The sequence below is a fragment of the Streptomyces sp. NPDC088194 genome (genome assembly GCF_040702025.1).
GTDB lineage: Bacteria > Actinomycetota > Actinomycetes > Streptomycetales > Streptomycetaceae > Actinacidiphila.
On sequence record NZ_JBFBIV010000037.1, the window covers coordinates 1 to 56,443 of the forward strand.

Genomic DNA, 56,443 nt, shown 5'->3' on the forward strand with positions numbered 1-56,443 from the left:
CCCTCCCCAAACCCCCCCCCCCCCGCGGGGGGGCCCCCCCCCGCGGGGGCGCCCCGCCGCCTTCTCCCCTCACAGGGCACGGGTTCACCACCCGGTCACCAAGGAACGTTAAAGTTGCCCATGGTGACGACGTGCCTCCGGGGAGGGAACCGCATGGGAGACGGCCGCGACCAGAAGTTGCGCAGCGTGGACCCCGTCGACCTGGAGCAACTGGCCACGCTGCTCGACGGCAAGGGGCCGAACAGCCTCAAGAGCCGTACCGACGCGGCTTTCCGCAGCGCGGCGGCGCTCGGCGCCACCTCCCATCTCAACGGCCTGCGGCCGCTCGCGCGTTGGGCCGACGACACCGCCCCCGACCTGCGCCGCCGCGCGGCCCGGGCCCGCATGAACGCGGGTGACCTCACCGGCGGGTTCCTCTGGGCCGGGTTCTCCGCTCAGGACCTCGCGAAGTACAAGGGCGACGGGCTCTCCCCCGAACTCGCGCTCGTCGCCAACTCCGTCGCCGCCAGCGACGACCCGAAGGCGTCGCAGTTCCGGCGCCGCCCCGACGAGAACCTCGACGACTGGATCGACCGCCTCAAGGCCCAGGCCCTCACCGCCCTCCCCGGTCTCCAACCGTTCGAGCCCGCGGTCCAGAGCTACCTCACCAACTTCGGCGACTGGAAAAGCGCCACCGACGCCGCCGGCCACGTCCTCTTCCAGGGCTCCCAACTCACCAAGGTGCTGGTGGGGAACTCCTTCAAGGCGGGGTGGGCGAAGCCGTGGCGGCTCTGGGCGGCGACGAAGTTGCAGAGCAGCGGTTCCCGCGTGCTCAAATGGAGTGGCGCGAAGCTTGCGGACATGGACAAGATTCGGTCACTGAGCGCCCCAGGCGCCTGGCTGCCGAGCAAGCTCACGTCCGCCTTGCAGCACGTCCCCGGACTCAACGGCAGGATCAGGGACGGGACAAGTGGGCTCTGGGACGACCTCCGGCTCAAGCCCATCATGAACCTTGGGCGCTGGGGCATCACCCCGAACAGCGTGATCAACGCCCTGGTCGGCAATGACGAGTTCGCGAAGAAGTTCGGTGGACTGACACATTCGGGTGTCCCGGTCGAGCGCGCGGCCAACGCCAACCTGGCGAGAGTCGGCGTCAAGGCGTACCAAGGGTTGCGCCAAGGCACGGCCTTCGAGAACGTCGCGGCCAAGAGCCGCTACGGCGCCGCGTTGAAAGGACTCGTCACCGTCGGCGAGACCGCCGGTGCCTTCCGCAGCTTCAACATCGCCACGAGCGTCGCCATGACCGGCATCAGCGCCGCGAACCTGATATCCGACGGCAACCCCGTCAAGGCATTCAAGCGCGAAGGCGCCGGCTACGTCGCTGACGCCGCCGACACGGCATTCAACGCGTCCCTCACGGCCACCCTGATCGCACCGAACCCGGTCACCTTCGGCCTCACCATCGCCACCGGCAGTGTCTACGTCGGCGCGGAAGTCGTGCAGCACTGGGGCGACATCAAGAAGGGCACGTCAACGGCCACGCACTGGGTGGACAAAACCACGAGCAACGTGACCCACGACATCGCGGGCGGCGCCAAGTCCGCGGCGAAGAAGCTCAACCCGACCCACTGGCACTTCTAGGACCAGGACATGACCGACCTCATTTTCGAGCTCGAACCCTTCGAAAACGAAGCGCACAAGGGCGTACGCGGCGTCGTCGGCGCGTACGGGGACACCATGGTGTACAACATCAAGCCCGCGAGGCCGCAAGGCTCGAACGAGATACTTCACGCTCACCTCGCGTCGGAGTATCTCCCGGAGGCTCGCCTCGGCGGAATTGGCGTGAGCGGGCAGCCGTCCCCCTACAAAGCGAGCCTCGAAGTCGGCGGCGCACCGGCCCGGCTCACGTACAACTCCTACGGACTCACGAGGTCCTCCCGGGCCCTGCGCATCAAGTACCTGGAGCGCACTTACACCTACACCTGCCTGAAGTCGCTGACGCGGAACGCCGAACTCCGGCGTCCGGGAATGCACGTGACCGTCACCACCGGAAAGTACGTTCCCAAACTGGGCGACCGGCGGCACGGCACGGCCGAGGGGGACTTCGACGAGGTCGACCTCGCCGTCGCCCTCGTCTTCGAGGCGGTCACGATCGACCCGCTGGACCCGGTCGCAGCGGCGGTCTACGCGTCTCAACGAAGCAACGCGAACTCGAAGGAGCCCTGAGCATGCCTCGGTGAACCCACTCGGGCCGCAGCGGCGGCTCGGCGCACGCCTTCCTCAACTTCCCTGCGGCACAGGGCAGGTTCGCGCGGCGTTCCCTCGCCAGGGCCTACGCCGCGTTCCCCTCGTCCGCCAGTTCCGGCTGGTCCGGGAGGAGGTCAGTCAGGCGGGTCCAGAGGGTTGAGGTGGTGGCGGGGGTGAGGTGGAGGGGGGTGGTGGGGGCGACGCCGCCGGGGAGGATCGGCTCTTCCGGCTGCTCGCGCACCCAGTAGCCGAGGGCGCCGCAGTCCCAGACGGCGAGGGCGCGGAGTGCGGTGACGGGTTCGGCCGCGGGCGTGGGCGGGGCGCCCCAGACGACGGTGACGCGCCAGGTGCCGGCGAGCGCGCAGACGAGGTCGGCGAACAAGGAGAGTTCGGGGTCGGCGAGGGAGCCGTCAGCGGCGGCGAGGGCGGCCCGGGCGAGGAGGGCGCCGTCTTCGGGTGGGACCGGGGCGCCGTCGGCCGTGGCTGCGGCGAGGGCGGCGAGGGCGGCGTCCAGCGCGCCCATGGTGGTCGCGATCCGGGGCGGCACGGCCGGCTCCGGCGCGGAGACACCGTGCAGATTGACCATGCGGGCGATCTCCCAGACCAGGGTGGTCGGGAGGATCGAGAGGTATTCCGACTCCTCCTCACCGGGCCAGCCGTCGTGCGCGATGACGGCGTCCGGGCCGACGACCAGCCCGTGGTGGACCGGACCGTGGCCGCCGGTGACCTCGATCCGCACGACGGCGACGGGATCGGCGAGGGTCTCGATCAACTGCTTGAGAGAGAGGTCGAGTTCGCCCTCGGGCCCGACCAGCCCGAGCTCCTGGAGTTCGCCGAGCGAGGGAAGCAGTTCCTCGGGCGGGGACTGGTGGTCGGAGAGATGGCCGAGCACGGCGATGTGCCGGTCGGCGAGGCGGAACCGGCTACGTGAACTGTCGTACGAAGGCATGCGGGTGGCGCGCTCCTGGTCGGGCCGACCGAACCCGGGCGGCGTGCGGCGGCGTATCGCGGCGTAAGGCGGCGTAAGGCGGCACCCGGGTGCCGTACGGGCGGCTACTTGAGCTTCTTCGCGTTCTGCTCGCACGTACCCGCCTCGGTGCGCAAGGACTCCGCCACGGTGCGGCACGTGGTCCGCCACGTGCCGAGTTCCCCGCGGGTACGGTCGGCGTGCGGGCCGGACCAGTCCTTCATCGTGGCGGTGGCGAAGGTACGGGCCGCGTCCGGCAATGCCTCGATCTCGTCGGCCAGGCCGCGCAACCGGCTCGCCCTGTCGGTCAGTTCCTGGACGCCTTCCGATGCCATCCGCGCCATCCCCCCAGGTGGGCCGCATATACGAAAACATGATCAGGACCCACGATAGATCCCGGTTCGGCCGCGCTCCAGACGGGTTCGCGCCGAAGCGGCCACGGCGAGTGGTCCGCGCGGCGGCTCAGAGGGTGGCGAGGGCGGGGAGGAGGAGGGTCGCGGCGGTCACGTCGGGGGTGAGCGGGCGGTCCCCCGGGCCGGCCGGGAGCGCGGGCGAGGTCAGAACCGCGTGCACGGGTGCGCCCGGGTCGAGAAAGTCCGCCGGCTGGATACGCAACGCCCGTACCGCCGCGACGAGTTCGCACGCGAGCACGAGACGGTAGGCGCCCGCGGCTCGGAGCGCCTGCCGTGCCGCCTGGGAGGCGAAGCTCGCCGCCTCTTCGAGCCCGCGGGAGATGACGGTGTGCCCGGCGGACGCGGGCGACGAGGCGGAGGCCCGCAGCTCCGCGAGCGCGGAGTTCGCGCTGTACTCGAGGATCATGATCCCTGAGCTGGCCGCGGGCCCGTCCGCGAGGAAGGGCCGCAGCCCGGTGATGTCGGGGTCGCCGAGGTGTCCGAGGCGGGCGGTGGACAGCCGGGCGGTCTGGAGCACGGCCAGCGAGAGCTGGTCGAGCGCGAGGCCGAGCGGCGCGGCGAAGAACCCGCCGTGGTGGTAGACCGCGGGACCGCCGTCCGGCCCGCCGTCCTCGGTGATCAGCGGGTTCTCCGAAGGGCAGTTGATCTCGACGCCGAGCACCCGGCGCAGCGCGCCGACCGCTTCCAGCGCCGGCCCGTGCACCTGCGGGAACGCCCGGAAGCCGTACGGGTCCTGGATGCGCCGGCCGGGCGCCTGCGGGCGTTCCGGCTGTCCGAGCAGCCTGCGCACCTCGGCGGCGGCGTGCAGGGTGCCGGCGTACGGGCGCAGGGCGTGCACCGGAGCGGCGTACGCCTCCAGGGAACCGCCGACCGCGGCCAGCGAGAGGGCGGCGATGGCGTGCGAGGCCCGCAGCAGGACGTCGATGTCGTGGCAGACCAGCGCGGCCTGGCCGAGCGCGAGGGCGTTGCTGCTCATCAGGGCGAGCCCGTCGCCGCGCTGGAGGGTCACGGGCGCGGGTCCGGGCGCGGTGGCGCTGGTGTGCAGCGGCGCGACGGGGCCGCCGTCGGGGTGCGGATCGGCGTGGACGCCCACCGGCCCCGGCTCGGTGGAGTTCGCGCCGGGCGGTACGGGACCGGGCGATACGGCTCCGGGCGGTACGGCTCCGGGCGACGCGGGACCGGCTGGTACGGGACCGGCCGGTACGGCGCCCGGCCCCACCCCGCCGTGCCGCACCCCGCCGTCCCGTACCGTTTCCGCGCCCAGCACCTCCGCGCCCCGCGCCTCCGCACCGATCGGGTCGAGTTCCGGCCCCAGCGCCCCCACCGGGTCCGCCAGCCAGGGCCGCTCGCCGATCAGCGTCAGCCCGGTCTGCGCGAGCGCCGTCAGATCGCCGGTGCCGACCGCCCCGTACTCGTTGACGGCCGGGTGCACATGCAGCCGCAGCGCCTCGACCATCGCGTGGACGAGTGCGGGCTGGAGGCCGGAGCCGCCGGCCAGCACCTGGTTGGCGCGGACCGCCAGCATCGCGCGGACCTCGCGGGCGGGCAGCAGTGCGCCGACCCCGCCGGCGTGGCTGCGCAGCAGCCGCAGGTCCTGCTCGTCCTTGTCCTCGTCGCTGAGGAAGACCATCCGGTTGGCGCCGACGCCGGTGTCGCGGCCGTAGATCCGGCCGGAGGCGGCGAGCCGCTGGGCGGTGCGCCAGGAGCGTTCGGCGCGTGCGTACGCCTCCGGCGGGACGACGGGTCCGGCCACGCCGTCGGCGAGCAGTGCGACGCCGTCGGCGTCGAGGCCGAAGCCGTCGAGGACCGCGCCGGCCGCCTGCGCACGCTGGGGTGCGGAGGAAGCGTCGTTGCCGCGGTGCGACGACGACTCAGGGGCTGTTCCCATGGTCGCCTCCGGCTGAGGGCGGTACGGAAGGGTGGTTCGGAGAGGTGGTGCAGAGGGGCCGTCCGTCACGGTCGCGCCCCGGGTCGTACGTCGTGCGGGCTCCGGGGTGTCCGTGACGCGTGCTCCGGGGCGCCCCGGTCGTCCCCGCGGCCCGGGCCGAACCGGGCCGCCCCGGGGTGCGCTCGGCACCCCGGGACCGTCCTCAGGCTCGTACGCGGGCGTAAGCGGGCCTACGCGGGCCCGGCTCAGCCTTCCCCGCTCAGCTGACGCCGATGGACTTCAGCCACGTCTGCGCGACCGCGAGCGGGTCCTTCTTGTCGGTCTGCACCTGGGTGTCCAGGTCGAGCAGCTTCGCGGTGTCGAGCTTCGCCGACACGCTGTTGAGCGCGTCGACACCGGCCTGCGAGAGCCCCGACTTGTAGACCAGCGGAAGCACGTTGCCGAAGCCGAAGAGGCTCTTCGGGTCCTGGAGCGTGACGAACTTCTCGGAGGAGATGGTCGGGTCGGTGGTGAAGATGTCCGCGGCCTGGACGTTGTTGCTCTTCAGCGCCGACTCGGTGAGCGGGCCGCCGGCGTCCAGCGCCTTGAAGGACTTCGGCACCACGTTGTACTCGGACTTCAGGCCGACCAGGCCCTGCTGGCGGGTCTGGAACTCCGGCGAGCCGCCGATCACGAGGTCCTTGCTGATCGAGGCGAGATCGGCGATCGAGGAGGACGCGGTCAGGTGGTACTTCTTCGCGGTGGCGGCGTTGACCGTCACCGAGTCCTTGTCCTCGGCCGGGGCGTCTTTCAGCACCGTCAGCTTCGGGTCGAGCTTCGCGGTGATCGCGGAATCCGTCGCGGCCGCCGTCGTGGCCACCGCCTTGGGGTTCAGGTAGGAGAGCAGCGCGCCGTTGAACTCCGGCATCACCGTCAGCGTGCCGTTCTTCATCATCCCGTAGGTGGTCTCACGGGTGCCGATGTTCAGCTTGTAACTGACCTTGATGCCCTTGGACTTGAGGGTCTCGCCGTAGATGTAGGCAAGCACGGTGCTCTCGGCGAAGTTGTTGGAGCCGACGACCACGGTGCCGCCGGACGCCTTCTTCCCGGCCAGCGGGTCACTGCCGCTGTCGCCGGACGAGGAGGAGGAACAGCCCGCCAGCAGGGGCGCTGCCACGGCAGCGACGACCGCCACGGCGGCCAGTCGGAGGTAACTCGGGCTGGACCAGGTGCTGTTCTCGCGAGTAGTCACGGTTTCCGCTTCCGGCTCGGTGTTCGAAAGATGATCAACGTTGTTCGAAACATGCCTTGGTGACGATCCAATCCAGCCGCTTCCCACCCAGTCAAGTGAAGGCTGGTCACCGATTGGCATCGACGCGTGCGAAGCGCCGATCCGGCACCCGGCGGCACCGCGCTGACCTGCGGCGGAACCGGATCGCCACAGGTCGGTGCGTGGGTGGACTTAACAGGATCTTGATGTGCAGGCCAGGTGCCGGACGACAAGACGAGGTAGTCTCCGGGCAGTTGGCGACCATTCCCGGACTGACACGGGGAGTTTTCGGCCACTTCCGTCCGACCAAGGTGACGAAAGTGGTCAAAGTCACGGAGGAGGGCGCGTCGTGTCCGCGAACGGAGCGATCGGACCGGAACGAGAGCATCCGGTACCGGAAGTCCCGCACGATGGCGACCGTCCGCCCCGAACATCCGCGCTCGCCCGCTTCGCCGACCGCCGGCCCTTCCGGCGCAAGCTCGACGTGCTGCTCGGCGTCCCCCTCGTCGTGATCGCCCTGCTGCTCGGCTATGTGATCTCCGGGCTGGTCGGCCAGGCCAGGGACGCGGGCTCCGCCGCCCAGCTGGTCCGCAGCAGCCGCCAGGTCGCGACCCTGGTCGACCGGGTCGAGTCCGAGCACCAGCAGGCGCTGCTGCTGTCGGTGCGCTACGAGTCGGCCACCACCGGCGGCCGGCCGTCGCTGACCGCCTACCGCGACGCGCAGGACGCGGTGGACCGGCAGGTCGCCGCGGTCCGCCACGCCTTCGGCTCGCGGCTGCCGGCCGCCGAGGAGCAGGTGCTCAAGGAGATCGACGGCCTGAGCAGCCTGCGCAGCACCGTGGAGCAGAGCTACCTGCCGGCCGACAACATCGACCCGGCGTACACCTCCGCGATGGACGACCTGATCGACGGCCTCGACCTGGACACCAGCACCAACCTCTCCACCACCCGCACCGGCAGCCTGCTGGACTCGCTGCTGCGCGCGGAGGCCGCGCACAGCTCCTTCGAGACCAGCGTGTTCTCCGCGCAGACCGGTGACGCCAACGCGCTGATCGAGTTCGTCCACGCGGTCGGCGACGAGCAGGTCTACACCACCGAGGCGGCCCGGTTCGGCCGCTACGCGACCTCCAAGCAGAGCGCCGAGCTGGCCGGGATCGAGCAGGGCACGGCCTGGAACACCATCTCGCAGCAGTACGCGGGCCTCCAGGTGGACCCGAGCTCGCTGGTGGCCAACGGCCCGGCGGCGATCAAGGCGGCCTTCACCTCCGCGCTCCAGGCGTACCCGCAGTACCAGCAGCAGGCGGAGAGCCGGCTGCGCGTCACCAGCTCGCTGATCGGCCAGATCGCCGACCGGGCCGACCACGCCTCGGACAACGCGTGGTGGCGGGCGGCCTGGCTGCTGGCCGGCGCGCTGGTGGCGTTCGTCCTGTGGCTGGCGCTGTCGGTGGCGATCCGCCGCTCGGTGATCCGGCCGGTGCAGGCGCTCACCGGGGCGGCCGCCGAGGTCGCGGAGGTGGCCGGGCGGGAACTGGCCCGGGTCGCCGACGACGACGCGGTGGACGCGAGCCCGCCGCGGCTGCGCGAGATGCCGGTGACCGCGCGCGACGAGATCGGCGACCTGGCCGCCGCCTTCAACCGGGTGCAGACCACCGCGGCCGCACTGCTGGAACGGCAGGTGCTCAGCCGCCGCAACACCGCGGAGATGTTCGGCAACGTCGGCCGCCGGGTCAGCAACCTGACGGCCCGTCAACTCTCCCTGATCGACGCGGTGGAGCGCGGCGAGACCGACCCCGCGCTGCTCGACCGGCTCTACCGCATCGACCACCTCGCGGTCCGGCTCCAGCGCAACGCCGACAGCCTGATGCTGCTGGCCGGCATCCGCGAGACCGGCATGGAGGCGGGGCCCACCCCGCTCACCAACGTGGTGCGCGCCTCGCTCGGCCAGATCGAGGGCTACCAGCGGGTCTCGCTCAGCGCCGAGACCGAGGTCACCGTCGCGCCCGACATCATCGCCGACCTGACCTTGATGCTCGCCGAGCTGCTGGAGAACGCGGTCGCCTTCTCGCCCGCCCGCAGCCCGGTCGAGGTGACGGTGAGCGCCCGCTCCGAGGGAGCGCTCATCGAGGTCACCGACCACGGCCTGGGCATGAGCGCGGCCCGGCTCGCCGAGGAGAACGCCCGGCTGGTGCGCCGCGAACGCCTCGACCTGGTGCCCACGAAGGTGCTCGGCCTGTTCGTGGTCGGCAGCCTGGCCCGGCGCTGGGGCGTGCGCGTCACGCTGACCCGTACGCAGGGCGGCGGCGTCACCGCGCAGGTGGCGATCCCGTCGGCGCTGCTGCTGATGATGAGCCCGTTCGCGGAGCCGAGGAAGCGGCTGGACACCGGGAACGGGGCCGGCGCCGGAACCGAGGGCCGGGCCGGGCGCAGGTCGTACGAAGGCGGGGCCGCGGAACTCGAACGGGGCGACCTGGCCGAGCGCGGCGAGCGGGCCGCACGGGGGCCGCGGCACGCCGCCCGGGTGCCCGAGTCGGGCCCGGCCCGCCCGCACCCGGAGCCGGGCCGCGACACGGAGGCCGGCGGCGGCGCCCGGCACGCGGCGCCGAACCGCCCGGACGCGCCCGCGCCGCTCCCCCGCAGGGTGCCGCAGCGCAACGCGGCGATCAGCTCCGCGGCCGTGCCGTCCGCGCCCGCCGCACCGGTCCGCCGCCTCGGCCCGGGGCAGGGGACCGCCCCGCACGGCAACGGAACCGGGAACGGGAACGCAATAGCGCCGGGCGGCGCCGCGACCGGCGCACGGACGGTGAACGGCGCGGCGAGCGGGCCCGGTTCCGCGGGTGCCTCCACCGCACCGGGTACTCCCGCCGCGCCCGGCACACCCGCCCACGGGAGTACGTCGCCGGGCGGGCTGCGGCGCCGCGTGAAGGGCGCCACCCTCGCCACCACGCTCGGAGCGGCGGCCCCCGCCGCCCCGGCCGCCGCCGGCCCCGCCGTACCCTCTCCCCCAGACCCGCACCGCCCCGCCGCAGACGCCGAGCAAGTCCGCTCCGAGCTGGACGAGTTCGAGGCGGCGGTGGAACGGGCGCACCGCGACACCGCGGCGGCCGACACCGGCCAGAGCCGCACCACACTGGACACGGGGTTCCCGGAAGGAGCCGAAGAGTGACAACGCCGACAGGTGGCGGGCCCGAGGAACTGCGGGCCGCCGCAGCCGATTTCACCTGGCTGCTGAACCGTTTCGCCACCGAGACCGCGGGGGTGGTGGACGCCATCGCGGTGTCCTCCGACGGCCTGCTGATCGCGGTGTCGCAGCTCCGCGACCCGGCGGACTCCGAGCGGCTCGCGGCGATCGTCTCGGGCATGACCAGCCTCGCGGCGGGCGCCGCCGGCAACTACGGCCTGGGCCCGCTGAACAAGGTGATCATCGACCTCGCCGAGGGCCACATCCTGGTCTCGGCGATCGGCAGCGGTGCCGTCCTGGGCGTGGTGACCTCCAAGGAGGCGAAGCTCGGGAACATCGCCTACGAGATGACGGTGTTCGCGAACCGGGCCGGGGCGGCGCTCAATCCGGAGCTGGTGCTGGAGTTGAAGAACACCGTCGGTTCGCCGTCGGCCCGTTGACGTACCGGCCTTCCGCGTACGGGCAGTTGACGTACCGGCCGGGCGGGTACGGCCGGTACGCGTACCGCCCTTGCGGGCACGGGCAGTTGCCGTACCGGGCTTCCGCGTACGGGCAGTTGACGTACCACCTGTTCACGTATCCGCGGCCGGAGGCGCCGGCCGCCGCTGAGCGCACACCGCTGACGGCTCACCGCGAGGAGGTGAAGGCCCATGGGTGCCGGTGACGAACCGGTCGACCGGGCGCCCGCTGTACGGCCGTTCCTGGTGACCGCGGGCCGGGTGGCCGGGGCGGGCGGCGGCTCGGACCTGCCGCCGATGCCGGTCGAGACCCAACTCGTGGCGACCGCGGCCGGGTTGGAGCGGCTGGACCTGATGTCGTTCGAGCGGCACGACATCGTGGCGGCCTGCCGCCGACCGCAGTCGGTGGCCGAGATCGCGGCCACGCTGCGGCTGCACCTCAACGTCGTCCGGGTGCTGGCCGAGGACCTTTCGGCGGGCGGCCACCTTTCGGTGTACGTTCCGAGCGCCGACATCGCCCGCGACGTTTCCGTACTGCGAAGGGTTATCGATGGTCTCCGCACCATCCCCGACTCCGGGGGGACACTCCGTGACAACGACTGAGGCGCCCGGCCGGGGCGCTCCCCCGCTGCCGGTGAAGATGGTGGTCGCGGGCGGGTTCGGGGTCGGCAAGACCACCGCGGTCGGGTCGATCTCGGAGATCCGGCCGCTCACCACCGAAGCGGCGATCACCGAGGTGGCCGCGGGGGTGGACGACCTCAGCCACACCCCGCACAAGACCACGACCACCGTGGCGATGGACTTCGGCTGCATCACCATCGACGCCGGCCTGAAGCTCTACCTCTTCGGCACCCCGGGCCAGGAGCGGTTCGGCTTCATGTGGGACGACCTCGTCCAGGGCGCCCTCGGCGGCCTCGTCATCGTGGACACCCGCCGGCTCGACGACTGCTACGCCGCGGTCGACTACTTCGAGCACCGCCGGATACCGTTCGCGGTCGCGGTGAACGCCTTCGACGGGCGCGTCGAGCACACCCTCGACGAGGTGCGGTGGGCACTGGACGTGGCGGAGAACGTCCCCGTCATCACGTTCGACGCGCGGGAGCGGGGTTCGGTGCGGGACGCGCTGCTGGTCGTGCTGGACGTGGCGCTCACCCGAGCGGAGGCGTGAGCGGGGCGCGCACGGAGAGCGGGGGCGCCGGCTGATCCGGGTGCCGTCGTCGGGCGTGGCGGTGGCGGCGGCCCGCGTGCCGCTCCTACAGTCGGAGGTCGCACCGCGCACGCACCGCGACGAGCCCGGGCAACCGCCGGAAGGGACTGCTGGCATGGCGAGCGAGCCGAAGGGACCCGACACGCCGAACACCCCGGGCGACCCGGGCGACTCCGCTGGCGGGCCCGAGAGTTCGGCGGAGCGGGTCGCGCTGTGGCGCGCGCTGCACGTACGACTGGACGCGCCGCCGCACGTGTTCGTGGACGAGGTGGGGCTGCGGCTGGTGGCCCCTCCAGAGGGGTGGCGTGACCGTCCCGACATGGACCCCGAGGCCAGCCGCGGGTTCCGCGCGGCCATCGTGTCCCGGGCGCGCTTCATCGAGGACCTGGTCGCCGAGCGGGCCGGGCAGGGCGTGGACCAGTACGTCATCCTCGGCGCGGGGTTGGACACGTTCGCCCAGCGCGAGCCCGAAGCCGCCGCCCGGCTCACGGTGTTCGAGGTCGACCAGCCCGCCCCGCAGGCGTGGAAGCGGCGCCGCCTGGACGAACTCGGCTACGGCGTCCCCGCGTGGCTGCGCCTGGTCCCGGTGGACTTCGAGGCGGGCGACTCCTGGCTGGACCGGCTCGTCACCGCCGGGTTCGACCGCTCCCGGCCCGCCGTCTTCGTCTCCGCGGGCGTCACCATGTACCTCACCCGGGAGGCGACCGAGGCCACCCTCCGCCAGATCGCGGCCCTCGCCCCGGGCACGACCCTCGCGATGACCTTCCAGCTCCCCACCGAACTCGTCGACCCCGTCGACCGCCCGATCCGCGAGGCCACCCTCAAGAACGCGCGCGCCTCCCGCACCCCCTTCATCAGTTTCTACGCCCCGCACGAGATGCTCGCCTTGGCCCGTACGGCCGGGTTCCCCTCAGCCCACCACGTCTCCGGCTCCGACCTGTTCCACCGCTACTTCACCGCCCGCCCCGACGCCCTCCGCCCCTCCACCGGCGAGGACTTCCTCATCACCACCGCCTGACCCCCACCCCTGTCCCCACCCCGCACCGCGGCTCCGGCCGCCCCGGCGCGAACCGTTGAATCGTCGGGTTCTCGGCCGGCCCGGGCACCTCCCCGTTCCACCGAGCACGCGCCTCCCGCAGGAAGCTGCCGAAAGCGTCCACCCCAGGGCCCCGGCGAAGTTGTTGGTCATGCGGCCAGGTGCAGGTTGATGGGGCGGTCGGTGTCGCGGGCGTGATCCCCTGGTCGGACGGTACGGCGTAGGAACCTCCATCCAACCGGACCGGAACACGCCCGCGCACCGCTACCCCGCCGCAAAACCCCACGCCACAGAGCTACAAGACAACCTTGCCGGGGCTCTGAGGAGGCTACCGAGACTCGCCCTCGCTGACGGGCCGCAATACAGCTCTCAAACTGTCGATCGCGGCCTGAGCCTCTTCCCTCTCGCCGGCGTCGACCCAGCTCCTCCAAAACCAGCCGTCTGCAGGAAATGTCAATTCCAGCGCCTGAATTGCAGACGAGGCGAGGAGAGGCGCAATGGGCTTCGTCAGCCATTCTGTGATGCTCGGATATTCCTCGTTCCAAGGCAAGGAGCGCCCAGCTGGAACATTAGCTGTAACCACAGCGGAAGCAGCCATAATTTCCTCAGGCAGCACGGATGAGGTCGAACTTCCGCCCGCCTCAATGGCGGCGCGAAACGTACGCTCAACGACTTCCAGACGCCGCGGTGCGGGCTGTTCTTCCATCTCATCGAGGAAGTCCTCTGCGGTGTCACTGTCGAACGGGCCTGAGCCCCAGGTTCCCATCACAAACTCCAGTAGAGGCTTAGGGCAGATATCCGCCGGTTGGAACTTCGATCTCTGGGTTTCTCCGGTTCAAGAGTCTTACACCCTGCGACGTCAATCCATCCATGACTGTCTGCTCAACTCTGCGTGCACCTACAGTTCCTATCTCGGAAGGGAGAGGAATCCAAGTGACGTTCACGACGTCGTCGGCAACCACGACGGCGACCTTATCGACCTCACCATCGAAACGACCCCCGGCCAAAGCAGCGTCCTCCATACCACCTCCAACCACCCCTTCTGGGACGACACCACCCACCGATGGGTACCCGCCGGGGAGCTCGCAATTGGTGACAACCTCAGCGCGGCCACCAACGGACACGTCCGTCTCGTCGCGCGCCAAGTGCGCCCGGGCGCTGCGGGCATGTACAACCTCACCATCGACCAACTCCACACGTACTATGTTGTGGCGGGGACCACGCCGGTCCTCGTTCACAACGCAAAATGCGCGAACCTGGAACGAAGTTCGATGTTCCGAATTGATCCAGGTGGCCGTGACAGCGCGAGGGCCCTGGTGTTTTCCGTTGTCCGGGTCCGCGGCTTGGACTTTGTCACCGGGCTTGACCTTGGCGATGGGTTTCGTCTTGCCGTCGGCCATGAGGATGGGGGTCGTCGGCGCGAAGCTGCATCCCCTGCCGGAAGATACTCCTTCCTCGGGCAGATCCATCATTCCCATGATCCCGATCAGGGAATTTGCCATGTTGTTGCTACCGTCGCCAAAGAAGTCACTCCTCAGCAGGTCCGCATCATTGCTTCCAGGCGTCCACTCCTGGGTCCACTGCTGTTTGGTGTCGACATCTCCAAAGCGGCCGTCACCGCGGACGACGGGGGCCCCAGTACCGGTTCCGTGGCGGTAGCCGTCGCCGGGGAGTTGGGGAACTTTCGCGCGACAGATCAACTTACGTCTTCCGAATAGGGTGAAGACGGTTAAATGATGATGAATTCCCCTCCAATGAGCACGCGAAGTCCCACTGACAACCACGCCATGGACACAACTCGCACGAGCCCTCACCAGTCCGTCACAAGTTCGGCCTCTCTGGTGAATCTGCGTCAGGCGGCTTGTGCAAAGCGGAAGTTGGGTCCCTCGCGCACCCCAGTTCCACCCATCCGACGACGCCAGCGCGGGGAGATCGCTTCAACTGGACGTCGGCGAAGATCCGACTCCCCTGCCCACCTTCACGGTGACGGGCTGTCAACCCGGTCGCGACACCCCCACGGCGGTGGAAGAGTTGCAGTCAGGAGTTCACCCGGGGGGAGGGCGGCCCCGCCCCGCCCCGCTGACAAGGGCGCCCCCTTCCCGCGTACCGCAAGAAGGCGGGGCGCCGCGTTCGGCTACTTCCGCGTGCGGACCAGCAGGCGGACGAAGTACGGCGTGCCCACCACCGCTGTCATGAGCCCCGCTCCCAGTTGGGCCGGGGCGATCACGGTGCGGCCCAGGAGGTCCGCCGCGCAGACCAGGGTCGCGCCGAGCATCATGGCGACCGGGAGGACGCGGACGTGTCGGCGGCCCACCAGTGCGCGGGCCGCGTGGGGGGCCACCAGGCCGACGAAGCCGATGGTTCCGGCGGCGGCGGTCGCGGTGGCGCTGAGCAGCACGGCGACCGCGAGGAACCCGAACCGCGTGGGGGCGAGCCGCAGTCCGAGCAGGCGGGGGGTGTCCTGGTCGAGGGAGACCAGGTCCAGCTCGCGGCGCCTGACGACCGCGTAGCCGGTGCCCGCGAGGAGGACGACCGCGACCGGCGCCAGGTCGGGGCCGGTCCGCCCGTAGGTCGAACCGGACAGCCAGGTCAGGGCCTTGGTGGCGTCGAACGGGTCGGTGAGCACGATGACCAGGCTGATGAGCGCGGTGGTGGCGGCGGACACGCCGACGCCGACCAGGACCAGCCGGTTCTGCTGGAACCCGCCGCGCGCGGCGAGCCCGAAGACGATCAGGGCGGCGGCCGAGGACCCGGCGAACGCGGCCCCGGCGATGCTCCACGCGCCGGCCGCCGGCACCGAGGTGACCAGCAGGACGGCGCCGAGGCCGCCCCCGCCGGAGACGCCGAGGATGCCGGGTTCGGCGAGCGGGTTGCGGGTGACGGCCTGCACGAGCGTGCCGGACAGCGCGAGCGCCGCGCCGGCCAGCAGTGCGGCGCCCACCCGGGGCACCCGGGTGTCCAGCACGAAGGTGACCCCTTGACCGGCCCTGCCCAGCGCCCAGTTGGTGACGTCGCCGAGCAGCAGCTTGGTGTCGCCGAGCAGCACCCCCGCGATCACCACGGCGACCAGCACCGCGGTGAGCACGACCAGGCAGACCGCGAACCCCGCCCGGGTCGGCACGCGCATCCGGTCGGTGTCGGCGGCGGCCGCGGAGTCGCGGGCCCGGAACGCCATCGCGATCAGGAACGCCGCGCCGACGACGCTGGTGATGACGCCGGTGGGCACCGCGGGCGCGGACTGCTTGCTGACCAGCGCGCGCAGCAGCACGTCGGAGCCGAGCACGAGGGCCGCGCCGACCAGTCCGGCGAAGGGCACGGCCGCCCGGACCCGGACGAGCGTGCGCAGCCGGCGGGCCAACGGCCGTACCAGCGCGGGCGCGCACAGCCCGACGAAGCCGATCGGCCCGGCGAGCGTCACCGCCGCGGCGGACAGCAGCGCGGCGAGCACGACGACGGTGACGCGGGTGCCGCGGACCGGGACGCCGACGCCGCGGGCCGCGTCGTCGCCGAGGGCGAGCGCGTCGACGCGGCGGGCGACCAGCAGCAGCCCGGCCAGGCCCACCGCGACGACCGGTGCCATCTGGTCGACGCCGCCGAACCCGTTCTGGCTGATGCTGCCCTGGCTCCACTGGTACAGGCCGTTGGTCCGCTCGGGGAAGAGCAGCAGCAGCGCGTCGGTGATCGCGCCGAGCCCGAGCGCGAGGGCGCTGCCGGCCAGCACGAGCCGGACCGTACCGGCGCCGAGACCGGACAGGCTGAGGACGACGGCTGCCGCGGCCAGGCCCCCGGCGAACGCGACGCCGGAGGAGGCCAGCAGCGGGAGCGAGGCGCCGGTGACGGTGAGCACCCCGAGCGCGAGGTAGGAACCGGCGTTCACCGCGAGCGTGTCGGGGGCGGCGAGCACGTTGCGGCTCACCGCCTGGAGCGCGGCGCCCGCGCTGCCGAGCGCGGCGCCGACGAGGATGCCGGCCACCATCCGCGGCAGCCGCGAGGCGATGACCACGGAGGCGTCGGCCTGGTCGGCGTGTCCGGTCAGCGCCTTCCACACCTCGCCCGCGCCGACCGCGGCGGTGCCCTGCGTGATGTCGACCATCGCCAGCGCGGCGACCACGAGCACCAGCGCGCCGGCCGCGGCGGCCGCCCCCGCGCCGGACCTGGCCGAGGCCGTACGGGCGGGGGCGGGCGCGGTCGTCTCGGTGACGGCCATGGCGCTACTTCGTCAGGGCGTCGACGAGGCCGTCGATGTACGCCTCCATCGACCCGGGTCCGCCGAACATCCAGACGCCGTCGGGCAGCCGGTGCACATGGCCCGCCTTCACGAACGCCAGCGACTTCCAGACCGCGTTCTTGCCGAGGTTGGCGGTGAACGGGTCGCCGTCGCTGCTGTTCTGGATGTAGGCGAACGACACGTCGCCGAGGCCGGTGAGCCCTTCGACGTCGGTGGTGGCCAGGCCGTAGCTCTTGTCGCCCTTGACCGTCCAGGCGTTCTTCAGGCCGAGTTGCTCGTTGACGGCGCCGATCAGGGAGCCGCTGGTATAGGCGCGCACCGAGACCTGGTTGGACACGACGTAGCTGTCGGCGAAGGCGATCTTCTTCCCGGCCAGGCCCGCGTCCTGGAGCTTCTTGCGGCCCGTGGCGAGCTTGTCCTGGAAGGCGGCCTTCACGGCCGTCGCCTTCGTGGTGGTGCCGGTGGCGCGGGCGATGAGGTCGAGGTCGTCGGTCATCGTACCGATCTGGTCGGCGGCGTCGGCGGGCTTCACCACCAGGACGGTGGCGACCTTGCGCAACTGCTTCAGCACCGAAGGCGAGAGGTCGGTGGTCGCCACCACGAGGTCGGGGGTGAGGGCCGCGATCGCGTCGGTGCTCGGCTCGCCGCGGGTGCCGATGTCCTTGGGCGAGCCGGTCAGCGGGGCGGCCTTGTCCCAGTCCGTGTAGCCCTTGACGTCCGCGACGCCGACCGGGGCGACGCCGAGCGCGACGAGGTCCTCGACGACGTCCCACTCGGTACCGACGACGCGGGTGGCGGGGTGGTCGAGGTGCACCGTCGCGCCGGACGCGTCGGTGAGCGTGACCGGGCCGGCCGGCGTCGCCGAGCCGCCGCCGGACGCGGCGGAGGGGGAACCGGCGGAGTCCGAGGAGCCGGTGGAGTGCTCGGTGGTGCCGCAGCCGGCCAGGACGAGCACCGAGGCGAGGGTCGCGGAGAGGGCCGCGACGGCGGGGAGACGTCTCATGAGGGGGTGTGGTGCCTTTCGCTTCGTGCGTGGTGGCGGCCGACCGCGCGGGTGCGCAGCCGACCGGTCGCGGGGTCGGTGTCCACGTTGATCCGGATGCCGTAGACCTCGGTGAGGCGCTCGGGCGTCAGCACCTCGTCGGGGGTGCCGTCGGCGACGATCCGTCCGTCGTGGAGCAGGGCGATCCGGTCGGCGACGGCCGCCGCCTGGTCGAGGTCGTGCAGGACCACGCCGACGGCGATGCCGTGGTCGTCGGCGAGGTCGCGGATCAGGTCGAGGAGTTCGACCTGGTAGCGCAGGTCGAGGTAGGTCGTCGGCTCGTCGAGCAGGAGCACGCCGGTCTCCTGGGCGAGGCAGCCGGCGAGCCACACCCGCTGGAGCTGCCCCCCGGAGAGGTGGTCCACGCCGCGGCCGGCCAGGCTCTCCAGGCCGGTCAGCGCGAGGGCCCGGTCCACCGCCGCGGTGCCGCCGGGGTCCGGCCGGCCCCAGCGGCCCCGGTACGGGTAGCGGCCGAACTCGACCACGTCCCGCACCGTGAGCCCGCTCGGCGTCGGCCGGCCCTGCGTCAACAGGGCGATACGGCGGGCGAACTCGCGCGCGGAGAGCACCCTGCCGTCCAGGGCCGCCTCGGTGCCGCCGTCGAGCGTGAGCGTTCCGGTGCGCGGGTCCTGGAGGCGGGCGAGCGTACGCAGCAGCGTCGACTTCCCGCTGCCGTTCGGCCCGACGAGCGCGGCGACCTCGGCGGGCCGCAGCGTGATCGCGACGCCGTGGACGACGTCGGTGCCGTCGTACGCCACGGTCACGTCCGCGGCCGACAGCTCATGACCACGGCGCGGCGGCGCCGACTTCTCGGAACGTTCCCCAACTCTCACGCGAGTTAGGATAGCCTTACTTTACTTCGCCCATGGTCAGGGGGTCCCCGGCGGGGATCAGGGGGTGCGCGGCGGGAAGCGGACGGCCTCGAACGCGGCGACCCCGGCCGGGGCGACCTCGAACGCGGCAGCCTCGAACACGGGGGCCGCGCAGGGGGGATCACCGGGCCGGGCAGGTGGGATCATCACGGCATGACCCGTACCGACATGCCACCCGCCTTCGACGAGCGCACGATGCTGACGACGTTCCTCGACTACGCGCGCGCCACGGCGGTCGCCAAGTGCGCGGGGGCGTCGGCACAGGACGCCGCGAAGGCTCCGCTGCCGGGGTCGCCGTTGATGACGCTGGGCGGGCTGCTCAGCCATCTGCGGTGGGTGGAGTACTGGTGGGTGCAGGTGATGTTCCTCGGGGAGGAGGACACCGAGGGCCCCTGGACCGACGAGGACCCGGACCGGGAGATGCGGATCGGCGCGCGCACCCCGCTCCCGGAACTGATCAGCGCATACGAGGAACAGAGCGCGCGCTACCGCGAGTTGGTCGCCGCCACCGACCTCGCGACGACCGCGAAGCGCCCGACGCGGGACGGAACGTACGTCACCCTCGGGTGGGTGCTGATGCACCTCATCGAGGAGACCTCACGGCACAACGGCCACATCGACGTCCTGCGCGAACTGGCCGACGGCACCACCGGCGACTGAGCGTACGGCGCGCCCCTCGGCCGCGATGGGACGGCGAGTCACGCCGCGAGCCGGACAGCGATCAGACCGCGATCAGACCGCGGGGTACGTCTCCCGCAGGAACCCGGTCACCAGCTCCGTGACCTCCTCGGGCCGCTCCAGGCCGGGGAAGTGCCCGGCCCAGGGCAGTTCGACATGACGAACGTCGGCGCCAGTGAGCAGTTTCGGCAGCCGGGCCCCGATCTCCCGGAAGTCGGTCACGTCCTGCCCGCCCGACACCGCGAGGCACGGCGCGCCGACCGCCGACAGATCGACCGCCACCTCCCTGCGCCCGGCCCCCTCGGGCGCGGCCAACTGCACGTCGAACGCGCGTTGTTGCATCGTCCGCACCGCGGCCCGGGCCTCCTCGCCGGCGTCTGGCCCCAGCCAGGTCTCCACGTTCAGCTCCACGGCCGCCGCGATCTCGCCCGCTTCCAGCAGCGCGTCCTCCCGCTCGCCGATCGCGCGCAGTTCGGCGCTGGGTTCGTGCCCCGGCTGCCCCGGGCACAGCAGCGCCAGCGCGGCCACCCGCTCCGGGCGGCGCGCGGCGATCTCCAGCGACACGTGTCCTCCGTACGACGACCCGACCAGCGCGGCCCGCCCGATGCCGAGGACGTCCATCAACTCCACCACGTCCTCGGCGTCGTTGTGCCGCTCCCCCGGCAGCGGCGACTCGCCGAACCCGCGGAAGTCGCAGGCCACCACGCGGTATCCGGCGGCCACCAGCGCGGGCACCTGCCGTTCCCACATCCGCCGGTCACACACCCCGGAGTGCAGCAGCACCACCGCGGGCCCGTCCCCCGTCACACCATGCGCAAGCGTCATGCGCCCGACCCTAGGTCCCGCGTGCTGGCAGCGCCTCCCGATTTCGCCACTGGTGGAAGTACGCGGAACTCGTTGCCGTCGGGGTCGGCCAGGGTGACGCCGACGGTGCCGGTCCCGGGGGTGTCGAGACGGGTCGCGCCCAGCGAGAGCAGGCGTTCGACCTCGGCGTGGAGGTCGCCGTCGGCGGGCGGCGCGAGGTCGAAGCGCACCCGGTCCCGGCCGGACCTCGGCATCAGCGGCGGGCCGCCCCAGGTGAACTTCGAGCCGCCGTGCGGCGACTGGATCGCGGTCTCCTCGTCCTGGTCCCAGACCAGGGGCCAGCCCAGGGCCTTGCTCCAGAAGTAGCCGACCGCCTGGGTGCCGTCGCCGGCCAGTGCCCCGATGAAGCCGCAGCCGGCGAGGAAGTTGTTGCCCGCCTCGATGACGCAGAACTCGTTGCCCTCCGGGTCGGCCAGCACCACATGGCCCTCTTCGGGGAGTTGGCCGACGTCGGTGTGCCGTGCGCCCAACTCCAGTGCCCTGGCCACCGTTTGCCGCTGGTCCTCCGGGGAGGTGCTGGTCAGGTCGAAGTGCGCCCGGTTCTGGCTGGTCTTCGGCTGGTCGGTGGGGAGGAAGCGGATACGGAAGCCGGTGTCGTCGGCGGGCGGCAGCACGATGCCGCCGCCGTCAGGGTCGTCCGCGGACTCCCGGCCCAGGAAGGCGGACCAGAAGCGGGCGAGGCGCGGCGGCGAGGTCGCGTCGATGCAGAGGGCGAAGAGCGAGGACGTCATGGTGCTGGGCTTCTCCGGTTCCGGTGGCCGACCGGCCACGGCCGGCGGGGCGCGGTGTCCGCCCCTCCCGCCGCAGCCTAGGAGCGGTCCGGCCCGGCCGCATCCGAGTTACCCGGGGGGCGCCCGCCCCCGGAGTCCCCCGGCCGTCCGCCGTCCCGGACCGCACCAGCCACCACCCGGTGAGTACGGCCCCGCCCAGCGTCACCGCGCCGGCCACCACGAACGCCTCGTCGAGCCCGGCCTCCAGCAACGACGCCCCACCGGACTGCTCGACCCGATCCTGCGCCACGCCGCAGAGTGAGCCCGCCGCACGACGAAAGCGCCGCAGCGTGAACGCGCCGCAGGGTGAAGCCCCGCACGGTGAACGCGCCGACCCGGGGCCCTCGGTCAGCGGCAGAGGGTCAGGTCGACCTTCTCGCCGCCATGGAGGACCGTCGGGCTGAGCGGCGAGACCGCGATGACCGCGCCCGGCTTGCACGCGGGAACCGCCCGGTAGGTGACCTTGCCGACCGTGAGGTCGCCTTGCGCCAGCGCCTCCTTGGCCATGTCCAGGTTCATGCCCCCCAGGTCGAACGGCTTGACGTACGGCACCGTGGTGTCGTTGCCCTTGACCGCCGTCGGGGTCCGGGTCGGGGTGCCGTGGGCGGCGGCGGAGTGCGTGGCGTGCGAACCGGTGCCGACGGTGGCCAGGGCGGTGCCGCCGCCGACCACGATGAGGGCCGCGGAGGCGGCGGCGATGAAGCCGGCCCGCTTGCGGCGCACACGGCTCCTGATGCCGGTGGCGTCGAAGTGGGGCGCGGGGGAGGTGCGGGAGAAGTCGTTCAAGGCGGTCACCAGTTCCTGTTCGAAGGGGTCGACGTGGGTGTCACCGTCAGGGCCGCCTGAGGACGGCGATGCGTAGCCGGTCATCGGATGGGCTTTCCTTCCCGGGACCGCGGTGACGGAGGTTCGGCGAGCGCGGGCATCTGGGCCCGGAGCTTCTCCAGGCCGCGGGTGAGCTGGGACCGTACGGCGCTCGGCGAGATCCGCAGGTCCTCGGCGATCTCGGCGTCCGAGAGGTCGTGGAAGTAGCGCAGCACCACGACGGTGCGCATGCCGATCGGCAGACGTTGCAAGGCGCGGACCAGCTGGTCCCGGCTGTCGACGCGCCCGTACTCGTCCCCCGGGGCGGCCCGGTCGTCACCCGCGTCCTGCTGGGGTACGACCCGGCGGAAGCGCCGCCAGCGGTCGTTGGCCAGATTGACCATGATGCGCCGCACGTAGGCGTCCGGTACGTCCTTGGCGGCGATGGTGCGCCAGCGGCGGCAGGCGCGCTCCAGGGTCTCCTGGACCAGGTCCTCGGCCGCCTCCCGGCTTCCGGTCAGGACCAGGGCGCCGCGGAACAACACCGCCGAGCGGGCGGCGACGTAGGAGTGGAAATCCTCCTCCGGGTCCATGCCGGACGACGCCGCGGACGCCGGATCGGATCGGCCGCGCCGACCGAGCCGACGTGTGCGCACCGCCTCGGAAAGCGGCGCGTTCCATTTGGCTGCCAGAGCCACACCGTCCCTCCCTTCCTGTCCCCCCATTGACGGCGGGGCGTCCCCGGCTGCTGCACCGCTTCGTTGAGACCTGCGTCACAAGGGGTGCGGCTGGGGGGCCGGTTGGGGGGTGCGGGCGGCAGCGCGGGCAAGGGCGGGCGCCGAACGCCGCCCGCACCGGAGGTCCGGCGGGCGGCGCCGGGTGGTGCGGGCGGCGGGTGGAGCAGGTCCGGCGGGCCGAGCGGGTGGAGCAGGTGGAACGGGTGGCTTGGGCTACATCGGGGTCGGCTTGAGCAGGGCGAACGGAGCACCCTGGGGGTCGGTGACGACCGACATCCGGCCCGCCACCATGTCGAACGGCGGGGCGAGAACGGTCCCGCCACGCTTGACCAGCGCGTCCACCGTGGAGTCGGTGTCGTCCACCGCGAAGTAGGCCAGCCAGTGCCCGGGCGTGCCGGGCGGGTCGTTGTCGAGCAGCGACGCACCGCCGACGGTACGGTCGCCGACCCGCAGCTCCCAGTAGTCGTCGGCGCCGTCCATCGGCTTGATCTCGATGCCGAAGACCTCGCCGTAGAACGCGGTGGCGGCGAGCACGTCGGGGGTGTGCAACTCGTTCCAGAGCAGCGCGCCGGCCTCGTTGACGATCCGGGCGCCGAAGAACTCGCCGGGCTGCCAGACGCCGAACACCACGCCCTGCGGGTCGGCGGCGATCAGCATCCTGCCGAGCGAGCCCACGTCCATCACCGGGGCGATCAGGGTGCCGCCCGCGCCGACGATCGCGTCCTGGGTGGCCTGGGCATCGGTGGTGGCGAGGTAGCTGGTCCACACGGTCGGCGGAACGGCCGTGCCCTCGGCCGCCATCGCCTTGCCGATGCCGGCGACCGCCTTGCCGTTCAACTCGCAGACCGTGTACCCGCCGAACTCGTCCGAGCCGACCTCGCCCTGCCAGCCGAGCAGGTCGCGGTAGAAGTCCAGCGCGGCCTGCTGGTCCTTCGCCATCAGATCGACCCAGCACGGGGTGCCGGTCTTGTACGGAGTGGTCACTTCGGGCATTTTCGCCCCTTCTGGTGGGATTCCGGAACGACCAGACTCGCCTCACGGACCCCGCTCCACGGCTCGACACGCGGTCGCGCCCGCCGGATGCCCGGAATGCCGGAGCACCGGCCGGAGGCCGGCCGCGCCCCGGGTCCGGGCGCCGGTTCCCGGGTACCGTCGTGAGGACCTACGGCGTACGGCAGTTGGGCGAGGGGGTCGTGGTGACGGGTGTGGAGATCGCGGTCGGGTACCTGTTCGCGTGGCTGGTCCGCAAGGCCGGACGGGTGGGCAGGCGCGCGGACGCCGAGGTCGACCGGGGCCTGGACGCTGGCATGGACCGGCTGCACGAACTGGTCAGCGCCCGGCTCGGCGCCGATCCGGCGTTGGAGCGGGCCCGGCAGGAGGCCGAGGCCGGCCGGCCCGAGCCGAGCGAGCGCACCCGTCGCCGGCTGACCGACGCGCTCGACGACGCGGCCGAGCACGACGAGGACTTCGCGCGCGCCCTGGCCCGCGCGGTCGAGGAACTACGGGCGGCCGGCCCGATCGACACCGCGACCCGCACTGGTACGGCGAGCGCGAGCGACGGCGGCCACGCGAACACGGGCGTGCGCCGCCCGGGCGGCGCGGCGGGCGGGGGCGGTACGAGCAGCGGTACGGGCAGCGGTACGGCGACCGCGCGGGACACCGGGAACGCCACGGCGGACGGGCCGGGCAGCGAGGCGAACTCGGGCATCGACTACCGCTGAGCCGTGCCTGGTGCTGCCGGCGGTCCCGGTGCGTGACTCCGTCCGGGACGCCGAGCGGCGGTCAGTGACCGCTGGAGTGGATCTCCTGGACCTTGCGGACGGCGTGGTGGACGAGGGCGATCCGCCGTGACGCGCTGGGGCGGTGTGCCAGGGGAGCCCGCCCCCGGCGGGTCCGCGCGTTTCTGACGTAGGTTCTCCCCATGACGAACCTCCAGCTCACCGATGGCCGGACACTGGAATACCTGGTGGCCGGTCCCGCGGACGGCACGCCCCTGGTTCTGCACAACGGCACGCCGTCCGCGGCGGTGCTCTTCGAGCCGATGGTCGCGACCGCTGCGCGGCATGGCCTGCGGGTCGTGGTCCACAGCCGGCCCGGATACGCCGGTTCGTCGCCGCAGCCCGGCCGTACGGTCGCCGCGGTGGCCGTCGACGTCGCCGCCATCCTGGACGAGCTGGGCGCCGACCGGTTCCTGACCGTCGGCTGGTCCGGCGGCGGCCCGCACGCTCTGGCCTGCGCGGCGCTGCTGCCCGGCCGGTGCCTCGCCGCCGCCACCGTGGCCGGTGTCGCCCCGCACGGCGTCGAGGGCCTCGACTGGCTGGGCGGCATGGGCGCGGAGAACATCGAGGAGTTCGGGGCGGCCGTGGCCGGATCGGGGCCGCTGACCGCCTTTCTGAGCGCTCAGGTCCCATGCCTGGCCGAGGTGCAAGCCGGCCAGATCGCGGCCGCGTTGGGCGATCTGGTGTCCGACGTGGACCGCAGGGCGCTCACCGACGAGTTCGCCGATTACACGGCGGCGACGTTCCGGGCGGCCGTGTCCAGCGGCATCGCCGGCTGGCGCGACGACGACCTGGCCTTCGTCGGCGACTGGGGCTTCGATCTCGGCGCCGTCAAGACTCCGGTTTCGGTCTGGCAAGGCGCCGAGGACCGGATGGTGCCTTACGCCCACGGCCGCTGGCTGGCGAGCCGGTTGACCGGTGCCACCGTCCACCTCGAGCCGACCGAGGGTCACCTTTCGCTGATGCTCAACGCGTTCGACGACATCGTGACCGAGCTGACCGGGCACCTGGCCTGACGCGTTCCCGGTGCCGGCGTGCGGGGTCGCGTCAGCCACCGGGCTGGGTCCGGGACCGGCGCAGGACCGCCGCCGGGTCGGCGGCCAGGTCGGCGGCCGGCACGCCGGATCTGGGCGGGCGGATCGCCGGTCACCCTCAATCCGTCGATCTTGCGCTGGTGGATCGGGAACGAACGCGGCGACGCCGGCGACCCGTAGCGGTGCCGAAATCGTCGAGGGCCACCCGGTCACCCGGTGCAAGGCCCGGCGTCCCGTACGGTGCCCGGCGCGCGAGCGGCACGGGGCGGCGCGGACCGTTCAGTGGACCGAATCCCGTATCAAGGGGCGCCCGGGCGGCGGCGCCCCGTCACCGGAATCAGCGCGGCCCCTTCCGCTCCTCCAGAGCGCCGGCCACCTCGACCGTGTCGGGGTGCTCCGCGCCGAACAGCCGCTCCCGGTCCGCCACGACCTGCTCCTCGATGCTGGTGGCCTCGCCGATCCACTGCCGTGGACCTCGACCTCAGCGGAACCCGCAACGGCGCCCGCGGCAGCGGCTGTTGGCGGAGGGCCGCGGCAACCCGTCACCGCGCGGACGCCGTCCACGGCGCTCGCGTCACCGCTCCCCGCGACCGTCACCGCGTCGCGCGGCGCACCCGTATCCGTATCCGTATTGGCGTCCGCGCCTGCACCCGCGCCCGACGCCCTCCGGCCGACCCTCGCCCTTCCCGCCCCTCCGGCCCGCCCGGGCCCGCTCGCCGTATCACCGGACGGCTCCGGGGCTCACCCGGCTGACGCGGCCGACGCGTCGGGCGTACGGACGTGCTGGGTGAGGAACAGGGCCGCGCGGTCCAGCGCCAGGTCGGCGTCGTCGAGAACGCCGGCGAACGCCTGGAACACGTGCGGCACGTCGGCGGTGACATCCAGGATGACGTCCACGCCGGCCGCCCTCGCACGCGCGGCCAGTCGCGTGGAGTCGTCCAGCAGGATCTCGTTGGTGCCGACCTGGATGAGCATCGGGGGGAAGCCGGTCAGGTCGGCGAGGACGGCCGGGCTGAGCAGGGGCTGGCGCGGGTCCTGCCCGGCGAGGTACATGGCCGCGGTGTGTTCCACGGACGCGCGGGTGAAGATCGGGTCGATGCCTTCCTTGGTGTCCATGCTCTCGCCCGTGCGGGTCGCGTCGACGCCCGGGGAGAACATCACGAGGGCGGCGGGCAGCGGCAGGCCCGCGTCGCGGGCGGCCAGGCAGGTCGTGACGCTGAGGCCGCCGCCGGCCGAGTCCCCGGCGAACGCGATGCCCGAAGGGTCCCGACCGCTGTCGAGGAGGGCGCGGTAGGCGCTCAGCGCGTCCTCGATCGCGGCCGGGAACGGGTGCTCGGGGGCGAGGCGGTAGTCCACCGAGTACGCCCCGAAGCCGGTCCTGTCCACGAGGTGCCCCGTCAGCGACAGCGCGGTTTCGGGGGAGCCGAACACCCAACTGCCGCCGTGGAAGTACAGGATCGTCCCGGCCCGCGCCCCGCTGTCCGGCTCGACATGGAGTGCGGGCCGGTCGCCGAGCGCCGTCCGCACGCTGCGGATGCCGTCCGGCACCACCATCTGGGCCATCAGCTCCTCGAAACCGGCTCGGATCGCCTCGACCGACCGCGGGCCCTCGGGCTGCGGCTGCCGCAGCATCGCGTCGACCCGCGCACGCTGTTCCTTGCTCATCGTCTTCTCCTGTCGCGGATAGCTTCCACAGAACTATATGCCGTGGAATCTAACGTAGACTACATGCCGTGACATCCAAAGCGAGCGGCGAGACGGTCGACCTCCCGGGTTTCTTCTCCGACCTGGTCCGATGCGAGACGCGTCTGTACAACGCCCTCAACGACCGCCTCCGCGAGCGGCACGAGATCGTCACCTCGCAGTTCGAGGCCCTGCGCTACCTGCGCGACCACCCCGGGGCCCGAGTGGCGGACCTGGCCGCCGAATTCGCCATCGGCATCGGCGCGACCAGCAAGACCGTCGACCGGCTGGAGAAGCAGGGTTGGGCCGTTCGGCGACCGAATCCGTCCGATCGCCGGTCCTCGCTGCTGGCCCTGACGGACGACGGCCGGCAACTGGTCGACGCGGCGGAAGAGACCTTCACCGAGCGGCTGGCCGAACTGACCGCGGACGCGTGCAAGGCGTCCGCCATGACGGCTGCCGCGCAGGCCCTGTCGGTACTGCGTTCCGGCCTGGAGCGCGAGCAGATCGGCACACCCACGGGCTGACGCGCCTCCCGCGGGTCACTCCGCCCGCCGGTCGGGCGCGAGGCGGACGCGCACCGGGCGCCGGGCGCCGGGCGCCGGGCACACCCGAGTCCGCCCGGCGGGCGCGGTCAGCGGGCGCGGTCGGCCGGGCGCCCGAAAACCACTGGAGCCGCACATCCGCGTGCCGTTACGGTGCTTCCGCCCGCAGCCATCGCAGTCTCCCGGTCGAGGACGAGCCGTTGTACACCAAGTGAGCACCCCGAGCGCTGATCCGTCGCGCGTCGCCGCTGTGCGCCGCGCTCCTTTCCGCTGCGGTCCTCTCACTGGAACCGGTGTCTCTCCATGTCCAAGTACCTTGTGGTCCTCCCCACTTGCCCGCCGACCTTCGTCTGCCCGCCACCCCTCCCCCTCCGCTGCCGCAGGTGTTCGTCCGAGTACTCCCGGCTGAACGGCGCGTTCCGCGTACGGGGCGGCCCGGACCGCACCGACCGGCCGGCCTGGCAGTCGCCGTACGGCCCGCCGCAGCACCGCGCGCACCGCGGCCGTTGGGCGCCCGTGCCGGGGGTGTCCGCGACGTCCCGTTCCGCGGTGCGGCGCGAGCAGTTGTGCGGGCGGTGCGGGTGACCGCCGACCGGCCGCCGGTGTAGGCCCGGCCGACCGCCCGCTCCCCCGAGGCCACGTCAACTCCGCTCCGATCCAGTCGACTTCAGCTCGACGGGATCGGGGCGCGCTCGAACGCGTCGGCGTGGTCGGCGACCCACTCGGCGAACGACCTCGGCGGCGCTCCGAGGATGTCGGCGACCGCCGAGGTGACGTACGCGGGCCTTCCGATCGTCGCGCCCCATGCGGCGAGCAGCATGTCGACGACCGCGCGCGGCGCCTTCCCCTCCGTCTCACCGCGGAACTCGTCCGGCGACAGCTCCTCGAACCTGATCGGGCGCCCCAGGACGTCTCCGATGATGCGCACCTGCGCCGCCTGGCTCAGCGACTCGGGGCCCGTGAGGACGTAGTCGCCTCCGGCATGGCCGTCCTCGTACAGCACCCGCGCCGCGACGGCCGCGATGTCGCGGTCGTCGACGGGCGCGGTCTCGGCGGCGCCGTAAGGCCACCGGACGACGTCGCCGGCGCGGAGGGCGGGCGCCCACCAGGCCGTCGCGTTGGAGGCGAACATCCCCGGGCGGATGATCGTCGACTCGATGCCGGCCGCCGCGAGGAGTCGCTCGATCTCGGCGTGCAGCACCGCCATGGGGTTCGGCTGACGGAAGAAGGGGTGCGGCGTCCGGTGCGGCGAGGAGAGGAGGACCACGCGCCGCGCGTGGGTCGCCAGGCGCTCGACGACCGCCGCGGCGGTCGTCGGCGGCGCGGTCCACAGCAGGAAGACGGCGCCGGTGCCGCGCAGCGCCCCGTCGAGGGACGCGGGCACGGTGAGGTCACCGGTGACGACGTCGACGCCGGCGGGCAGCTTCGCCGCCGCTTCGGTCCGGCGCGTGAGGGCGCGGACCGGTATGCCCGCGGCCACGAGCCGGTCGATGACGCCGCGCCCGATCCGGCCGGTGGCGCCGGTGACGAGCACCGGTGGCATGGGGTTTCGGGGTGGGTTTCGGGTCGGGTTTCGGGTCGTGAGTGCCTCGCCGCGGTCCTTGGGCAGGCGCGCGGAGCCGCGGGAACCGTCCCGGCCCGCGTCGGAGATGTCTGAAGGAGTCACGTCCCGCATCAAACCGTTACTCGGTTAAAAACACAACCCGGTTACACGTTGATACACTGCTCCCATGACCGAGCCGACAGGGCTGCGCGAACGCAAGAAGGCGCGGACCCGTGATGCCATCGCCGACGCGGCGATCACCCTGTTCCTGGCGCACGGATTCGACCAGGTCTCGGTCAGCGACATCGCCGCGGTGGCCGAGGTCTCCAAGCCCACCCTCTTCCGGTACTTCCCCAGCAAGGAGGACCTGGTACTGCACCGGTTCGCCGACCACAACGGCGAGGCCGCGCGCGTCGTACGCGCCCGCGGGCCCGGTGTCTCCCCCGTGACGGCGCTGCACCGGCACTTCCGGGCCGGCCTCGACCACCACGAACCCGTCACCGGCCTCAGCGACCATCCCGCGGTGGTGGAGTTCCACCGCCTGGTGTTCACCACCCCGAGCCTGGCGGGACGGCTCACCCAGTACCTGCTCGACGACGAGCATGCCCTCGCGTCGGCCCTCGATCCCGGCCCCGACATCCGCGCACGGCTGCAAGCGGCCCAGGTCCTCGCCGTCCAACGCGTCCTCGCCCGCGCCAACTGGCAGAAGATCGCCGACGGCCGCGCCGCCGACGACGTCCACCCCGAGGCCGTCGCCGACGCCGACCACGCCTTCGCCCGACTCCGATAGCGGGCTGTCGCCCTACGCGACAGCTGCGGGCTGTCGGTCGAACCGGAGCCGGCCTCGGGCGACCGCGGCAACGGCTGTTCACAGAGGGGTCAGTTGGGCCGTCGCCATGGTCGCAGCGCGACAGCAGCGGCCAGCAGCAGTACGGCGGCACCCCAGATCGGTGCGCGCAGACCCGCTTCGCGGGCGACGAGGCCCCCGGTCAGTGCGCCCAACCCCGCGGCTCCGACGCCGAAGAGGCGGAACGCGGAAACCACTCGCCCGAGGAGGTCATCGGGGGTGAGCGCCTGCCGTGCAGAGCCCGCAGCGACGCTGGTGAGGGTGGAAGCGGCTCCCAGCAGCGCCAGGAAGGCTCCCGCGGCGAAGGCGTTGGGAACGGCGGCGATGCCGCTCCAGGCGACGGCTTGCAACACGCTGGCGATGGCCATCATTTGCCGGTAGCTGAGCGGGCGGGTCAGCGGGGCGGCCCGCCAGCCCGCGGCGACTCCGCCGAGCGCGGCGACCGCGAGCAGGACGCCGTAACCGGCCGTCGCGACATGCAGGCTGCTGGTCGCGTACAGCACGAAGGTCGCCATGGAGAGGTTGTAGGCGAAGTTGTACGCGGCCATGCTCGCCGCGAGCATGCGCAGGTCAGGGGTCGTAAGAAGGTGTCGGAGCCCGGCCCGGATCGCCGTGATGAGCGAAGCGGTGTGCTGCGCGCCGGGGGCCATCTTCGGCAGACGGCTGATGCAGGCGGCGGAACATACGAAGGAGGCCGCGTCGGCGGCGAAGGGCACGGTGGCGCTGAGCGCGAAGGCGCCGGAGCCGAGTGGCGGCCCGGCCAGCGAACGCCCGATGGTGTCGATGGCCCAGTAGCGCCCGTTCACTTGGGTGAGTGCTTCCTTGCTGCGGCCGACCAGCAGGGGGATGACGGCTTGTGAGGAGGCGTCGAAGAAGCACTGGGCGACACCGACGATCAGGATCGCCGCGGCGAGCAGTGGCAGCGTGGCGTGGCCGCTCACCACGACCACGGCGAGGGCACCCAGGACCACGGCGCGCAGGAGGTCGGCCGTGACCATGACGGTCCGGCGCGGCCAGCGGTCGGCGAGTGCCCCGGCGGGCAGGCCGACGAGCAGCCAGGGGACGTAGAAGGCCGCGGTGACCGTGGAGATCGCCAGCGGGTTGCGGGTGAGGGAAGCGGCCAGCAGCGGGGCCGCGGCCATGAAAGCGCCGTCACCGGTGACGGAGATCCCGGTGGAGGCAAGCAGCGGACCGACCCGGCCGATGGTGGTCACGGGTGGGTCCGCCGGCTTGGTCGTACGGTTCTGCGGGCTGGCGCTCAGGTCGTGCTCTCCTCGGCCTCGAAATCCCCCTCGCGCAGGCCCTCCACGAAGGAGGTCCATGCCGAGCGGCTGAAGGAGAGTATGGGTCCGGTGCCCTGTTGTTTGGTGTCGCGGACGCCGATCGAAGGGGTGTTCAGCGCGACCTCGACGCATCCTGTGTCGCCGCTGTTGTTGCTCTTGCGCCAGAGCGCGGTCTCGAAGTTCACGTCAGCCACAAGTACCTCCGCCTTGGGATGATGGCGAGCGTTGCCACACAACCCGACCCGGGGGTCCTGCACAAGCTGATCCGTGGGGCGATTGTGAGCCAAAATCACCGGGCGCCCAGCCCCCGGCACCGCGAACTGATGGACTGGGTACGGCGGAGTCAGGCTGCGGTGGAGGGTTGGATGGATTCGGAGATCACTGCGCTGGCGGCCACCGCGGGAAGCACGGTGGTCACGCTGATGGCGACCGAAGGCTGGCAGCGCACCCGCGAGGGCCTTGTCGCCCTGTGGCAGCGGGTCCATCCCGATCGAGCGGATGCCGTCGACGCGGAACTGGAGGCCACGCGGGTGGATCTGCTCGCGGCCCGCGCCGCCCATGACGACCGGTCCGAGGACGAGTTGCGCGCTGAATGGCAGGGCAGGCTCCGCAGGCTGCTGGCCGCCGATCCCGGTGTGGCCGATCAACTGCGGCTTCTGCTGGAGGAAGTCAGCCCCCAGGCTCCGACCGCTGCCGAGGGAGTGCGGATGCGGGCGACCGCGACCGGACACGGCCGGGTGTACCAGGCGGGCCGCGACCAGCACATCACCGAGGCGTGAACCCGGCCGGCCCGGACGACGTCCCGGCGTCCCGCACCTCCGTCGAAGGCCACGCGTCCGAACAGGGGCGTGTCTATCAGGCCGCCCGCGATCAGCTGATCACCGAGCACCATCACCACTACCCACAACCCACCACCGGCGGCCATTGGCCCGGGCCGGACTCCGTACGTGTCGCCCTGGCCGAACGGGTCCCGAAGATCCTCCGCAATCGATCACACCTGCGAGCCGCGCTCACGACGGCCATCCGCGAGGGCCGAGGCATCCACGTCGTCCACGGCATGGGCGGCTGCGGAAAGACCTCGCTTGCACACTGGGCCTTTCAGGAGGCCCTCAACCAGGACCGAGTGGCGCTGTGGGTGAGTGCCTCGGATCGTACGACGCTCCGCGCGGCGATGCTCGCGGTTGCCGCCGACCGCGGCGCCGCTCCGGGGGAGGTGGCCGCGGCCCAGCTCGGCCAGCGCGCCGCCGCCGACCTGGTGTGGCACTACCTGGAACGCTCCCCCCAGCCCTGGCTGCTGGTCATCGACAACGCCGACGAGCCCAGTCTCCTGGAGGAGGGCGGCTGGCTGCGCGCGAGCGCTGCCGGAACGGTCCTGGTGACCTCTCGCCGCTCCACGGCCGCGCTGTGGCACGGTGCCAGCCTGCACCGGCTCGACGTTCTGCCGTTGGACGACGCCGCGCAGGTGTTGTGTGATCTCGCCCCGGATGCGGGAAGCATCCAGGATGCGAAGTCCGTGGCCCAGCGGCTGGGTTGCCTTCCGCTGGCATTGAACCTCGCCGGTTCCTATCTGGCCCACCAACTCCTGGAGTCGTGGACGATGAGCGACTACCACGATCGCCTGCAAGACGACGCCACCGGGCTGATCGACCAAGGCGCGCACGCACAGGACGGGCGGCACCTGGTGTCCCGAACCTGGCAGCTCACCCTGGACGGCCTCACCGCCCAAGGTCTGCCCGAGGCCACCACACTGCTGAGACTCCTGTCCTGTTTCGCCGCGGACCCCCTTCCCCTGACGGTCCTCGGCCGCGGCGCCGTCGCCGCGGCCGACCTGGAATCGCTCGAACCTCCGCTCCCAGTGGACCAGTTGGAGTCAGCACTGCGGGGGTTGCTGGATCACTCGCTGGCCACCCAGTGCGCGGGCCCCGGTGCGGTCCGCTGCATCCAACTGCACGGCCTCCTGCTGGAGAGCGTGCACGGCGGTATCCCCGCGCCGCAGCGCGCCGGTTACGTCCGCGTCGCCACCGACCTCCTGCGAGCGGTCCTCCCGGCCCAGGACCCGGTGCCCGTCGACACCGAGCAGCTCAGGCTCATCACCCCGCACATCACCGCGCTGCTGCGGCACGTCGACGAGGCCACTGTCTCCCCAGCCCTCGGGATCGCCCTACAGGTCGCCCAACGCGTCCATGAAACCGGCGACTACGCCGCCGCGATCGCCCTCACCACCCTCGCCGGTGACACCTCTCAGCGTCTCCAGGGGGCAACGCACCCCGACACCCTCGGCGCCCGTCACCAGCAGGGGGATGCGCTCCGCCGGCTGGGCAGACTCGCCGAAGCCGAGCGACTGCTGCGTCACGTCCATCACGAGCGCACCGCCGTCCTGGGTGCCGGACACCCCGACACTCTGCGCACCGCCGCGCTGCTGAGCCTGCCGCTCTACCTCCTCGGACGGCATGACGAGAGCCTGGCCTGGCTCGGCGGCGCCATCGAAGGCCAGCGCCGCGCCCTGGGCGAGGACCACGTCGACACCCTCAGGAGCCGGGCCCTGAACCTGGAGTTCCTCGCCGAGACCGGCCACACCGACGCCTTCGTACGCGAGGGGCCCGAGACGGTCGCCGGCTGCGAGCGCGCACTCGGCTCCGAACACCCCGTCACCGTCATCGCCTACAGCAACTACGCCCTCGGCCTGCTTCACACAGCCGCTCCCGAGGAGGCCGAGGCCGCGGCGCGGCGTGCCCTGGACGCCCGTATCCGCCTGCACGGCCCGGACCACCCGCTGGTGTACTCCGCCAAGTTGGTCCTCAGCTGGGCTCTGATGCTGGACGGGCGCCACCGCGAAGCAGTCCTCATGATGCGCGACGCCACCGCGGGCCGCGAACGCCTCCTGGGTCCCCAGCACCCCCTCACGACCAAAGCCCGCATCCTTCTCGCGGAACGCCTCGCCTCGGCCGGCGAACACGACGAGGCACAGCAGTTGCTCCGCGCCAACCTCACTGCCGCCGAGGGCATATACGGCGTGAACGACCCCGACGTGATCCGGGTCCGGGCGCTCTACTCCGACTGAGGAAGGCTCTCCCGCCACAGCCAGCGGAGGGCGTCGGGGAGGAGGACGCCCGCGTGGTTGGGGGTGTGGGGGCCGTCGCCGAGGACCAGGCGGAAGTCGTAGCCCGCTTCGGCCAGGGCGGCGGCGACGCGGAGGTTCTCGGCGAGCCAGTTCCGTTCGGGTGCGTTCCAGCGCAGGTCGCGGTGGCCGGCTTGGAGGAAGACGCGCAGCGGTTTGCGGGGGGTGTCGGGGAGGAGCCGGGGGTAGGGGTTGCCGTCCGGCATCTGCGCGAAGCTGGAGAGGCAGCCGATGACGCGGCGGAACCTGTCGGGCCTGAACCAGGCCGCGGTGAAGGCGCAGTTGCCGCCGCTGCTGCCCCCGCAGATGGCCCAGCGTTCCGGCTCCTCGGCGATGGCGTAGCGCGCGGTGACCTGGGGGATGATCTCGGTCAGCAGGAAGGTGGCGTAGCGGTCGTCGAAGGCGTCGTACTCGTGGTTGCGGTTCTTCGGGGCCTCGGCGTCCGGGAAGACGCCGGGGTCGACGAACACGCCGATGGTGGGCGGGATGTCGCCGCTGTGCACGAGGTTGTCCAGGACCGTCGCGCCGCGCACCTGCCCGTCCGGGTCCAGGTACCACCAGCCGTCCTGGAACACCATCAACGACGCCGGCGCCGAAGGGTCAGCTCGGGGGGACCCAGGAGAAGTCGTCCGCGGGGGTGCGGGCCGGGGAGAGCCAGCGCAGGTAGGGGTCGGCAAGGCCGAGGGAGCGGTCGTGGTCCGGGGCGGCTCCGCGCAGGCTCGCGCCGACCAGGTAGAGGGTGTTGCGGCGGGCGAGGGGGCCGCGCAGGGCGGGGATGTCGAGTCCGGTGGTGGCCAGCAGCCCTGGCGCCTCGGCGAACACCCAGGCCACCGGGCGCCGTTGGGCGGCCTGCCGGAGTTGGGCGACGAACGCGGTACGCGCCTGGGCGGTGAGATAGCTGAGCAGCGACGCGGTGAACACGACCACCGGCTCGCGGCCCGGCAGTTCGCCGAGGATACGGGCGGTGTCCGTGGTCGCGTCGCCCCGTACGACGCTCGCGGCCGCGGTGGCCGCCGTGGACGCCGTGGCCGCCGCGAGGGTGAAGGCGCCGCGCAGGGTGGCGAGTTCGGCGGTCTGCTCGGGCCAGACGAACGCCTCCAGCCAGGCCCGGGCGCCGGGGTCGGACAGGTCGATCGGGTGCTGGTCGATACCGAGCCGCCGTACGATCGGCGGCGCCGCCCGGAGGAAGCCCGCACCGGACGCGCCCCGCGCCTCGCCCTTCCCCTCGCCCCGCGCCTCGCTCCACTCCCCGCCCGGCACCCCGCCCAACTCCCCGCCCCGCGCTCCGCCCCTCACCTCGCACGACACCACGACCCGCGAACCGTCGCTGCCGGTCGCCGCTCCCCCGTCGAACCGGTAGTCGTAGCGGTCGAACAGCAGGTTCAACCCCGCACTCGCACCGACCTCGACGAGGTGCACCGGCCCCGGCCAATGGCGTTGGACGTGATCGACGCCGAGCCACAGCGCGACGCACCGCCGGATCTCGTTCGTCTGGGTGGACCGCTCCGACAGCAGCCGGGCCAGCTCGTCACGATGCCGGCGGCAGAACGCCGCGAACACCGGCACCAGTTGGCCGTCGACCGCCCGGCTCCCCCCGTGGATCGGGTAGTACGCGGCCAACTCCGCGCCCCGGCCGCCCGCCAGCAGCAGGTTCACCGCCGCGAACAGAAGGCTGGGCCGGCGCTGGTCCGCCGGCGCGTCGAGCAGCAGCGCGAGCAAGTCACCGTCACCCACGACGCCTTCACTGAGCGCCGCGTACACCGGGGAGCGCCCGGCGCCCTGGATCGCACCGAAGACCCCGAACAGCCGCCGCAGCCGCCCGACTTCGCCCTCGCGCCGAGGGTCACTCACGCCAACGCTCCCGCCCCGCACTCACTCCGACGCGGCCTCTTCCGCCTCCCCCTGGAACCCGGCCTTCTGGTCGAGCATAGGCGCAGCCGTTCCGCGGCCGATCTGGTGGTCTGAGCGCAGTTCGCGGAGCCTGCCGAGGATGTCCCGCATGTTCGCCATCGGAAGTGCCTGGACCAGGCCCGCCATGTCGCCGCCGCCGATGTACTCGGGGACCTGGAACTGGGCGAACTCCCGCACGATCCGGATGACCGCCGCGTTCTCGGGCCCGAGCGCGTCGATCTCGGCCTGCAACTCCGCCTCCAGTTGCATGGCGACACGCCTCCGGTCCTTCCGCGACTCGATCTCGTCGATCTCGTCCGCGGTGCCGGCGCCCTCCAACTTCGCCATCAGGAAACGGTTGTTCATCTCGGCGAGGAATTCCCGCTTCATCGCCTCGTTCATGCTGGCGTCCTCGGGCTGGAACTCGCCCAGCGTCGTGCCCTTGGCCTCGACACCCCACACCAGCAGGGCGTTGCGGACCTGGGCGGTGAGGTCGGTGCGCGTCTCGGCGTACCTGCTCAGGAACTCCTGGATGGTGGCGGCGGCGGCGATCTCGCTGAAGTAGGACTCCACGGTGGCGCCGAGGACCCGTTCGACGAACCGCTGGACCGGCGCCGGGTTGTGGGACAGCCCGCCGATTCCCGAGGTGGTGCCGCCGAACTGGCTGACCAGCACCGGCGCGGCCTTCTCCGGGATCTGGAGGCTCTGCTTCATCTCGACGTTGACCCGGTGGCCCTGGATGGTCACGGTGATCTGTTCGAGTTCGGCGTCGTAGTTGCGCTGCGCCTCCGCGCCGGTCTTCTTGGTCCACTCCAGGATCAGCAGCCGGGTCGGGATCAGCATGACCCTGACGAACCAGGGGTTGAGCGCGCAGACGGCGCCTTCGCCGAGCGTCTCCTGCTGCACACCGCGGCGGCCCCCGGCCGCCAGGAACACCCACGGCAGCCGGAAGCTGCCGTGCCCCTCCACCCGCGGCGCCACGGTCTCCGCCGCACCGTCCCGCGGGGGTTCGGCGCCGTCGAGGGTGACCACCACGCCGGTCGCACCGATCGGGATGGCGATCTCCTGGAGGCTCTCGACGGTGAGGCCGTCGCGGGACTCCCGCACGTTGGCGACGGTGGTCACCTTGAACAGGGCCGGGTTGATGTCGTAGTAGGCACCGCCGCCGAGGATCGCCAGTTGCCGGCCCTGCTCGCCGCCACCGGACAGGAACGCGTGTCCGTCCTGGAAGCTGTTGCACTCCACGTGCCTGCCGAACGGCCGGTGCGGTGGCCGGATGCCGCCCGCCCTGGCCTCCACCACGCCCACCGTGCCGGGGGGTACGTACGTGCGCGGCTCGGTCTCCACGGTGAAGAGCATGGTGTTGATGTAGTACGACTGGCCGCCCGCCAGCGTGTTGGCCTGCCGGCCCTGCTCACCGCCGCCGAGCAGGAACCCCGGCCCGTCCTGGAAGTTGTCGCACTCCACCTGCCGCGCGAGCGGCTGGCCGGCCGGACGGCTGCGGCCCTCCACCGCCGTGACCACGCCGATCCTGCCCTCCGGGATGTCCACCCTGGGCACGATCTCCACCGTGTACAGACCCGGGACGAGCCAGCTGGAGCCGTTGGTGGGCAGCACCCGCGCCTGGAGGCCCCGCTTGTCGTACGGGGTGACCCGCCTGAACACGGGATCGGACGGGCCGAACCGCCGCCGGACGATGCCGACATGGCCGGGCGGTACCACCACGCGCCCGATCACGCCGACATACCCGGCGCCCGCGGCCAGGAGCACGAGGATGACGATCGTCGTGATCATTGCAGGGTTCCCCGTTCGTCCAGGCGTAGGTGTACCGCCAGCGCTGTGGCGCTCCACTGGTCGTACCAGTCGGCGAAGTGCTCGTTCTGCGGATTGCGGAGCGTCGGGAAGAAGCCGGCGCGGCGGCCGGGCCCGGCGCGGTCGGCGAACTCCTGGTAGCCGGCCGGCACGACGTCGTCGACCGCCCGCCGCCAGCCGCACGCCACCGACAGGTTCAGGAACTCCGCGTGCCGTCCCCTGCGGACCCGCGCGAGGCCGCGTTGGACCCGCAGCCCCTGCCGGTCGTGGGAGTGGCGGGCCCACACGGCGTCGACCCCGGCCAGCAGCTCCGCCGGGAGGGCGTGGGCGTCCCGCGCGCGGAGCCAGCCGTCGCCGGCCCGGTTCGCGGCCTCCAGCAGCAGCGAGGTGGTCAGCAGGTCGGCGTGGGTGTACTCCTTCTCCGCCAGGTACGTGTCCAGGCGGCTGAGTCCGGTGGCCGCCGGCACGCGCACGGCCCGCACCGAAGGCCGGGTCGGTGGCTGCGGGAGGACGGCCACCGGGTCCGCCTCGGGACCGTCCGGCGCACCGCCGTCCGGCCCGGCGGCCACCAGCCTTTCCAGCAGGGCCAGTTCGCCCTCGCCGAGCAGCCGGCCGTCCCGCGCGTCGACGTACCACGTGTTGGCCAGGTGGAAGTTGCGCTCACCGTGCAGCAGGATCGGCACGAACGGGCGCCCGTGCTGCTGCCCTTCGAGGATCATCCGGGTCACGTCGTCGGAGTCCTGCGACTGGGGCGACATCAGGACGACGATCCCCACCGCATACCGCAGTTGCCGGCGGACCGTCCAGAAGTGGGCGTCGCCGGGGCGTAAGTCGCCGATCGACCACACCGGCAGCCCGCCGGCGCGGAGTTGCCGCACGAGTTCCCCGGCGTACTCGGCGTCGGCGCCCGCGTAGCAGACCACGAAGGAGTGCTCGGGCGGTTCGGTGAGCGGGCGCGGCGGCGCCGGTTGGGACGCCGCGAGGTTCTCCTCGGCTGCCGCCACCCGGTCGGGCGCGGCCTCGCCCAGGATGACGGCGGCGATCTCGTCGACTTTCTCGTCGTACTGGTGATCGGTGATCTCGCGGAAGTCGCGCCAGACGCGGTTGGCGGCGAAGGGCGGAAGTGCCACGTCGCCTATCAGTAGGGGAATGAAACGGAGTTGGCGTTCCGCGGAGGCGTGGGCGAGGGCGGCGTACTCCTCCATGACGCGCGGTGAGCCGACGGATTCCGGGCTGATGATCGCTATTCCGTGGGAGGCGCTGCGAATCGCCGCGTCGAGTCGGTGGACCAGCACGTCGCCGAAGTCCAGACTCCATCGATCGAGGAAGATCCGGATGTCGGGCCGGTTCAGCCGCTTGGCGAACCCTTCGGCCCATTCGCTGTCACCCGGCGCGTGGGAAATGAACACGTCGATCACTCGGCCGCCCCCCTGCCCGCTACGCCGCAATCCTGCCCGCCCTCCTCCTCCATGGTAGGAGGAAATCCAGCAACCCGGCGGTTCCCAAAGGAAATTCAGCGGTGGAGTTCGGCAGGCGCCGCCACTCGTCCACCGCGCCGGCGCACGCCCTCGGCCGAACGGTCAGGAGCCCGCGCCCAGTTCGGTCGGCCGCAGCGCACGGACCAGCAGGTCCACCCGCGTCTCGTACTCGGCGTCGCCGCACGCCAGGTCCAACGGCACCCGAATCCGTGCGAAGGGCGGCAGTTCCACCGGCTCGGCCAGCACCGGGACGAACCTGCGCGCCCCGGAGTGCACCCGCTGGAGCAGTGCGGCGTATTCGTCCATGATCCGCGGATCACCCGTCGTCGCCCTGCTGAAGATCAGTACGCCATTCGCCGAACCCAGCAGCGCGCGCTCCTTCTCCAGGATTTCCACCAGCCCGGGGCCGATCCACTTCGCCAGGAAGATCCGAATCCCGCGGAGGCGAAGTTTTTCGGCCAACCGGACGGCGTGCGGCTCGTCCGCCTCGGCGTACGAGATGAACACGTCGTAAGAGGAAGGTGCGGGTTCGGAGGAGGGCGCGGAGCCGTCAACCGCCGGCGCCGCCGGGGGATCATGGCGGCGCCGTATTTGACCCCTGAGGGTGACGTAGGTGAAATACGTCGCCACCACGCCAGTTGCCATCGCGGCAACCGCTACGAGCAGATTCGCCCAAGCCATCAGCCGAGCGTACTGGAGTGGCCCTCGGCCCGACCGCGAAAAGCGCCACCCTTTCCCGCACGGCGCCGCCCCATCTCCGCCGCCTCGCCCCGCCCTCGTCCACCCGTCCCCCACCCCGCAGGCCGCCGACCCTGGTTCTGCCCCATCGGCTCGCTGAGCGAACCCAGGGTGTCGGCAGCTCACGCAGCGGCGCCGTGCTCTCGCATCAGCCGCCGCACCTCGGCGCCCTTCCATGTAAGACGCCCTCTCCACTCAGATGGAGGCGGGTCGTTCCGCTGCCGGCGGCATGCCGTCGTGAGTACGGTTGCTCTACGTGGTGGAGTAATCACGGCGTCTGGGGGCGTCCTGTGGCGGGTATCGACAGTACGATCGGTGGACGGATCGAGAAGGGGCGCCGTCGCAAGGGCTGGCACCAGAGGGATCTCGCGGAGCGGATCGGCCGTTCGGAGTCCTGGGTGTCGCAGGTGGAGCGTGGCGTGATCGCGCTGGACAGTGTGGGCTTGGCGGAACGGATCGCCCAGGTGTTGGGGCTGGCTGTCGATTACGTGCTGGCGTTCGACGTTCGGTACGCCGGAGCCGCTGTGATAGCACAGTCGTCCAGATCACATTTGCTTTCTCCGCCTTCCCGCCGCGCGACTGCGCCCGATCCGGAAAGTTCTGAGATTGTGCGTCGACGTACTTTCACCCTCGGCTCCCTGGCAGGTCTGACCGGTGCCGTCGCCGGGCTCTCCCCGGACGCTCAGGCCCAGGTCAGCCGACCGGCTGGTGGCGCCGTGGACCAGGCGACTGTGGACGAGTTGCGGTCGATCGGCGCCAGCTACCGGCGGTCGTACAAGTCCTTCCCGGCCTCCACCCTCGTCCCGGTCGCCCATGGCCAGCTCCAGTTGGTGACCTCGCTCAAACCGAAGACCCAACCGCCCCGTCTGCGGAACTCGCTGCTGGCCCATATGGTCGAGATGGCGTCGCTGGCTGCCGTCCTGCTGTCACTGGACCTGGGTGACCAGGAACAGGCCGACGCCTACATGGACTTGGGGTTCCGGATCGCGAAGGAGATCGGCAGCGCAGAGTTGTCCGCGCTGATCCTGGCCGGCCGGGCATTCGGCACCTCCTACGGTGGCGATCCGGAGGGCGGGCTGGACTACGCGCTGGCCGCGGTGGAGGCCGCCAAGCGGGGGGCGTCGGTGCGGATGCGGGCGTGGACGAACGCGGTCGCCTCGGAGATGTACTCCTCCACCGGCGACGAGTACGGCTTCCGGTCTTCGATGGAGGCGTCGCGCACACTGTTGTCCGGGTCCATGGATGACGAACGATGGGGCGGCATCGCCTGGTTCGACCTGTCCAAAGCGGATGCCTACGAGGGCAGTGACCTGGCGCGGCTGGGCCGCTTCGATGAGGCGCTGCCGTCGCTGGACCAGGCGCTGAACCGGCTGTCGCCGGAGATGCTGCGGCACCGCTGCACCGCGTTCATCTCCCGCGCGGAGGCACATGCAGGGGCCGGCCACGTCGAGCAGGCATGCGAAGACGGCCACGCGGCCCTGGACTTGGTCGAGCAGGTCCAGCACCGGGGGACGCTGCGGCGGGTCACCGACCTGCACCGGACCTTGCGGGACAACAAGACCGCGGGAACGCGGAGCCTGAGCGAGCACCTGATCGACACCAGGACCCTGCTGAAGGCCATTGGGAGTGCAGCGTGAAGGGCCGCACGGGGCTGATCCTCGACTTCGGTGGGGTGCTGACCACCAGCGTGGCCGCGTGCGCACTGGCCTTCGACCGGCGGGCCTGCCTGCCGGAAGGCACGTTCTTGTCGGTCATCGCCAAGGACCCGCAAGGCGCGGCCCTGTACGCGGACCTGGAACGCGGGGCGATCACCCAGATCCAGTGGAACGAGCGGACAGCCGCACTGCTGGGGATCGACGGCGCCAATCTCCTCGGGCGCGTGCTGGAAGACCTGCACCCGGAGCCGACGGTGATCGCCGCTTCCCAAGCGGCCCGTGCGGCCGGAGTCAAGGTCGGGATCTTCTCCAACAGCCTGGGCACCGGCCCGTATGACGTCTACGCAGGCTACGACCTGGCCGCGAACTACGACACGGTGCTGATCTCCGAGGACTACCAACTCCGCAAGCCCGACCCGGAACTGTATGCGGTCATGCTCGGCCTGATGGATCTGCCCGGCGACGCCTGCGTGTTCGTCGACGACACCGCCCGCAACCTTCCTCCTGCCGAAGAACTCGGGGTCGCCACCATCCTGGCGGTAGACCCGGCGCACACGATCGCGCAGATGGAAGCCGCCCTCGGACTGCGGCTCACCCACGAGGTCTAGACCCATCCGCAGCCGGGTTGCGGGGCCGCAGTCCGGCTGCGGATACGGACCCGGCCGGGGCGCGATGGTGGTTCTCCCGCCGCCTCGGAGCAGACAGGGTTCCCCGCTCCGGGGCGGCAGCCCAAGCCGCACAGCACCCCTGCTGGGGGTGCCCACCCGGATCGGAGACACAGGTGACCACCACCGTCGACACGACCACGATCACGGTCGAACTGCCCGAGGCGTTCGACCCGCGCTGGAACCGCCTGCCCGGCATCACCGTGGACGGCACGCGTATCACCATCGACCCTGCGGAGTACTTCTTCCGCTTCGAGAACAGCTCCTGGCTCGTGATCGACTGGCAGACCGTCAGGGACGGGCTGCTGGCCGCGGACGAGACCGAGACCGCGGCCGTCGAGCAGATGGCACTGGACTTCATCACGACCCACGGCCGCTCCACCGGCGACGCCGGCGAGGTCCTGGCCATCGCCTGGCAGGTGTACTCCTACCTGTTCCGTGACGAGCACCTGGTCACCCTCGGCCTGCCGGACTTCACCGCCGGCCACCTCGCGATGCTGCGGCAGGCCGCGACGCTGATGGCCCTGAACAAGGTCGAGCTGGACGGACACATCTCCAACGTCGGCCCCTGCTGGTTCTTCCCCTCCGCCACCGGGGTCGTCTTCGACCTCAGCGAGACCGACGGCCAGATGCTCGACGAGGTCTACCACGGCGGCTGGTTCAACGAGTACCGCCGCATCGAGGGCATCAAGGCCCACACCGCGCTCGGCGGCCGGCTGGTGCACGGCTGCCAGTCCGTCCCCGACCAGTCCGGCGGCGTCGTCGCCGCCTACGGCACCTCCATGGCCGACTTCGCGGTGGAATTGGCCGGGATGAAGTCCGAGTGGATCGAGCGGATCGAGTCGCACCGCGTGACCGCCGCCTGATTCGTCACGTCGGCCCACCGGTGCGGGGCGGCAGGCGCCGCCGCCCCGCACCCCAACTGCCCTTTCCCGTCTCGCACGTTCGGAGCACGCTCGTGGACACCCAGCACATCACTGACCTCCTGGCCGCCGTCTGCTCGGCCGCCGGCAGCCCGACCCCGACTCGCAGCCCGATCCGCGTGTGGTCCCTTTCCGGGGTCGAACGCCTGACCTTCCCCGACGGCGCCACCGCGATCTACAAGTACGCCGCCGAGCCGTTCACGGCCGAGGACCGGTTCCTGCGCGCCGCCGCGACCGCCGGTATCCCGGTGCCGGACATCGCCGGCTCGCTGGTCCGCGACGGGCTTCTGGGCATGGTGATCGAGGACCTGGGCGAGCCCGTCCGCGAGGCCCAGGACGCGGACGGCGTCACGGCCGCGGTCACCCTGCACGCCGCCGCACCGAGCACACTGGTGCCCGCTCTCGACGAAGACGCCCTGGCTGCTCTGCCAGGCTTGGCCTTGGGCCATCTGCGGCATCTGCGGGAGGCCGGCCGGTGGACCGAGGGCACCGAGGACATCGCCGAGATGCTGCACGCGCTGAACGGTGCCGCCGCCAAGCGGGCCGAGGGCACCACCGTCGCCCCGTGGGGCTGGGTGCACTCCGAGTTCCACCCCACCAGCCTCCACATCAAAGCCGACGGCTGGCATCTGCTGGACTTCGCCCGCACCTTCAACGGCCCCGGTCTGCTCGACCTCGCGTCCTGGCACGGCACGATCGGCAACGCTGACCCCGACCGGCTGCGCGCCTTCATCGAGACCTACGTCGTGGCGGGCGGCAACCGCTGCGCGCTGTCCACGCGAGGCGGCCTGGCCCCGCAGGCGTGGGCACTGGGATGGCACCGCGTCTGGGCGATCGAGTGGTTCATGGAGCAGGCCCTGCGCTGGATCAACGACCCGACCTCGGACGAGGCGTACATCACGGTGGTCCGCCGCCACCTCCACAGCGCCGCACGGCTCCTGGAACCATGAGATGGAAACCTGGGACGCCCACGCGGCTTCGAAGCCGGCGGACAGCCCTCCAGGGCCTTTGGCAGCGCCACAGCGGTTGGAGTGGACCCAGCCGCCCGGCATCGGTCCCGGGGCCGAGATCCTGGGCGGTGATCTGAGCGACCGCCGGATCGTGGAACTGGGCTGCGGCGCGGGCCGCAACAGCGCCCATCTGGCGGCTGCGGGGGCGATCGTCACCGGCGTGGACCGCTCAGCCGGACAGATCCGCCGTGCCAGAGCCCACTACGGCCACACCGGCGCCCGGTTCGTTCGCGCCGGAGCGACGCTCCATCTCACCCGCAGCGCCACCCGCCTGGACGCGATCGTCTCGGTCTTCGGCGCGATCGGCACCACCGACCCCTCCCAGATCCTCGCCCTGTGCTCACGCCGCCTGGCCCGGCGCGGAGTCCTGGCCTTCGCCGTAGCGCACCCGCACCGCACCGGCGCCCTTCCCGCCACCGCGCGCACCCTGACCGAGGTGACGCTCCCGAACGGGACCACCGGCAGCGTCCAGCACTGGGACATCGACCCCGGAGCCTGGGCCCGCGCCCTGAACCGGGCGGGCCTGCTGGTCACCGGTACGCAGGACCTGTTCGCGCCGGCCGACGCCCCCTGGCCCACCACCCTGCTCATCACCGCGCGCAAACCCTGACGGCCGACCCACCTTCCGGGAGGCACCGTGCACCAGATCCCGTACCTGCTGCTGGACATAGACGGCGTCCTCGTCCCGTTCCCCGCGCAGGACAAAACCACCCCGGCCACCCACACCCGCCACCAGGTCCGCATGACCGGCCGTCCCGACCCGGTCACGGTCTGGCTCAACCACCACCACGGCCCGATGATCACCGACGCCATCGCCACTGGCCTCATCCGCCCGGTGTGGTGCACCAGTTGGCGCGCGGACGCGCCCGGTGTGATCGGCCCGCTGCTGGGCCTGCCGGTCTTCGAGTACATCGACCTGCCCCGGCTGCCGATCACCACCAGCCACCCCGACGGCTACCTGTGGAAGCGCGACCACGTCGACGCCTGTCTCGGCATCGCACCGGCCGCATGGATCGACGACGACTTCACCGCGCTGGACCACGAGTGGGCCGCCGACCGCACCGCGGCCGGGCACGCGACCCTGCTGATCCAGCCCGAACACCACGTCGGTCTTCAGCCCGAACACGTCTTCACCGCGCTGGAATGGGCTGCCGACATCACCGCGGCCACCGAAGCGGCCTGAGTGTCCGAACTCGGGGTCGGACAGCCGGTGACCATTGCTGATCTCCGGCTGTCCGACAACAGAAGGCCACGGGGCTGCCTCCCTCACTCGAAGGTGAGCCGGGGGATCGACTCGATGTCGATGCCGTACCGGCGGTAGACGGCGGTCGTGTTCTCGCTGGTGAGTTCGTCCACGGGCAGCCCGAGGGCCTCGGCCACGCGGTGGACGTGGTCGCCGCTGGTCCCCTCGATCTCCAGGTAGGGAGGGATGCGCGGCCAGTGGTCGAGCTCGACCGACGCGCCGAGCACCGTCCAGGACGACCGCCGGTTCTCCTGGTACGCCTTCGGCAGGTAGCCCAGCTTGCCGAGAATGGCGTGCGTGGCGTCGAAGTCGCTCACGGCCGTCTCGGTCTCCCGGACCCCGTCGATCGCGTCGCTCAGGATCTCCTTCACGCACAACGTCGCGGTCTCCCCGTTGTCCCGCAGCCGCACCCACGTCCCGGACCTGCCCGGGATGTCGTAGACGTAGCGCCGCTGAAGCCGGTCCCCGGCGTGCTCGGCACCGGCTTCCAGCAGCCTGGTGCGGATTTCCTCGGGGTCGATGCCGAGGATCTTCGCCTCGAACTCGATCGCCGTCGTACCCATATGCATGACCTCCTGTTGATCGGGGCGGAGCACCCAGAACACCACAGTGCGCTTTTTCAGCGTTGCCTCTCCAGAGATGGCCGCGGCGACCGCCTGCCCGAGCAACGGTCGGACGGTGGGGAGTTCGCCCGCGCGACCCGGGCCCCGCTGACCTCCCCACCCGAGGGTTCCGCGCCGTACGTTCACGCGGCGACGCCGCGTACCTCGCGCGTCCGCCGGACGAACTCGCGTACGGCCGGCGGGGCGGCACGCTGGTCGGGGCAGTCGGCGACCGAGTTGGCCCGCCATCCGGCCTCCCGGGCCGTCCGCGCCGGTTGCCGTCCGCGCCCGGGCCGTAGGCGTAGGCGTACTCGCCGTCGCCGGTCCACCGCGGGGATTCGCCCCGCCTCTGCCGCACCTTTTGCCACCTCACCGGAAAAAACGGCTTGCAGCCCCATGGACTAACTCCTATGGTGCTGCGCATGGGTTCTCTGTGATATCCCCCGTGCGGCCGCGTTGAGCTTGGCTCCGTCGTCGCGCGTTCTCATCCGCGCTTCCGTTCCTCCCGTGATGCCGTCTGTCCGGCCTACCGCGGAGTGTTTCCGGCGTGCGCGGAGGCGTCCGTCCACCCGTGCCGATCGGCCCGGCCGAGAACAGGGGAATCCATGCTTACCGCGCAGCTATCTCTTCAGAACGTCACCCGCCGCTACGACGACCACGTCGTGCTGGACGACGTGTCCTTCAGCATCAAGCCGGGCGAGAGGGCCGGCATCATCGGCGACAACGGCGCCGGAAAATCCACCCTGTTGCGACTGATCGCCGGGCAGGACCGGCCGGACAACGGCGAACTGACCGTGATCGCACCGGGCGGCTCGGGCTATCTGGCCCAGTCGTTGGCCCTGCCCCCCGAGGCCACCGTCCAGGACGCGGTGGACATGGCTCTTGCCGACCTGCGTGAACTCGAAGCGCGGATGCACCACGCCGAAGCCGGACTCAAGGGCTTGGCGGGGGCGGAACTCACCGCCGCGCTGGACGCCTACGCCCAAACGGTCGCCCAGTACGAGGCGCGCGCCGGCTACGAGGCCGACGCCCGGGTGGACGTCGCCCTGCACGGGCTCGGCCTGCCGGGTCTGGCTCGGGATCGGGCCCTGGGCACGCTGTCGGGCGGTGAGCGATCACGGCTGGCACTGGCCGCGACCTTGGCGTCCCAGCCGGAACTGTTGCTGCTGGACGAGCCGACCAACGATCTGGACGACCAGGCGGTGGGCTGGCTGGAGGCACACCTGCGGGCGCATCGCGGCACGGTGCTCGCGGTCACCCATGACCGGGTGTTCCTGGAACGGGTCACCACCACGATCCTGGAGATCGGCGAGGGCAAGGTGACGCGTCACGGCGACGGCTACAACGGCTACCTTGCCGCCAAGGCCGCTGAGCGGCGGCGCCGCCTGCAGGAGTACGCGGACTGGTGCGCGGAGCTGGCTCGCAACCGCAAGCTGGCCGCCACGAACGTGGCACGGCTGGAGGCGGTGCCTCGCAAGCTGCCGTTCGCCGTGTTCGGCCACGGCGGCTTCCGTGCCCGCGGCCGTGGTCACGGGGCGATGGTCCGTATCCGCAATGCGAAGGAGCGGGTCGAACGGCTGACGGACGATCCTGTCGCGCCGCCGCCCGAACCGCTGGTCTTCGCCGCTCGTATGACCACCGCCGACGGTCGGACGTCGCAGGCCGCGGCGGAACTCACCGGCATCCGTGTCGAGGACCGGCTGCACGTACCTTCGCTGCGGATCGGCGGCGAGGAGCGGCTGTTGGTCACCGGGCCCAACGGGGCCGGCAAGACGACGCTCATGCGGGTGCTGGCGGGTGAGTTGCAGCCCGATGAGGGGACGGTGCGCACGCGGGGCCGGGTCGGGCACTTGAGGCAGGAGGAGACACCGTGGCCGCCTGGCCTGACCATCCCACAGGCGTTCGCCCACGGCCGCGGAGGCGAACCGGACGAGCACCTCGACCATCTGCTGTCCCTCGGCCTGTTCAGCCCTGCCGACCTGCGCCTGAAGGTGGGCGAGCTGTCCTACGGACAAAGGCGCCGGATCGAACTGGCCCGACTCGTCAGCGAACCCGTCGACCTGTTGCTGCTGGACGAGCCGACCAACCATCTCTCCCCCGTCCTGGTCGAAGAACTGGAAGGAGCCCTGGCCCGCTACCAAGGCGCGGTCGTCGTCGTCACCCACGACCGACGCATGCGAACCCGCTTCACCGGCAGGCACGTGGAACTGGACGCCGGCCACGTCGCACCGCCTCGGCCCTGTTCTCCCGAGGCAACGGCGACGTGACAGTTGGCCCTCCGCGATCGGAGTGACGCTCGGTCAGGGGTGGGTGAGGCCAGGCCCGGGGAGTGCAGGCCCGGGGAGTGCAGGCCGAGCCCAGCCGACCACGCGTCGGCTGGGCTCGGCCTGCCGACCACGCGTCGGCTGGGCTGCGGGCGTCCCCGGCTCGGCACGGCGGCCATCCGAGGCGGCTGTTGTCGTCAACGGCTGTTCGCGGATGCCTCGTTCGAGGTGGCGACCGCACCCGGATCGGTGGAACGTCGCGGCGCCGCGGAACCCTCTGCGGACGTGGACCGCGCCAGCCACAGGCCGGTGAACACGGCGGTGGCCAACGTGATGGCGCCGGCGGTGAGGAAGGCGCTGTCGAGGCCGGTCTCGAAGGAGGCGCCGCCGGATTGCCGGGTGCGGACGACTGCTCCGAGCACCGCCACACCGAGCACCCCGCCGATCTGCCGGGTGGTGCTGCTGATGCCTGACGCGAGGCCGCCTTCCTGCGGGCTGACGGCTTGGATGGCGGCTCCCGTCAGGGGGGACAGGGTCAGGGCGAAGCCGATGCCGACGAGTGCCAGCCGCCACCACACGTTCCCGTAGCCGGTGTCGGCGTGCACCGTGCCGAGCGCGAGCAGTCCCAGGCCGGCCAGGGCCAGGCCGGCGGTGACCACGACGCGGAAGCCGCGCCGGGCGGCGATCCGGCCCGCGTACGGGCTGACGATCACCATGGCGAGGGAGACGGGGAGGGTCTGTAGGCCGGCGCGCAGGATCGAGCTGCCCTGGACGTACACGAAGAACTGGGAGAAGAAGAACGACGAGCCCATGAGCGCGAACCCCACCACGACCATGGCGGTGTTGGACACGGTGAACAGGCGCTGCCGGAACAGCCGCAGCGGCAGCATCGGAGCGGAGCGGCGCGCTTCGACGGCGAAGAAGGCGGCGAGGAGCATCACCCCTGCGGCGAAGCTGCCCAGGATGACCGGCGACGTCCAGCCGCGGGCACCGCCCTCGATCAGCCCGTAGGTCAGCGCCCCCACCGCCAGGGCGGACAGCACCGTGCCCGGGATGTCGATCGCGGGGGCGCTCGGATTGCGGGACTCGCCGAGGTGGCGCAGGCCGATCAGCAGGAGGAACCCGCCGATGGGCAGATTCACCAGGAAGATGGCGGGCCAGCCGTAGGCTTCCGTCAGCACGCCGCCGGCCACGGGGCCCGCGGCCATGCCGATTCCGCTGAATCCGGCCCACAGTCCGATCGCCTTGACTCGTTCCTGCGGTACGGGATAGGCGGCGACGAGCAGGGCCAGCGAGGCGGGGCTCAGGGCCGCGGCACCGATGCCCTGCACGACCCTTCCGGCGATCAGCCACCCCAGCGAGGGCGCGACCGAGCACAGCACGGACGCGAGCGTGAACACCCCGACGCCGGTCAGGAACACCCGCTTGCGGCCGAACCGGTCGGCGAAGATGCCTCCGGACAGCAGCAGCATGGCGACCAGCAGTACATACGCGTCGACGATCCATTGCAGACCGGTCAGCTGCGTGTGCAGCCGGTCCTGCATGTCGGGCAGCGCCGCTCCGACGATCGTGTTGTCGAGCAGGACCATGAACTGACCCAGGCAGGTCACCGTGAGCAGCACGGCCCGGTTCGATCGGCTGCCTACGGTCGCATGTGATGCGGTGATGAGGATTCCTCTCGATCGTCAGGTGCGCCCGGTCACGGTCGACGTGGGGGCGATACACCTGAGCGCCTTAACGCAGTCTTCGCCTGCGTTAAGGCGACTATAGGGAGGGCTCCGCGAAAACGCAAGTCCCGACTGCGTTAAGGTGAGGGGATGAGCGAGCGACAGCAAGCCCGGCGGCCCGGCGGGCGCAGCGCCCGTGTCGGCGCGGAGGTGCACCAGGCCGTCACCGACCTGATCAGCGAGCGGGGCTACGGCAACTTCACCGTCGGCGACGTCGCGGCCCGCGCGGGCGTGGCCGACAGCAGCATCTACCGCCGGTGGGGCAGGCTGGAAACCCTGCTCACCGACGTGGCGCTCACCCGCCTCAACGCGCAGTCACCGATGCCCGACACCGGGAGTCTCGCCGGCGACCTGCACACTTACGCGGCCAACGTGGCCCGCGAGATCACCGGACCCGACGGCCCCGCACTGCTGCGCCTGGCCTTCGCCCTGTCCAACAACGGTGAAGAGGGCCGGCGGGCCGGTGACGACCTGCGCGCCGAACGCACCCGTCAACTGCAGTCCATGCTCGATCGCGCCCACGACCGTGGCGAACACGCACCCGACGCGTTCACCGTGCTGGACCACATCCTGGCCCCGATGTACATCCGCGTGCTGTTCGGCATCGTGCCGCTCACCCCGGAATACGTCGACGGGCTGGTCGACCGATTGCTGTGACCCCGACCCGGTCGGCAGCAGGCCGGGGCCGGACGACGCTCCGCCTCCACCAGGACCAGATCAGACGGTGGGGAGTTCGCCCGCGCGGACGGCGTCCACGAACGAGGTCCACGCGGCGGCGGTGAACGTCAGCTGCGGGCCGTCCGGGTCCTTCGAGTCACGCACGGGGACGACCCCGTCGGCGTGCGGAGCGAACTCGACGCATGCTCCGCCGCTGCCGTTGCTGTGGGAGGACTTCCGCCATACCGCCGCGGCTTCGACGCACGCACCGCCGTTGCCTTCGCTGTGGGACGACTTACGCCATTGGGCGCGACTCAACTCCCGTTCCGTGTGCATGCGTACGCTCCTCCGCGGGTGGGCCGGGACGGTACGCGTGCAGCGTCGCGCCCCGGTCACTCACCGGCAAGAGGGCGATCCGGCCACGGTCAGACGGCCGGGAACTCCCCCGCCCGCACGGCCCCCACGAACGAGGCCCACGCGTCAGCGGAAAACGCGAGCGCGGGGCCCTGGGGGTCCTTCGAGTCGCGTACGGGGACGACCCCGGAGACGTTCGGAGCGAACTCGACGCACTCGCCGCCGTTGCCGTCGCTGTAGCTGCTCTTCACCCAGTTCGCGGCATGGAGAGCGGGGAGGGTGCTCATTGGCTGTACTCCTTCATCACGTCGCGGATGAGCGCCAGCGACTCCCTCGGCGGCATCGCAGCGGCTCGCAAGCGATCGTACTGCTGCTGGGCAGCCGAAACGCCAGACGCGGAGTCTTCAACATGTCCATGCTGCATCGTCTCCGTGTAGAGCAGCGCGTCACCCTCCGCCGGCGTCAGCAGGATGAACATGGATGCGCCGCCGGGCACGCCCTGATTGAACGGTGAGATCTGGACAGTGACGTGCGGCGAGTCCGCCTCGTCCAGTAGACGGGCGAGTTGGCCCGCCATCACGTCACGGCTGCCGACGACCGTACGCAGCGCCGCCTCGTGCAGGACAACCCACAGTAGAGGTTGCTCAACCCTCTGCCGCAGGGCGGCTCGACGCGCGAGCCTCGCCTCAACTAGCTCGTCGGTCTGCTGCTTGTCGTCGCGTGGGTGGACCTGACTGAAGATCGCCGTCGCGTACTCCCGCGTCTGGAAGATGCCCGGGACCACCACTGGCGCGTAGAACAGCATCGCCATTGCGTCCCGCTCCAGATTGACGTACGGGATGAACCAGCCCGGGTGGCCCCGCTCGCTCACGCGGACCCGTAGGCGCGCGAAGAACCCGGGCGTACCGAAGATGCGGTCGCACGCTTCCGCGAACTGCTCGGACGCGAGGAGCTTGCCGCTCTCCACGCGGGTGACGTAGGGGCGTTCATACCCCGTTTCCGCCGCCAACTGGGCCTGAGTCATGCCGCGTTGCTCTCGGGCGAACCTGACCTCCTGGCCGAAGTAGGCGGCACCGTCCTGGCGTTGGGACATGTGTGTGCGCATGTGCTCCCTCCTCGCTCTGAGTTCGGTCCCCTTTGGAACCCGTTTTTCGCTGGCGAAGGTACCGGTCAGACGCGACGCTGGAAACACAGAGCGAGGGCGCGAACACGGAGAGGCGACCGTCATGCCGTACCCCGAGGGGACCTGGGTGGTGGACACCCGCACCGGCGACCTGGGCGAGGTGATGCGCAGATCTCCCGGGCTGCTGTCGCTGAGCCGCCCGGGCAACCGGGGGCTGTGGACGGCGGAACCGTGCAGCGTACGGCGGGCGCGGCCCTCGGAAGTCGCCTCGGCGGAAGCCGTTTCCGGGGCGCGGGACGCCCGCGTGGGGAGCCCGGGGGGCGGCACGCAGGGCGAGCCCTTCACCCGTACGTATGAGCACGCGCGGGCACTCGGAAAGCTCGCTCCGGAAAAAATCGCGCAGAAAGGGAAATTGCAGATGGAACCCACCACCGTGGACACCACCGCGCTGACGTTGCCGGACGGCCCGAGGAAGGGCGGCGAAGCCTTACCGGTGGCCGGGGCGCCGCAGGCACGTGAGTGGCGGATCACCACGACCAGCCGGCACACCGTGAGCGGGTATCTGCCGCCGTGGGCGACGGAGGACCCCAGCGAAGTGGACGTGCCGATCGAGCACTTGGCCGCGCGGCTGGTGGACGTGCACCACTACGCCGACTTCGAGGGCCAGACCGTACGGAACGCGCGGCGCACCGGGCACGACGGCGCCGAACCCGCCGACCTGCACGTGCTGTGCGGCAGCATCGACTGCGTACCGTTCGCGGCCGACCCGGACCCGCGCGTGCCGACGGTGAACCTCAACCTCACGCCCGAGTGCTGGCTGAGCGACCTGGGCCCGGACGACGTGTTGCGGTTGGTGGCCCAACTGCGCGCGCAGGCGGACCGGTTGGCGTACGAGGTGCATCCGGCGCTGGTCGCGGCGCGGGCGGACTGGGCGGCGGCCCACGGCGACGGCGCGGACGCCGTGGCCGTCCACCTCGTGGGGAGCCGCACATGAGCGCCCACCTTCGTACCGGCGCCGACAACTCCGGTGTGCCCGCGGTCCCCTACATCACGACGTGGAGCGCGGAGGACCGTACGGCCGGGGCGGTGACGCTGCGACCGGACCGGTGCGGCATCGCGTACCTGGACGAGACGCCGCACGACCGGGACCGCGAGGGCGCGTTGTGGCTGCGCACGGGGCTGGCGCGGGGGCGCGGCCGGCCCAGGTTCGGCGCGGTGCACCCGGCGCGCCAACGGCGGGCGATGCGGCTGATGTTGTGCCAGGTGTGCGCGGGGCCCGCCGACCGGGACGAGCGCGGGGTGCTGTGGCTGCTCGGCGACGACCACGACGACTGGCCGGGCTGGCCCGAGGAGATGGGCGCCACCCATCCCCCGGTGTGCCGCCCCTGCGCGCTCGCCTCGCTCCGCCTGTGCCCGTATCTGCGGCGCACCCACACCGCCGTCCGCGTCGCCCGGCCCCGGCTCGGCGGCGTGCACGGCATGCTCTACGGTCCCCCGTCCGACCCCGGCGACGTCCGCCCCCGGCCCCTCGGCCCCGCCCTCGTCCCCTACGGCGACTCCCTCATCCCCTGGGTCCTCGCGTCCCAACTGGCCATGCAGCTCCGCGACTGCACCCCCGACCACCTGGACCCCGACGCCCGCCACCCGTGATCCACCCCGTAGGCCGCCGTACCCCGGTACGCCCACGGGGTCGGATGGCACAGGTCTCTCGTCAACCTGCTCCGTGAGGACCACCCGCAGGGGATCTTGCCAGCCCGACACCCTTGTGACTTTCTGGAATGAGTCGACAACCGCTCGTAGCCGGCGGTCAGCGAACGGCGAAGGGATGGCGATGAGCACTGCCCAGACGGAAGCCACAGGTGGCGAACGATCCGACCCTCCGATCAGCACGGTCGCGGGGACCGGGGTCGCGGGATTCTCAGGGGACAACGCGCCCGCTGTTTCGGCTCAGTTGAACCGTCCGTACGGGATCGCGGTGGACGGCGCCGGCACCCTCTACCTCTCCGACTACAGCAACCACCGGGTGCGGAGGATCACGACCGACGGGAGGATCAGCACGGTCGCGGGGAACGGCGTCGCCGGCTCCCGGGGGGACAACGGACCTGCCGCCTCTGCCCAGTTGAACTGCCCGCGCGAGGTGGCGGTGGACAGCGCGGGCAACGTCTACATCGTCGACGCCGGCAACCACCGGGTCCGGAAGATCAGGAAGGACGGGACGATCAGCACGGTCGCCGGCTCGGGCACCGCCGGCTTCAGCGGTGACGGCGGCCCGGCGACCGCCGCCCGGTTGAACCTCCCGCTGGGGGTGGCGGTGGACCGTACCGGCGTCCTCTACGTCACCGAGTACCACAACCAGCGGGTCCGGAAGGTCACGGCCGACGGGACGATCAGCACGGTCGCCGGCTCGGGCGCCACGGGCTTCAAAGGAGACGGCGGCCCGGCGACCTCGGCCCAGCTGAACCGCCCGTACGGGGTGGCGGTGGACGGCGCGGGCGATCTCTACATCGCCGATGCGGACAACAACCGGGTCCGGAAGGTCACGGCCGACGGGACGATCAGCACGGTCGCCGGCTCGGGCACCGCGGGCTCCGGCGGTGACGGCGGCCCAGCCGCCTCGGCCCAGCTGAACTTCCCCGTGGGGGTGGCGGTGGACAGCACCGGCACCCTCTACCTCTCCGACCACCGCAACAACCGGGTCCGGAGGATCACTCCTGACGGGACGATCAGCACGGCCGCCGGCACGGGCACCGCGGGCTCCGCCGGCGACGGCGGCCCAGCCGCCTCGGCCCAGTTGCGCAACCCGTACGGGGTCGCTGTGGACTGCGTCGACGCCCTCTACATCGCCGACCACGCCAACGACAGGGTCCGGAAGATCGCGTCGGAGATGATGGCCGGGCTGCCCGATTCGGGCACGGTGGCCTCCTGGGCCAACGTCCGGAGCCGGTTGCGGATGGGGGTCCTGCGCGAGTCCACCAAGGACGGGGCCGAGATCCACCAGTCCCTCGCCGCCCCCCGGGAACACCAGCGGTGGCGGCTGGTCGTGGCGGGCCAGGACGACGGCGAGGTCCTGTACACGATCGAGAACGTGCGCAGCGGCAAGGTCCTGGAGGTCGTCGGAGCGGGCATGGCAGACGGGGCGGTGGTCGCGCAGCGCGCCTACGAGGGCCTTGACGCCCACCACCAGCAGTGGCGGATGCTCCCGGTGGGCTCCGTGACCGACACCCCGAGGGTGTTCGAGATCGCGAACCGCAACAGCGGTCTGCTGCTGCGCGTCGGCACCAACGCCCCCGCGGCGGTCAAGCAGCACACGGTGACGGAGGGCGACCCCCGCGACCGGCAGTGGCAGTTGCTCTCCGTCTGACCCGCGAATCGGCACACGAACGAGGGGTCAGGGGCAGGGCCGCCCCTGACCCCTCGGGACGAGGACTACTCGGAGCGGCCCGGCTTCTCGGCGCTCGCCTTGGGCGCCTCGGGCTTCTTGGCCTCGGGGGTCGCCGGTTTGGGCTGCATGCACTCGCTCTTCTTCGGCATGTCGTTCAGGTCCTCGGGCTTCCTGAGGTCGCTCTGGCCCTTCACCGTCGCGCTCGACTCCTGCATTCCGGCGGCAGCCGCCGCGGACACCGAGCTGGGCTGCTGGGCGTACTGGGCCTGCGCATCGGCCGATGCCTGGGTGTTGCGGATGAACGCGCCGAGGAAACCCAGGACGACCCGCGCCTCGGGTGACTGCTCCTGCACGATCTTCGCCCGGGAGGAAGCCCCGTGGATCGCGCTGGTGTACAGGCTCGTGGTCGTGTCGTCGTAGGTGGCGTCGTCGGCGTCCTCGAAGTCGACGCCCGCTCCCGGCTGCGGCTTGT

Annotated in this window: 53 protein-coding genes and 2 pseudogenes (1 of these 55 cut by a window edge); 26 read left to right on the forward strand and 29 right to left on the reverse strand. The window is 71.7% G+C overall.

The features are described 5' to 3' along the window. The first annotated feature begins 153 nt into the window (after positions 1-153). Together AB0399_RS21245 and AB0399_RS21250 are read left to right on the forward strand one after the other, a co-directional pair. A complete protein-coding gene (locus AB0399_RS21245) occupies positions 154-1,620 on the forward strand; it encodes a PE-PGRS family protein (RefSeq protein WP_366412391.1) in 1,467 nt (488 codons plus the stop codon). 9 nt (positions 1,621-1,629) lie between these two features. Next, positions 1,630-2,205: a hypothetical protein gene (locus tag AB0399_RS21250; RefSeq protein WP_366412392.1), complete on the forward strand. Its 576-nt coding sequence runs from the start codon at positions 1,630-1,632 to the stop codon at positions 2,203-2,205. A 106-nt stretch (positions 2,206-2,311) separates the two neighbouring features. Here the strand turns inward: AB0399_RS21250 and AB0399_RS21255 are convergent, their stop codons facing one another. The 4 genes from AB0399_RS21255 to AB0399_RS21270 all read right to left on the reverse strand — a co-directional run bounded on the left by AB0399_RS21255 (position 2,312) and on the right by AB0399_RS21270 (position 6,725). Continuing rightward, entirely contained in the window at positions 2,312-3,175 is an 864-nt protein-coding gene (locus tag AB0399_RS21255) for a hypothetical protein (protein WP_366412393.1), read from the reverse strand. 104 nt (positions 3,176-3,279) lie between these two features. Further along, positions 3,280-3,528 carry a hypothetical protein gene (locus tag AB0399_RS21260; RefSeq protein ID WP_329364705.1) on the reverse strand — a complete coding sequence of 83 codons (249 nt, stop codon included), beginning with the start codon at positions 3,526-3,528 and terminating at the stop codon, positions 3,280-3,282. A gap of 127 nt (positions 3,529-3,655) precedes the next feature. Further along, positions 3,656-5,494: an aromatic amino acid lyase gene (locus tag AB0399_RS21265; RefSeq protein WP_366412394.1), complete on the reverse strand. Its 1,839-nt coding sequence runs from the start codon at positions 5,492-5,494 to the stop codon at positions 3,656-3,658. Between the two features lie 259 nt (positions 5,495-5,753). After that, entirely contained in the window at positions 5,754-6,725 is a 972-nt protein-coding gene (locus AB0399_RS21270; RefSeq protein ID WP_329364709.1) for an ABC transporter substrate-binding protein, read from the reverse strand. A gap of 502 nt (positions 6,726-7,227) precedes the next feature. On the opposite strand from AB0399_RS21270, the gene AB0399_RS21275 reads away from it, so the two are divergent. From AB0399_RS21275 to AB0399_RS21295, 5 genes are all read left to right on the forward strand, one after another. Continuing rightward, positions 7,228-9,906 (forward strand): ATP-binding protein, encoded by a 2,679-nt coding sequence (locus AB0399_RS21275; protein ID WP_366412442.1) that lies wholly within the window; start codon positions 7,228-7,230, stop codon positions 9,904-9,906. Further along, entirely contained in the window at positions 9,903-10,361 is a 459-nt protein-coding gene (locus tag AB0399_RS21280) for a roadblock/LC7 domain-containing protein (RefSeq protein WP_328469339.1), read from the forward strand. The genes AB0399_RS21275 and AB0399_RS21280 overlap by 4 nt, the downstream gene beginning before the upstream one ends. A 210-nt stretch (positions 10,362-10,571) precedes the next feature. After that, complete coding sequence (locus AB0399_RS21285) at positions 10,572-10,982, forward strand: DUF742 domain-containing protein (RefSeq protein WP_329364711.1); 411 nt, start codon at positions 10,572-10,574, stop codon at positions 10,980-10,982. Beyond that, positions 10,930-11,547 (forward strand): ATP/GTP-binding protein, encoded by a 618-nt coding sequence (locus AB0399_RS21290; RefSeq protein WP_329364713.1) that lies wholly within the window; start codon positions 10,930-10,932, stop codon positions 11,545-11,547. Before AB0399_RS21285 ends, AB0399_RS21290 begins: the two co-directional genes overlap by 53 nt. Positions 11,548-11,701: 154 nt before the next feature. Further along, complete coding sequence (locus tag AB0399_RS21295; RefSeq protein WP_366412395.1) at positions 11,702-12,604, forward strand: class I SAM-dependent methyltransferase; 903 nt, start codon at positions 11,702-11,704, stop codon at positions 12,602-12,604. A gap of 346 nt (positions 12,605-12,950) precedes the next feature. Here AB0399_RS21295 and AB0399_RS21300 read toward each other — a convergent pair whose 3' ends face one another. Beyond that, the gene (locus AB0399_RS21300) at positions 12,951-13,388 is read right to left on the reverse strand and encodes a DUF4259 domain-containing protein (RefSeq protein ID WP_366412396.1); all 438 of its coding nucleotides are present in this window, start codon (positions 13,386-13,388) and stop codon (positions 12,951-12,953) included. Between AB0399_RS21300 and AB0399_RS21305 the strand changes: the two genes are divergently transcribed. Then, positions 13,351-14,340 carry a polymorphic toxin-type HINT domain-containing protein gene (locus tag AB0399_RS21305; protein WP_366412397.1) on the forward strand — a complete coding sequence of 330 codons (990 nt, stop codon included), beginning with the start codon at positions 13,351-13,353 and terminating at the stop codon, positions 14,338-14,340. The genes AB0399_RS21300 and AB0399_RS21305 overlap by 38 nt on opposite strands. A gap of 416 nt (positions 14,341-14,756) precedes the next feature. Here AB0399_RS21305 and AB0399_RS21310 read toward each other — a convergent pair whose 3' ends face one another. The 4 genes from AB0399_RS21310 to AB0399_RS21325 are packed head-to-tail and all read right to left on the reverse strand — an operon-like array spanning position 14,757 to position 18,914. Then, entirely contained in the window at positions 14,757-16,829 is a 2,073-nt protein-coding gene (locus AB0399_RS21310; RefSeq protein ID WP_366412398.1) for an iron ABC transporter permease, read from the reverse strand. 4 nt (positions 16,830-16,833) lie between these two features. Next, entirely contained in the window at positions 16,834-17,853 is a 1,020-nt protein-coding gene (locus tag AB0399_RS21315) for an iron-siderophore ABC transporter substrate-binding protein (RefSeq protein ID WP_366412399.1), read from the reverse strand. Beyond that, the gene (locus AB0399_RS21320; RefSeq protein WP_329364725.1) at positions 17,850-18,725 is read right to left on the reverse strand and encodes an ABC transporter ATP-binding protein; all 876 of its coding nucleotides are present in this window, start codon (positions 18,723-18,725) and stop codon (positions 17,850-17,852) included. Before AB0399_RS21320 ends, AB0399_RS21315 begins: the two co-directional genes overlap by 4 nt. A gap of 57 nt (positions 18,726-18,782) precedes the next feature. Continuing rightward, positions 18,783-18,914: a hypothetical protein gene (locus tag AB0399_RS21325; protein WP_366412400.1), complete on the reverse strand. Its 132-nt coding sequence runs from the start codon at positions 18,912-18,914 to the stop codon at positions 18,783-18,785. Between the two features lie 3 nt (positions 18,915-18,917). Between AB0399_RS21325 and AB0399_RS21330 the strand changes: the two genes are divergently transcribed. Further along, positions 18,918-19,424, forward strand: coding sequence for a DinB family protein (locus AB0399_RS21330; protein ID WP_329364727.1), 507 nt, complete (start codon positions 18,918-18,920; stop codon positions 19,422-19,424). Positions 19,425-19,496: 72 nt separating this feature from the next. Here the strand turns inward: AB0399_RS21330 and AB0399_RS21335 are convergent. The 5 genes and pseudogenes from AB0399_RS21335 to AB0399_RS21355 all read right to left on the reverse strand — a co-directional run. Continuing rightward, positions 19,497-20,384, reverse strand: a pseudogene (locus AB0399_RS21335) (alpha/beta hydrolase); the annotation flags it as partial. Further along, positions 20,318-21,037, reverse strand: a pseudogene (locus AB0399_RS21340) (VOC family protein); the annotation flags it as partial. The pseudogenes AB0399_RS21335 and AB0399_RS21340, both read right to left, overlap by 67 nt. Before the next feature lie 387 nt (positions 21,038-21,424). Beyond that, positions 21,425-21,946, reverse strand: coding sequence for a PASTA domain-containing protein (locus AB0399_RS21345; protein WP_366412401.1), 522 nt, complete (start codon positions 21,944-21,946; stop codon positions 21,425-21,427). Beyond that, the gene (locus AB0399_RS21350; protein ID WP_366412443.1) at positions 21,943-22,473 is read right to left on the reverse strand and encodes a SigE family RNA polymerase sigma factor; all 531 of its coding nucleotides are present in this window, start codon (positions 22,471-22,473) and stop codon (positions 21,943-21,945) included. Before AB0399_RS21350 ends, AB0399_RS21345 begins: the two co-directional genes overlap by 4 nt. A 357-nt stretch (positions 22,474-22,830) precedes the next feature. Continuing rightward, complete coding sequence (locus tag AB0399_RS21355; protein WP_329364740.1) at positions 22,831-23,610, reverse strand: VOC family protein; 780 nt, start codon at positions 23,608-23,610, stop codon at positions 22,831-22,833. Between the two features lie 161 nt (positions 23,611-23,771). Here AB0399_RS21355 and AB0399_RS21360 point away from each other — a divergent pair, with 161 nt between their 5' ends. Together AB0399_RS21360 and AB0399_RS21365 are read left to right on the forward strand one after the other, a co-directional pair. Next, positions 23,772-24,338 carry a hypothetical protein gene (locus tag AB0399_RS21360; protein ID WP_366412402.1) on the forward strand — a complete coding sequence of 189 codons (567 nt, stop codon included), beginning with the start codon at positions 23,772-23,774 and terminating at the stop codon, positions 24,336-24,338. A 200-nt stretch (positions 24,339-24,538) separates the two neighbouring features. After that, positions 24,539-25,411 carry an alpha/beta hydrolase gene (locus AB0399_RS21365; protein ID WP_366412403.1) on the forward strand — a complete coding sequence of 291 codons (873 nt, stop codon included), beginning with the start codon at positions 24,539-24,541 and terminating at the stop codon, positions 25,409-25,411. 759 nt (positions 25,412-26,170) lie between these two features. Here the strand turns inward: AB0399_RS21365 and AB0399_RS21370 are convergent. Next, positions 26,171-27,094: an alpha/beta hydrolase gene (locus AB0399_RS21370; RefSeq protein WP_366412404.1), complete on the reverse strand. Its 924-nt coding sequence runs from the start codon at positions 27,092-27,094 to the stop codon at positions 26,171-26,173. Positions 27,095-27,162: 68 nt separating this feature from the next. Here AB0399_RS21370 and AB0399_RS21375 point away from each other — a divergent pair, with 68 nt between their 5' ends. Beyond that, positions 27,163-27,639: a MarR family transcriptional regulator gene (locus AB0399_RS21375; protein WP_366412405.1), complete on the forward strand. Its 477-nt coding sequence runs from the start codon at positions 27,163-27,165 to the stop codon at positions 27,637-27,639. Positions 27,640-28,324: 685 nt separating this feature from the next. Here AB0399_RS21375 and AB0399_RS21380 read toward each other — a convergent pair. Next, entirely contained in the window at positions 28,325-29,191 is an 867-nt protein-coding gene (locus AB0399_RS21380) for an NAD(P)H-binding protein (protein WP_366412444.1), read from the reverse strand. Positions 29,192-29,387: 196 nt separating this feature from the next. Here AB0399_RS21380 and AB0399_RS21385 point away from each other — a divergent pair, with 196 nt between their 5' ends. Next, positions 29,388-29,990, forward strand: a complete 603-nt coding sequence (locus AB0399_RS21385) for a TetR family transcriptional regulator (protein ID WP_366412406.1) — start codon at positions 29,388-29,390, stop codon at positions 29,988-29,990. Positions 29,991-30,079: 89 nt separating this feature from the next. On the opposite strand, the gene AB0399_RS21390 is transcribed toward AB0399_RS21385, so the two are convergent. Beyond that, the gene (locus AB0399_RS21390; protein ID WP_329364750.1) at positions 30,080-31,261 is read right to left on the reverse strand and encodes an MFS transporter; all 1,182 of its coding nucleotides are present in this window, start codon (positions 31,259-31,261) and stop codon (positions 30,080-30,082) included. 44 nt (positions 31,262-31,305) lie between these two features. Then, entirely contained in the window at positions 31,306-31,524 is a 219-nt protein-coding gene (locus tag AB0399_RS21395; RefSeq protein ID WP_329364752.1) for a DUF397 domain-containing protein, read from the reverse strand. Positions 31,525-31,695: 171 nt separating this feature from the next. Between AB0399_RS21395 and AB0399_RS21400 the strand changes: the two genes are divergently transcribed. Together AB0399_RS21400 and AB0399_RS21405 are read left to right on the forward strand one after the other, a co-directional pair. After that, complete coding sequence (locus AB0399_RS21400) at positions 31,696-32,109, forward strand: hypothetical protein (RefSeq protein ID WP_329364754.1); 414 nt, start codon at positions 31,696-31,698, stop codon at positions 32,107-32,109. Then, positions 32,106-34,391: a tetratricopeptide repeat protein gene (locus AB0399_RS21405; protein WP_366412407.1), complete on the forward strand. Its 2,286-nt coding sequence runs from the start codon at positions 32,106-32,108 to the stop codon at positions 34,389-34,391. The genes AB0399_RS21400 and AB0399_RS21405 overlap by 4 nt, the downstream gene beginning before the upstream one ends. On the opposite strand, the gene AB0399_RS21410 is transcribed toward AB0399_RS21405, so the two are convergent. From AB0399_RS21410 to AB0399_RS21430, 5 genes are all read right to left on the reverse strand, one after another. Beyond that, positions 34,379-35,026 carry an alpha/beta hydrolase-fold protein gene (locus AB0399_RS21410; RefSeq protein ID WP_366412408.1) on the reverse strand — a complete coding sequence of 216 codons (648 nt, stop codon included), beginning with the start codon at positions 35,024-35,026 and terminating at the stop codon, positions 34,379-34,381. The genes AB0399_RS21405 and AB0399_RS21410 overlap by 13 nt on opposite strands. A gap of 22 nt (positions 35,027-35,048) precedes the next feature. Continuing rightward, positions 35,049-36,299, reverse strand: a complete 1,251-nt coding sequence (locus AB0399_RS21415; RefSeq protein ID WP_366412409.1) for a DUF2332 domain-containing protein — start codon at positions 36,297-36,299, stop codon at positions 35,049-35,051. A 21-nt stretch (positions 36,300-36,320) separates the two neighbouring features. Beyond that, entirely contained in the window at positions 36,321-38,132 is a 1,812-nt protein-coding gene (locus AB0399_RS21420) for an SPFH domain-containing protein (RefSeq protein WP_366412410.1), read from the reverse strand. Next, complete coding sequence (locus AB0399_RS21425) at positions 38,129-39,559, reverse strand: TIR domain-containing protein (RefSeq protein WP_366412411.1); 1,431 nt, start codon at positions 39,557-39,559, stop codon at positions 38,129-38,131. Before AB0399_RS21425 ends, AB0399_RS21420 begins: the two co-directional genes overlap by 4 nt. 171 nt (positions 39,560-39,730) lie before the next feature. Beyond that, complete coding sequence (locus AB0399_RS21430) at positions 39,731-40,309, reverse strand: toll/interleukin-1 receptor domain-containing protein (RefSeq protein ID WP_329364763.1); 579 nt, start codon at positions 40,307-40,309, stop codon at positions 39,731-39,733. Between the two features lie 347 nt (positions 40,310-40,656). Here AB0399_RS21430 and AB0399_RS21435 point away from each other — a divergent pair, with 347 nt between their 5' ends. The 6 genes from AB0399_RS21435 (at position 40,657) to AB0399_RS21460 (ending at position 45,802) form a co-directional block, all read left to right on the forward strand. Beyond that, on the forward strand, positions 40,657-42,003 hold the full coding sequence (locus AB0399_RS21435) for a helix-turn-helix transcriptional regulator (RefSeq protein ID WP_366412412.1): 1,347 nt from the start codon (positions 40,657-40,659) through the stop codon (positions 42,001-42,003). Further along, positions 42,000-42,629, forward strand: coding sequence for an HAD-IA family hydrolase (locus AB0399_RS21440; RefSeq protein ID WP_366412413.1), 630 nt, complete (start codon positions 42,000-42,002; stop codon positions 42,627-42,629). Before AB0399_RS21435 ends, AB0399_RS21440 begins: the two co-directional genes overlap by 4 nt. A gap of 173 nt (positions 42,630-42,802) precedes the next feature. Beyond that, on the forward strand, positions 42,803-43,552 hold the full coding sequence (locus AB0399_RS21445; protein ID WP_366412414.1) for a hypothetical protein: 750 nt from the start codon (positions 42,803-42,805) through the stop codon (positions 43,550-43,552). Between the two features lie 92 nt (positions 43,553-43,644). Further along, a complete protein-coding gene (locus AB0399_RS21450; protein WP_366412415.1) occupies positions 43,645-44,559 on the forward strand; it encodes an aminoglycoside phosphotransferase family protein in 915 nt (304 codons plus the stop codon). A gap of 58 nt (positions 44,560-44,617) precedes the next feature. Next, complete coding sequence (locus tag AB0399_RS21455; RefSeq protein ID WP_366412416.1) at positions 44,618-45,229, forward strand: class I SAM-dependent methyltransferase; 612 nt, start codon at positions 44,618-44,620, stop codon at positions 45,227-45,229. A 27-nt stretch (positions 45,230-45,256) separates the two neighbouring features. Further along, positions 45,257-45,802, forward strand: coding sequence for an HAD domain-containing protein (locus AB0399_RS21460; protein ID WP_366412417.1), 546 nt, complete (start codon positions 45,257-45,259; stop codon positions 45,800-45,802). 83 nt (positions 45,803-45,885) lie between these two features. Here AB0399_RS21460 and AB0399_RS21465 read toward each other — a convergent pair whose 3' ends face one another. Next, positions 45,886-46,425 (reverse strand): class IV adenylate cyclase, encoded by a 540-nt coding sequence (locus tag AB0399_RS21465; protein ID WP_366412418.1) that lies wholly within the window; start codon positions 46,423-46,425, stop codon positions 45,886-45,888. A 644-nt stretch (positions 46,426-47,069) separates the two neighbouring features. On the opposite strand from AB0399_RS21465, the gene AB0399_RS21470 reads away from it, so the two are divergent. Beyond that, a complete protein-coding gene (locus AB0399_RS21470; RefSeq protein ID WP_366412419.1) occupies positions 47,070-48,731 on the forward strand; it encodes a TlrC/CarA/OleB/SrmB family ABC-F type ribosomal protection protein in 1,662 nt (553 codons plus the stop codon). A 194-nt stretch (positions 48,732-48,925) separates the two neighbouring features. Here AB0399_RS21470 and AB0399_RS21475 read toward each other — a convergent pair whose 3' ends face one another. Next, positions 48,926-50,395, reverse strand: a complete 1,470-nt coding sequence (locus AB0399_RS21475; RefSeq protein WP_329373907.1) for a DHA2 family efflux MFS transporter permease subunit — start codon at positions 50,393-50,395, stop codon at positions 48,926-48,928. Between the two features lie 150 nt (positions 50,396-50,545). Between AB0399_RS21475 and AB0399_RS21480 the strand changes: the two genes are divergently transcribed. Continuing rightward, the gene (locus tag AB0399_RS21480; protein WP_366412420.1) at positions 50,546-51,112 is read left to right on the forward strand and encodes a TetR/AcrR family transcriptional regulator; all 567 of its coding nucleotides are present in this window, start codon (positions 50,546-50,548) and stop codon (positions 51,110-51,112) included. A gap of 60 nt (positions 51,113-51,172) precedes the next feature. Here the strand turns inward: AB0399_RS21480 and AB0399_RS21485 are convergent, their stop codons facing one another. The 3 genes from AB0399_RS21485 to AB0399_RS21495 form a co-directional block, all read right to left on the reverse strand. Continuing rightward, positions 51,173-51,448, reverse strand: a complete 276-nt coding sequence (locus AB0399_RS21485; protein WP_366412421.1) for a DUF397 domain-containing protein — start codon at positions 51,446-51,448, stop codon at positions 51,173-51,175. An 89-nt stretch (positions 51,449-51,537) separates the two neighbouring features. Beyond that, positions 51,538-51,753: a DUF397 domain-containing protein gene (locus AB0399_RS21490; protein WP_366412422.1), complete on the reverse strand. Its 216-nt coding sequence runs from the start codon at positions 51,751-51,753 to the stop codon at positions 51,538-51,540. Further along, entirely contained in the window at positions 51,750-52,571 is an 822-nt protein-coding gene (locus AB0399_RS21495) for a helix-turn-helix transcriptional regulator (RefSeq protein WP_366412423.1), read from the reverse strand. The genes AB0399_RS21490 and AB0399_RS21495 overlap by 4 nt, the downstream gene beginning before the upstream one ends. Before the next feature lie 121 nt (positions 52,572-52,692). Here AB0399_RS21495 and AB0399_RS21500 point away from each other — a divergent pair, with 121 nt between their 5' ends. The 3 genes from AB0399_RS21500 (at position 52,693) to AB0399_RS21510 (ending at position 55,950) form a co-directional block, all read left to right on the forward strand. Next, a complete protein-coding gene (locus AB0399_RS21500; protein WP_366412424.1) occupies positions 52,693-53,583 on the forward strand; it encodes a hypothetical protein in 891 nt (296 codons plus the stop codon). Beyond that, positions 53,580-54,239, forward strand: coding sequence for a hypothetical protein (locus AB0399_RS21505; RefSeq protein ID WP_366412425.1), 660 nt, complete (start codon positions 53,580-53,582; stop codon positions 54,237-54,239). The genes AB0399_RS21500 and AB0399_RS21505 overlap by 4 nt, the downstream gene beginning before the upstream one ends. Before the next feature lie 181 nt (positions 54,240-54,420). After that, complete coding sequence (locus AB0399_RS21510) at positions 54,421-55,950, forward strand: RICIN domain-containing protein (RefSeq protein ID WP_366412426.1); 1,530 nt, start codon at positions 54,421-54,423, stop codon at positions 55,948-55,950. Between the two features lie 65 nt (positions 55,951-56,015). Here the strand turns inward: AB0399_RS21510 and AB0399_RS21515 are convergent, their stop codons facing one another. After that, positions 56,016-56,443, reverse strand: partial view of a hypothetical protein gene (locus AB0399_RS21515; protein ID WP_329364799.1) — the 3' portion only. The gene runs 70 nt beyond the window's last position; only the last 428 of its 498 coding nucleotides appear in the window; its start codon lies beyond the right edge, outside the window; its stop codon occupies positions 56,016-56,018.

Coding starts and splice junctions, on each gene's coding strand:
- AB0399_RS21245 (WP_366412391.1), top strand. CDS start 154: ATGGGAGACGGCCGCGACCAGAAGTTGCGCAGCGTGGACCCCGTCGAC.
- AB0399_RS21250 (WP_366412392.1), top strand. CDS start 1,630: ATGACCGACCTCATTTTCGAGCTCGAACCCTTCGAAAACGAAGCGCAC.
- AB0399_RS21255 (WP_366412393.1), bottom strand. CDS start 3,175: ATGCCTTCGTACGACAGTTCACGTAGCCGGTTCCGCCTCGCCGACCGG.
- AB0399_RS21260 (WP_329364705.1), bottom strand. CDS start 3,528: ATGGCATCGGAAGGCGTCCAGGAACTGACCGACAGGGCGAGCCGGTTG.
- AB0399_RS21265 (WP_366412394.1), bottom strand. CDS start 5,494: ATGGGAACAGCCCCTGAGTCGTCGTCGCACCGCGGCAACGACGCTTCC.
- AB0399_RS21285 (WP_329364711.1), top strand. CDS start 10,572: ATGGGTGCCGGTGACGAACCGGTCGACCGGGCGCCCGCTGTACGGCCG.
- AB0399_RS21290 (WP_329364713.1), top strand. CDS start 10,930: ATGGTCTCCGCACCATCCCCGACTCCGGGGGGACACTCCGTGACAACG.
- AB0399_RS21295 (WP_366412395.1), top strand. CDS start 11,702: ATGGCGAGCGAGCCGAAGGGACCCGACACGCCGAACACCCCGGGCGAC.
- AB0399_RS21300 (WP_366412396.1), bottom strand. CDS start 13,388: ATGGGAACCTGGGGCTCAGGCCCGTTCGACAGTGACACCGCAGAGGAC.
- AB0399_RS21310 (WP_366412398.1), bottom strand. CDS start 16,829: ATGGCCGTCACCGAGACGACCGCGCCCGCCCCCGCCCGTACGGCCTCG.
- AB0399_RS21315 (WP_366412399.1), bottom strand. CDS start 17,853: ATGAGACGTCTCCCCGCCGTCGCGGCCCTCTCCGCGACCCTCGCCTCG.
- AB0399_RS21330 (WP_329364727.1), top strand. CDS start 18,918: ATGACCCGTACCGACATGCCACCCGCCTTCGACGAGCGCACGATGCTG.
- AB0399_RS21345 (WP_366412401.1), bottom strand. CDS start 21,946: ATGACCGGCTACGCATCGCCGTCCTCAGGCGGCCCTGACGGTGACACC.
- AB0399_RS21350 (WP_366412443.1), bottom strand. CDS start 22,473: ATGGACCCGGAGGAGGATTTCCACTCCTACGTCGCCGCCCGCTCGGCG.
- AB0399_RS21355 (WP_329364740.1), bottom strand. CDS start 23,610: ATGCCCGAAGTGACCACTCCGTACAAGACCGGCACCCCGTGCTGGGTC.
- AB0399_RS21365 (WP_366412403.1), top strand. CDS start 24,539: ATGACGAACCTCCAGCTCACCGATGGCCGGACACTGGAATACCTGGTG.
- AB0399_RS21370 (WP_366412404.1), bottom strand. CDS start 27,094: ATGAGCAAGGAACAGCGTGCGCGGGTCGACGCGATGCTGCGGCAGCCG.
- AB0399_RS21385 (WP_366412406.1), top strand. CDS start 29,388: ATGACCGAGCCGACAGGGCTGCGCGAACGCAAGAAGGCGCGGACCCGT.
- AB0399_RS21400 (WP_329364754.1), top strand. CDS start 31,696: ATGGATTCGGAGATCACTGCGCTGGCGGCCACCGCGGGAAGCACGGTG.
- AB0399_RS21410 (WP_366412408.1), bottom strand. CDS start 35,026: ATGGTGTTCCAGGACGGCTGGTGGTACCTGGACCCGGACGGGCAGGTG.
- AB0399_RS21420 (WP_366412410.1), bottom strand. CDS start 38,132: ATGATCACGACGATCGTCATCCTCGTGCTCCTGGCCGCGGGCGCCGGG.
- AB0399_RS21430 (WP_329364763.1), bottom strand. CDS start 40,309: ATGGCTTGGGCGAATCTGCTCGTAGCGGTTGCCGCGATGGCAACTGGC.
- AB0399_RS21465 (WP_366412418.1), bottom strand. CDS start 46,425: ATGGGTACGACGGCGATCGAGTTCGAGGCGAAGATCCTCGGCATCGAC.
- AB0399_RS21470 (WP_366412419.1), top strand. CDS start 47,070: ATGCTTACCGCGCAGCTATCTCTTCAGAACGTCACCCGCCGCTACGAC.
- AB0399_RS21480 (WP_366412420.1), top strand. CDS start 50,546: ATGAGCGAGCGACAGCAAGCCCGGCGGCCCGGCGGGCGCAGCGCCCGT.
- AB0399_RS21485 (WP_366412421.1), bottom strand. CDS start 51,448: ATGCACACGGAACGGGAGTTGAGTCGCGCCCAATGGCGTAAGTCGTCC.
- AB0399_RS21490 (WP_366412422.1), bottom strand. CDS start 51,753: ATGAGCACCCTCCCCGCTCTCCATGCCGCGAACTGGGTGAAGAGCAGC.
- AB0399_RS21495 (WP_366412423.1), bottom strand. CDS start 52,571: ATGCGCACACACATGTCCCAACGCCAGGACGGTGCCGCCTACTTCGGC.
- AB0399_RS21500 (WP_366412424.1), top strand. CDS start 52,693: ATGCCGTACCCCGAGGGGACCTGGGTGGTGGACACCCGCACCGGCGAC.
- AB0399_RS21505 (WP_366412425.1), top strand. CDS start 53,580: ATGAGCGCCCACCTTCGTACCGGCGCCGACAACTCCGGTGTGCCCGCG.
- AB0399_RS21510 (WP_366412426.1), top strand. CDS start 54,421: ATGAGCACTGCCCAGACGGAAGCCACAGGTGGCGAACGATCCGACCCT.